This window comes from Collinsella sp. BG-O-102, assembly GCF_023656745.1.
In the GTDB taxonomy this organism is placed as follows: domain Bacteria; phylum Actinomycetota; class Coriobacteriia; order Coriobacteriales; family Coriobacteriaceae; genus Collinsella.
Window position 1 is genome coordinate 1 of sequence record NZ_JAMOKO010000004.1, and the last position, 57,178, is coordinate 57,178.

Genomic DNA, 57,178 nt, shown 5'->3' on the forward strand with positions numbered 1-57,178 from the left:
CCTCTACGGGGCAGGGGCTGACGGCCGTCCGGGGCGGTCGGCCAGCGACCACCGGTACGGCTCAATCGTATAGCCGTGCAACGGAAAAGAGCCGCCCTTTCGGACGACTCAAACTGTAATGGGCTTTTTTGACTGGTATGATTGGTACGACCATTCGAACCAGCTAAAAGAGCCCCGTCCCAATTTGACTATCGAGAGGATCTGCCATGGAGCGCATCGCCAGCTTTTCCGTTGATCATCTGCTGCTTGAGCCCGGCGTGTATGTGAGCCGCATCGACCGCGATCCGGCGACCGGTGCTGCCGTCACCACGTTTGACTTGCGCCTGACCACGCCCAACAAGGAGCCGGTCATGAACACCGCCGAGTGCCACACCATCGAGCACCTGGGTGCAACGTTCTTGCGCAATCATGCCGAGTGGTCGGGCCGCATTGTCTACTTTGGCCCCATGGGCTGCCGCACGGGCTTTTACCTCGTTGTGTTTGGCGAGGTGACGAGCGAGGAGATCCTGCCGCTCGTGCGTGAGCTGTTCGAGTTTGTCGCCGACTTTGAGGGCGATGTCCCCGGTGCCGCTCCCGAGGAGTGCGGCAACTACCTGGACCAGAACCTTCCCATGGCTAACTGGCTCGCGCGCCGTTACCTCGACCGCGACCTGGCCGATATCGACGAGAAGCACCTGCACTATCAGCAGGCATAAGGGCTTTATCGCCCAAAACGCGCGCATTGGGCGCCTTCGCTTATGCGGGGGCGCCTTTTTGTTGATTGGTCGGGACGAGCGTTCAAAATCGCTCATGTTTGTTCTAGAATGTTCGTATAGTCACATTTACGAACAGGAGTGAACATGCATATCTACTCTGTCAACGATCCCGAGTTCAAATCCTATGGCAACGTTTGGGATGACGTTCCGTCCGAGCTCACGTCGTCTGTGCTCGAGGCGCTCTCTGCCACGCTCATCCCCGAGGGCAGCAAGTACGTAGCAAGCGCGCCGGAGCTCGAGGACGTCAAGGATGCCGACAAGCTTGGCTTTCTCATGTTTGGTGGCCGTCCCTTCCAGCTCGGCTGGTGCAACGGCCACAATACACGACTCAACTGCCTGGAGTATCACCGCGCGAGCGAATTCAACCTGGGCGCTCGCGACTTTATTCTGCTCGTGGCGCATCGCTGGGAGGTCGAGGACGGCAAGCTCGACACCGCGTGCGTCAAGGCGTTCCGCGTGCCGGCGGGTACGGTCGTCGAAGTCTTCAACACCACGCTCCACTACACGCCGTGCATGGTCGACGACGGTGGCTTCCAGGTGATGGTGGCGCTGCCCGCCGGCACCAACGGTCCGCGCCCCGAGGCCGCGGCCGACATGCCTGCGGCCGGCGACAGCTACTGCCACTGGAAGGCCGACAAGTGGGTCCTCTGCCATGCTGACAGCCCCAAGGCAGCCGAAGGCGGCTACGTAGGCCTCATCGGCAAAAATATCGACATCACCGTGGACTAGCGCATCGCCCCAAACCACCACAAAGGTGCCTGTCCCCTTTGCGGTGGTTTGGGGCGGGCGGATATCGGGAAGTGTCAGACGGGGGAGGCTGCCGGGCGCCTTGCCGTCTGCGGATTTTGGGACATGCGGCCCGCTTTTTCGACCCATCTGCCGGTACACTAAAAGCACTATGGGTACCCGCGAGCGACATATCGGCCACGCGGCCGCCCGATCCGCACCCGTGGCGGATCCCAGGGGCGGCAGGCTCTTCGCCATGCCGCGATTCCTTGTTGGCATAACACATCAGGTGTACCGCCACCGCGTCTTTGCTATCGCCGGTGTCATCACCGCGATGTTCCTCATGCTTTTGGCAGTCTTGCCGGCGCTGTTCGCCTTCGACCCCAAACTTTCTAACGCCGTGCCCGCCTATAGCGAGGTGTCCGAAGAGGTCGTGGATGCGCTCGTCCATTCGAGCTCTCTGCCGTTGCTTGTTGCCGCAATTGCATTTTCGATCTGGGGCGTATCGGTCTATCTGCGCTGTTTGGACTATGTGTTGCGCCGCCGTCTTGTTGCCATCGCCACCATCTGCGCCCTGTGGATGATCGAAGTCATTCTCAAGTACAAGTCGTTCACGCCGTTCTATGCCACCGTGCTGTGGTACCTGTACTACGTGCCCATGACGCTCATTCCGCTGCTCTACCAGTTGTGTGGTCTGCGCCTTGCGGGCCTGGAGCAACACCGCCTGGGTCGCCGCTACTGCGCTGCGCTGTGGATTATGGCTATCCTGCTTATCGGATTTGTGCTCACCAACGATTTTCACCAGCAGGTCTTCCACTTTGACCGTACAAGCGACACCTGGAGCAACGATTACACGTACGGCTGGGGTTATTTCGCCGTCCTCGTGTGGACGGCCTTTAACTTTGTGGCCTTTTTTATCCTGGTGGGCCGGTCCTCGTCCTTTCGCATCCAACGTTTCTCGGGCACGGCGGCGCTCGTGCTGCTGGGCGGCGCGTTCTTTGCCATCTCATATGCGTTGCGCGTGCCCTGGGCATGGAGGCTCAACTTCTCGCTCGTCTATTGCGTCTTGTGCGTGGTGGCGATGGAAATCTGTCTCGATTGCGGTGTCGTTCCGTCATATCACGACATCGCCGGCATTTTCGACACCTTGCCGCTTGACCTCAAAGTTCTAACGCGCGACCTGCAGGAAGTCTATGCCACGCCAGTGTCAAAGCCAATGCCGGTAGGCGTGCGCGAGGAGTTGCGGACCCAGGCGCACAGCCGCGCCCATGCCTTTGCCGTGGCGTCCGATCCCGATGTGATGTACCGTGCCTTTCCACTGCTGGGCGGATCGGCCCTGCTTGCCCAAGACGTGTCGGATCTCAACGAGCTTAACCGTGAACTGGCACATCGTCGTATGGAGCTGCAGCGTCAAAATGAGCTGCTCGCCGCCGACTACGACCTTAAGACGCACCTGGCAGACCAAGAGGCCGAGACCTTGCTGGTCCAAGACGTGGACCAGGCGCTTGCCCGCGCGCTCGAAGGGATGTACGACCTGCTGAGCTCGCTGCCGCCGTTGACCGATGAATCGTCTTCGCACGAGCGTTACCGCATGCTGCAGCGCGCCAAGATGCTTGTCGCCTATTGCAAGCGCAAGGGATCGCTCACGTTGGCGCAGCACGGGGAGAGCGGTTTTGATCGCGACCGCATTCAGCTCATCGCCAACGAGCTCGCAAGCGACCTGCGCACCATCGATATCGATTGCGCCTCGATTATCGCCATACGGCGCCCGATGCACGCCAGTACGGTAAGCGCCCTGTACGACTGCGTGTATGACTTTGCGTTTTTTGCCTACACCACCGACCATCCGGCGCTTATGTATCACTTGGGCGATCATGACCGATGCAGTGTCGAGCTGCGTGCCGCGCTTTTTTCCAACGATGATGCAGATCTTTCGCAGACGCCCGCTGCGCAAGAGCTCGAAAGCGCTCTGCAAGGGCGCAACGTGGCATACCGCCTTGAGGGCGAGCCCGGCCAGCTGCGCATGATCGTCTTGATGCCGAGGGCGGGTGAGTGACGATGCAGATTTCGCTCATTCTTCCCCAAATCGTTGCGCTCGATGTTGTCTTTGCCCTGGCTGCGTGTCTGCAGACGATCCACGTCCCGCTCATCGCATCGCGCCGCTCGTCCTATAACCGTAAGGTGATTTGTGCCTACGAGGCGAGCCTTGTGCTTCACCTAATTATTTCGGCGCTCATCTTGTTCGCGTCGTCTGGCTCATATCTGGTGGCGCCGCTTGACGTTTGCGCCAGGGCAATGGGCGGAGCGTTGTGGCTCAATGCCGTGATCTTTGCCTACGGCATGGTGCTTATGGTGCACTATCGTCGCCCCGTCATGCTGGCCGAACTGTTGCTCGTAGTCGCCGTGACACCGCCGGTGGTGCTTGCCATGGGCTCGGCGTGGACCACGGTCCTTATCGCAGAGGGAGCGTTTTTCCTGTTCCGCTCCATTGCGGCGCTCTTGATGGATGTCCGCAACCGCCAGGAGGATATCACCGCGTTCTCGACGATCGAAACCATCAACGTGATTCCCGTGGGCATCCTGTATCTGGACCCGAGGGGCCGTCCGCTGCTCATGAACCGCTGCATGCGAAAAAACCTGGTGGAGCTTCATATGCCCACCGACCTAGGCGATATGAGCGGTACATGGAACGACCTGCGCAAACTCAGCATGCAAATGCCCGAAAGCAGCCAGAACCGCGTGCGGATTAATCTGGACCGCTTTGGTGAGGCGCGGGCGGTGGTCGAGGTTTCTCCCGCCGAGATTCGCTTGTTTGTGCACGATGACGTTATGGTTTCGGGCCGCCTCTTCGAGCGCATTATCGGCCTGGATGTAACAGAGTATGCGCATGCTCATGATCGCCTGGCGCAAGCCAACCACCTGCTTGAGCTTGCGGGCCAAGAGCTCCAAGCCCAGATCGAAGAAGTCAAAAAAGTTGCTGATAATGCGGCCTATCTGCGTATGCGCGCTCGCGTGCACGACGTGATCGGGCAGCGCCTGTCCATCCTCCATCGTTATCTGGAGGAGGGGCGCCTGGATGACGAGTCACTCGAGCAGATCGACCCGCTGCTGCGCTCAATCGCTGCCGATCTGCGCAGCGGGGGCGACACCGAACCGGCAGAGCAACTGGGAGATATCGTCCATGCCTTTGGCCTGGTGTGTGTGCAGATCGATGTTGAGGGTGCGCTGCCTGAGGACGCGCGTGTCGCCGCCGCATTTTTGCAGATTATCCGCGAGGCCTCGACCAATGCCACCAAGCATGCACAGGCGCATCGGGTCCACGTGCGTCTGTGGCAGGAGACGTCGGAAGACGGTGCTGTTGCGCGGATGACCGTTTCTAACGACGGCGTGCCTGCACCCGTATCGTATCGCGAGGGAACGGGTGTCCCAGGTATGAGGCATGTCGCACAGAATCTGGGCGGCAGCCTGGAAGTCCACACCGCCCCGCCCTTCACGCTTACGGTGTCCATCCCGCTCGCCTCCAACGCCACGGTCCAAAGGAGAAGTTCATGATCCGCGTCCTTATAGTCGAAGACCAGGCCATCCTGCGCGAGAGCCTGGCGCGCTCCGTTGGCGACCAGCCCGATATGACCGTTGTTTCCGCCATTGCCGATGCTTCCGAGGCCTTGGGTGTCGCGCTCAAGGAGCGCCCGGACATGATACTGATGGACGTATGTACCGAGCATGATTCCAACGGCATCGTGGCGGCGGCGCGCATCAAAGAACAACTGCCCGAGTGCCGCGTCATTATCATGACGGGTATGCCCGAAATCACCTTTGTGGACCAGGCGCGCGAGGCGGGCGTCGACAGCTTTGTGTACAAGAACGTCGGTATCGACGAGCTATTCGCCGTGATGCGCTCCACGCTGGCGGGTTACTGCACGTTTCCCAAGCCGCCCGAGAGCATCTTCTCGGGCACGGCGGCCCTCGACGATGTCGAGCTGTCGATCTTGCGCCTTGCCTGCGAGGGCAAGAGCCGCCGCGAGATCGCGGCCGAGCTGTTTATGAGCGAGGGCACCATCAAACGCCGCATCTCGGAGATTCTCAATAAGACCGGCTACGACAACATCATGCGCTTGGCCGTGCGCGCAGTAACGGAGGGCAGCATCGTTCCCAACATGGAGCGCTAGCGCTCGTTACGCATCGGCATAAAGCGGCGGGGCCGCAGGATCAACTCCTGCGGCCCCGCCTGGCAAGTGCGCGGATGTGTCCGCCAATCCGCGGCTGATGTTACGTGCCGCTACGCGATGGTCGCGGTGTAGGAGGCGACGTCCTCATAGGAATCGGTCAGGTAGGCGTCGATGCCGATGGTCGTATTGACGAGGTCGTCAAGGCTGTCAAGCTCGCCGCTCGAGAACGTGAATTCCTCGGTGGCGTTGGTGCCGGGCATCAGGTGAGCCGAGAACCAGGGTTCCTTCATGGTGCCGTTGACGTTGGTCTTGCCGGAAGGAGCGTAGAAGGTCAGGTCCTTGTCGCTCTTGTTGGTGATGTTGACGACAAAGCCGATGTCGCCCCAGTCGTCCTTGAACTTCTCGGTGATGGTGATGGTGCACAGGTCGTCATCGGCGACGGTGACGGTGGGGGAGATTTCGACACTCTGGACATCTTCGTCTTCGACGGCCTCATCGATCTCCTCTTCCTTCTCGGCCGCCTCGCGATCCTTCTTCACCGTACCGGACAGATCCTTGTCGGACTTCGTAAAGATAAGCTTGTCGCCTTCCACCTCGAGGACGAGCTTGTCGTCCTTGAGCTTCAGGTCGTGCGACTCATCTTCGGCGGTAATCGTTACGGTGGTGGCGTCCTTGGCCTCCCATTTCAGGTCGGCGACCTCAAGGAACATGTCGAGGACGCCCGTGCCGTCTTCGTCGAGGATCAGGATACAGTTGAGGCCCCACTCCTTGAGCATATCCATGTACTCATCGGTGAGCTCTTCGCCGTCCAAGGTTCCACCCGAGAGTTCCCAGCTGCCGACGAAGTTGGCCTTGGGGTCTTTGCCGCCGCCGCTGCAGCCCGTCAGGGCAAAGGCGAGCGCCAGGACGCATGTCAGAAATGCGAGTACGGACTTTTTGAACGTTGTCTTCATGGTGTCCTCCTTCGTGTGTGAAAACCCATAGAAGCAAATGCGGGGGTGGCGGATCCCCCGCCAATTACCAGATGGAGGGGCTAGGGCCTGGGCGTTCCGCAGTTGCTGCAGAACTTGCCGCCGTTTTCGCTACCGCAGTTGGGGCAGAACCACTTGGCCGGTGCCGGGGCGGGCGCGGGGCTGCCGCACTCGGAGCAGAACTTGCCGGTGTTGGTGGCACCGCAGCTGCAGGTCCACGTGCCGGCCGCGGGTGCGGCGGCGGGGGCCGGTGCGGGGGCGGGCGCCGGAGCCGGCTGCGGGGCGGCCTGCTGCTGTGCCTGGCCGGCGGCGAACAGCTGGCTGGCGTTCATGCCGCCCATGCCACCTGCCATGCCCATGCCCATAAAGCCTGCCATCGCGCCGTTGGGGTTGGCGGCCGCCGCGCGCATCGCGTCGCTCTGGGCGCTGGCGATGTTGGCTGCTGCCATGGTGGGATCGCGCATGACCGCGGCCTTCTGCAGGTCCTTGATCATCTGCTCGTCTTCTTGCGAGGCGGCGATGGAGTTGACGCCAAAGCTCACGATCTCGACGCCGCGCAGGTCACGCCAGTCGGCAGAGAGGATCTCGTTGAGCGCGCGGGCGAGTTCGGTGGTGTGGCCGGGGATGGCGCTGTAGCGGATGCCCATCTCCGAGATCTTGGCAAAGGCGGGCTGCAGGGCGGTGAGCAGCTCGGACTTAAGCTGGCTGTCGATCTTGTCGCGCGTGTAGCTATCGGTCACGTTGCCGCATACGTTGGTGTAGAACAGCAGCGGGTTGGTGATGCGGTACGAATACTCGCCGTTGCAGCGCACGGAGATGTCGACGTCCAGGCCAATGTTGTTATCGACCACGCGGAAGGGCACGGGCGAGGCGGTGCCGTACTTGTTGCCGATGATCTCCTTGGTGTTGATGAAGTAGACGCGCTGGTCCTTGCCCGCGTCGCCGCCAAAGGTAAAGCGGCTGCCGATATTGGCGAAGGTCTCCTTGATGGAATCGCCCAGGTTGCCGCTAAAGACGCTCGGCTCGCTGCCGGTATCGAAGACGAACTCACCGGGCTCCAGCGCGACTTCGATGATCTTGCCGTTTTGCACCACGAGCATGCCCTGGCCGTCGTTGACGGCGATGACGGAGCCGTTGGAGATGACGTTATCCTCGCCGCGCGTGTTGGAGCTGCGGCCGCCGGTGCGCTTGCTGCCCTTGCAGGCCAAGACATCAGCGGGCATCGATTCGCAATAGATAAATTCCTTCCACTGGTCGGCCATGACGCCGCCGGCAGCACCCAATCCAGCTTTCAAGAGTCCCATGGTGATCTTCCTTTCTCGTCAAAGGCCGGGTGGTATTGGTCAGGATGGTTAGTCGTCCTTGTCGTCTTTCATGACAACGGTGGTCTCGGTGTGGCTGAAGGTGTCGTGCTTCTCGGTCAGGTCGAGCTCGCCACAATACTCATCGGCATGGGTTGCTTCGTTGGCCGTCTTGAGCTGGCCTACCAGTAGCACGTCTCCGATAATCACGATGATCAGCGGCGCGATGATGTTGATGAGGATGCCCTCGATATCAAAGGTGAGGTAATCCGGATCGAAGGCGTATTCCCCCATAAAGAGAATCTGGGAGAGGATAAATCCGATCACGAAGAACAGCACCGAGGCGATGGCGAGCTTGGGCTTGGAGCAGGGGAGCTCGCCGACCAAGCGGCCGGTCTGGCCGTTCATGGCAAACAGGTAGCTCTTGCCGTTCCACGAGGTGGAGAGCATCCAGACGGGGAACAGGGCGTAGTCGCTGTCTTCCCAGGTGTAGTCGAGCTGCTTGCTTTCGACCGTGGCATCGTCGTATTCGTCGACGACGGTCTCGCGCAGGGCCGAGATCGTGCTTTCTTCCATACGGCGCTCGGCGCGCGCCTTGCAAGTCTCGCAGTCCTCGTCGTAACGGTTGGCGATGTAGCCGGGCATATAGGCGACCGAGAACGGACGCAGCGCGTCGTAGTCAAACGGCTCGATGGCATCCATGTGGCCGTCGGGCATCTTGGATGATCCGTCGACGGGCACGCGCTTAAACGAGATATTGCCCTTGCGATAGGCATCGTAGTGGTCGGTGGTCGTGACGGTGCGGTCGGATTCCTCGGTCACGGTCTCGTTGGTCGCGTCAAAGTGCACTTCGCCGTCAACGCGGGCGCCGTAGAGCCAAAACGGTACGTAGACACCTTGGACCTCGTCGATGTGGTTGCCGGTGACAAAGCTCTTGGGCAGCAAGATCTTGCCCTTGTAGTGTTCCTTGAGTGCGGCCGTGACGTCGTCGCGCCCGAGCTTAAACGGAATCACCAGGTCGGGCGAGAAGTCGCCAGAGAGCTGGCCGGGCGCCACGGCGGAGTTGCCGCAGTACGGGCAGGTGGTGACGGCGACGGTGCCGTCGGACACGAGCTCGGCGCCGCACGACGAGCAGATGTAGCCGGCGTTTTGGGCGAGCTCCTGCACCGCAGCGTCGGTCGCGGGCTTGGGTGCCGCCGCTGCGGCGTCGGCTTTGGCGTCTGCCTTGTCCTGGCGCTCGCGATAGAGGGCCTCGACCTCTTCGACTTCAAAACGCGAATCGCAGTAGTCGCAGACGAGCTTTTGCTCGGCACTGGCAAAATGCAGGGGGCCGCCACACGCGGGGCACTGATAGTTGACGCTCTCGAAGGCCATGATCGGTCCTTTCGCTGCCGGAGGCTATGCGCCGATGGCGCCGCCGCAGTATTCGCAGCGCCCACTGGCATCGGGAATGGTGGTGGCTCCGCAGAAGGGGCAGGTGACCGCGGTCTTGGGAGCCTTGGCGGCCACGACACTGTCGCGCGTTTCCTGACGCAGCTGCACCAAGGCGTCGCGAACTTCGGTTGCCTGGCGCTTGGCCTCGCGGTATTCGATGGAACCGCGCTGATCGATGGTGGAGTCGTTCACGCGCAGGTTGATCTCGGTAAAGTACGGCGTGTTGACGTGGATGGTCAGATTAAAGTCGTAATCCAGGTCGTAGCGCGGCGGGTTGTAGCTCTCGCGCTCGCCGTCCTTGGTCTCGCGATAGATCTCGGTGCGCTGCTCGTCGATATCCATATCGCAGCCGAGTACCTGCGAGAACTCGATGATGTCGGGATTGGCGTCGCGCCAGCGGCTCTGCGAAGTGATGATCAGCAGGCCCGCGTCTTCATCGAGCATAATATTGGTGCGCCCGGCAGAAAGCGTGCGCGTGGGGTTGAACGAAGACAGGCGCTCGGCGTTGGCCTCGCGGTAGGCGAGTTGCTCACGGATATCGTCCGCGGTGCTGGAGCGATAGCCGTGAAAGTAGGGGGAGAGCTTGCCGGCGCACTCTTTGCACAGGTAGCCTTCATTGATTTTTGTCTTACCTAGAAGTCCCAGCTCGGTACCGCAAATCGCGCACTCTTTCTTCTCGAACATCTTGTCAAAGAAGCCCATGGCTGCCTCCCATCAACAGGTAGCGTGTGTCACTTTTGATGATGGGGGAGTGTGCGATTCTTCGCGATACCCAGACGGCTCAAGGAGTCTCCACAACTGGGACACATGGCCCATTTTTGACTAGTCATTGGGGACGTTCTTAAACGACTAGTCGCGGGGGACACTCTTCGGCCACTCATTGGGGACGTGCTTAAATGAGTGGCAGTTGGAGACACTCCTGGCCGAGCTAGAGGTCGCGCGTGCCCCATCTGGTCCATGCGGCTCAAAATCGCGGCGTGATGTGGACGACTGGGGTCGAATTGGCAGCATTTCGAGCTTGGCTTTGATATTGAGATTGATTCTTTATTAAAATAGATTCCAGACAATTGAGCGGCCGGGGGTTAACCGTGAGGGGCATGGGAGACACGACCGCATATTTGCGTCGGGGCATTCGGGAGATTATATGCCTGGCGCTGTTCTTCTTCACGTTTTTGGCGTGCGAGTATCTTTTTGATGTGCGCATGGCCGAGTTCGTGTCTCCAAACGAGGTCGTTATTTATGAGAGCCTTGTTATCGGCGCGAGCGTGATTGGCTTCTTTGTGCGTCCCATTCTGTACTATCGCCGTCCCCATGCTATCGACGCAACGAGTGACGTCACGGGTGTTTTGCTGGTGGCGGCATTGCTGCTGTTGATTATGGCGGTTCAGGTTGAGGTGGTAATTGCCGGCGGTTTGGTGGCGTGCTGCGCGCTGGGCTACTGCGGATCGACTGCCCATGCAAATTTTGCGAGGCGCTTTGCGCGAACGCCCTGCTTGGCGCGCGCCGCCGCACTTTCTTACGCCATGGGCGTTCTGGTGCAGGTTCTCAACCACATGGTGATGCCTGTCGGCATTCCTCAGCAGACTGTTCTGGTCGTCTGTGCGATCGCGCAGGTGGCGTTGCTCCACGGTGCCCGACGCGCCAAGCTGCGCGACGAGTCCGATCCCAACTTTGAACCCAGTGCTGCCGGGCTTTCGGTAGATGCTCTGGAATATGGCGCCAAGTGGCATGACGATCCCGAGGCAAAGGCGGCATTCCGTCGCGCCGTAGTTCGCCTGACCGTGGCGACGGCGTATCTTTCCAGCGTATTCGCCGCTCTCAACGCGGGCTTCACGACCCTGCATGCTGTCGGAGCCGTCGATTTGGGCGATTGGCCGCGCCTGCTGCTTGTCGTGAGCTCGTTGGTCGCTGGCGCGCTATTTGACCTGCACGGCCGCTCGTATATGAATATCGGCATGACATGTTCCGCCATACTGTCCACGCTTTCGTTCTTTGTGCTTATCGTCGATGGCAACGGCGGCAACGAGCTTGCTGCCACGATCATCTTTTATCTGGGCTCGGGCTTCTTTGTGGTGTTCTTTACCACAAAATATGCCGCCGTCTCGCTCTATGCGCGCTGGTCATATTTTTGGCCGTGCATGGGTCGCGTCGTCAACAACGTGTGCTCGATGCTCGTGACGGCGCCGGCGGTGGCGATTATCTCGAGTCAAAACGTGCTGGCTGCGGTCGGTGCGGCGCTCGTGATGTTTGTGGGCATTGTGATTACGCTGCTGGGGCAGTTGGGGCAACGAGCCGATGATGCCGTGATGCAGGATGGCCTGCCGCTTGCCACCGACGATCTTGGTGGGGATCTTGCGCCCACATGCTCCGACCCCGAGCCCGTGGAGGCAGCGGAGCTCACGTCCGATGAACGCCTCGATGCTTTCGTCGCCACCTTTGGGCTTACAGAGCGCGAGCGCGATATTCTTGAGGTATTGGTCGTTTCGGACCAGAGCGTTCAGGACATCGCCACAACGCTCTTCCTTTCGCGCTCCACGCTCTATCGCCACATTTCCTCAATCAACAAGAAGACCGATACCGCCTCGCGTGTGGCCCTTATCAACTTCTTCTGGTCCTGGACGCCCAAGGACTAGCGTATGAGCCGCCGCCCAGTTCCTTACTCTAACGGGGGGATGTGGCCTCAAAGCGCGCCCGCATCTACGCTTCGCCTGCGCTAAACTGGAAGGCACGTACGCGATTACGAGAGGAGCCCGCATGGAGGCTTACAAGCAAGAGTTCATCAAGTTTATGGTTGAGTCCGACGTTCTTAAGTTCGGCAGCTTTACGCTCAAGAGCGGCCGTCAGTCCCCGTTCTTTATGAACGCCGGCGCTTACGTGACGGGCTATCAGCTCAAGAAGCTGGGCGAGTATTACGCCCAAGCCATCCACGATAACTTTGGCGACGACTTTGATGTGCTGTTTGGACCGGCCTACAAGGGTATTCCGCTGGCCGTCGTGACCGCAATTGCCTACCACGAGCTGTACGGCAAGGAGGTCAAGTACTGCTGCGACCGCAAGGAGGCCAAGGACCACGGTGCCGATAAGGGCAACCTGCTGGGTTATGAGCCCAAGGACGGCGACCGTGTGGTCATGGTCGAGGACGTTACCACCAGCGGCAAGTCCATCGACGAGACCTATCCCAAGGTCAAGGCTGCTGCCGATGTCGAGATCAAGGGCCTGATCGTGTCCCTCAACCGCATGGAGGTCGGCAAGGGCGGTGTGACCACCGCGCAGAAGGAGATCGAGGCCAAGTACGGTTTCCCCGTCGCGAGCATCGTCTCCATGGCTGAGGTCGTCGAGACCCTCTACAACCACGAGATCGACGGCAAGGTTGTCATCGACGACGAGCTCAAGACCGCCATCGACGCCTACTACGAGCAGTACGGAGTCAAGTAGGTTCCGCCGTTCTGCCGAACGGCGGACCGGTCGACGCTGTGCGGGCCGCATTTGGACAATCTGACGTTCAACTTCAAGGGCGCGACCAGAAGGTCAGCGCCCTTTCGTTTCACGTCACCTTGCCTCAAATGCGACCCGCTCGCTGGCGTTGCCAAAACATCGGCGATGCCGGAGTAGTCATTGGGGACGTTCTTGTTTGACTGGTCGTTTAAGAGCGTCCCCAATGACTACTTAGGAATGAGCGTGGATAATCTCCCGTTTTTGGCCCCCGTGTGGGCTCAAAGTGGGAGATTATTCACGCTCGTTGGATAGGTGTCCGAAAATCAACGCTCATTCGGTTGGCGCAGGGGCAAGCTGTTTTCCGCTGTGGTGCCACATGTGAGCCTGGCCTCCTGTGCCAGATTCTAATAACGAGTTTACGGAATAAATAGTTATTAGAGCTGAAATGGCCGACCTAATGACGAGAAGTCGTTATTAGGTCGGCCATTGGTCATTGGGGACGTTCTTAAATGACTACTTGAGCCCGGGTAGGCGGGTGTAGGGGAATGAGCGCTCTGGGAATTCGGCGCAGCGGGCGTAGTCTTTGGCGAAGTAGCTGCTGTAGAGCGAATCGAGTACGTATTGCACGGCGATGTGGCTGGCGAACTGTGTGATGCGATACGTCATGCTCTCGTGATCGCTCACCGTAAGGTAGGCGGCAAAGCCGGGGTGAATGCGCGCGCAATAAGGCGTGCCGATGACGATGACCGGGGCATGCTGGCTGCTGAGGATCGGCAAGATTTCCTTGAGGTTGGGCGCAAGGCCGCTGTAGGAGATAACGATCGCCGCGCGGTCTGAATCCGAGGTAAGCGCCGTGCGCACCTGTGCCTCGATGTTGCCGTAGCATGTGGCGCTCTTGCCGACCGAGAGCAGGCGGTCGCGGAACATTCCCGCTGGATAGAGGTTGTGAGAGCCCGTGTAGATGTCGACCTGTCGGGCGTTCGCGATGAGCTTGGCGGCGTGGTCAAGCTGCGTGGGGTCGAGCAGCTCCTGCGTTTCGGCCAGCGTGGTCTGGTAGAGCCCCTCCATGCGCTCCATAACCTGCGCAGGCGATACTCGGCTTATCGACCCGCGATGCAAAGGAGATGCTCGCCCCACGAACACTACCGGGAAGGGCTCGCGATTCGAGTCCCCACCTTAGCATTTGAACCATTTGGCACTATAATCACCATAGGCATGCGCATAACGTTGCGCTTAATCAAGAGGAGAAAACGTATGGGTCTGTTTGACATGTTCAAGAAGAAGGCTGAGCCCGCGACTGCCGCTGCTCCGTCCTCCATCTCTGCTTCTGCCGGCGCCGACGTGCTGTGCTCGCCCGTCAAGGGCAAGGTCATCAAGATGGCCGACGTGCCCGATCCCGTCTTTGGCGGCGAGGTCCTGGGCAAGGGCTGCGCCGTGTGGCCCGAGGACGATCTGGTCTACGCTCCCTGCGACGGCAAGGTGACCGTCACCATGGGTCACGCCGTGGGCCTGCAGTCCGATAGCGGCATCGAGGTTCTGGTGCACGTTGGCGTCGATACCGTCAACATGAACGGCGACGGCTTCGAGGGCTTCGTCAAGGCCGACGACGTCGTGAAGGCCGGCCAGCCCATGCTCAAGATCGACCGCGCCAAGATCGCCGCTGCCGGCTACAAGGACTGCGTCGTCGTTGCTGTGTCCAACACCGCCGAGTTTGCCGATGTCGAACTCGCCGTCGAGGCCGACTCCGCTGTCGCCGCCGGTGACGCCATCGTTAAGGTCGTCCGCAAGTAAACTGCGACATCATAAGGATGTGCAAGGGTGGTCGGGTTGTCCGGCCACCTTTTTTAATGGGCCAAGCAGGTGCGTTTTATTGCAGGGGGCTTGCTTTACGGGCCATTCGTTCATCAAATTGAGCCGCCTGCGCGGTTGTGGCCTCGATTCGTTTTGAATCTAATTGTTGACCTCTCCATACGATCGAGGTTTTTTATTGGATAAAAACGCTTGCCATGCAAGTTCTACCGTTCGTATTTGTTGCTCAACAACTTGCCAATGCTTCTCTGTAATCTAGGTATGAAATTGGCGTACGCATAAGGGGAGGAATTGATGAAAGATATCTCGAGAAGGGACTTTCTAGCCGGAATTGCAACGCTGGGCCTTGCTGGATGTTCGGGCAAACCTGATAAGACGGACAGTTCCACGCTAAAACCGAAAAAGGGCACGCTTAAGAATGAAAGTAGTCCACAGAGTTCCGATATTGTAGTAACCATGGACCCTATTTACAACTATCAGGTTGGTCAAAGCGGCTGTGGCTATATTACAAAAATCAAAAACACTAGTGATCAAGTTGCTGTCGATTGGGGAGTTGATGGCATCGCAAAGAAGGCGGATGGCACACTGTGTGGCACCGTGAGTAGCACAATATCTAGCTGCTGTGCTCTTCTTCCGGGGCAAGAAATATGGTACTTCGGCGCAATCGATGGCATAGATGAACTACCGGTGTCACTTGAGCTTACGTTTAGGGTTAATTGCTTTAAGAAGGTCACCGAAAAAGACACCTATGAGTTCACAGTGTTAAATGAACGATTAGAACAAATCGCTACTAACATGTATCGTTTTGATGTCGAAATTCAAAATGATTCGCCGTATGACTATGGTATGGGCACGACGCTCATGGGCGTATTGAAAGATGATATGGGGAACGTCGTGAACGGATTTGCGGGTGGCTCTGATGTTCTTGAAGCGGGCTGCCATACGATAATCTCCGCCAATAGTGGTCTCGATTTGACTGGATCTCCCTATGCATCGTATGAGTACAGCATTTTGAAGAACGTTCTTGAACCGTGCTAAGCAGATGAAAATCAACAGCGTTTCTTAGTTTGCAGCATCCGGTTATCGTTCTCCCCCCGCAACTTCATCACAACGGAAAGAATCTCGTATGTTTCAGGATCGACGTGAACAAGCGTGTATCGAATATCACAGCATCTGAGCGCTTTTACATTATCCTAGTCAATTGGAATATCATCGCTATTTTGAACCTGTCCCAAGCCTGAGGGGTTAAGGGGCCGCCGGTTCGAATCCGGTCGTCCCGGCCAGAAGCCCGTTTTTGCGACTCAGGGGTTTGGGTCGAGCCGTTAATATGGACTTACTGTCACAACGTGCGTTGCGCATGGAACGCAGCGCCGCTTGTTTGGAGGAATGTCATGAAAAAGAAGCCGCTGCTTGCGCTCATGTTGGCTGTAGTGGTTGCATGCTTGATCTCTCTTTCCGGTTGCGGTGATCCCACAGTCGAGCAACTTATTAACGAAGATCTGATCAATCAGCTTGATGAGATTAAAAATAACGACGAGTCATTTCTGGATGGCTTGGATAAGGCTGCAGGGAAAGAGTTTAAAAGGGTCGGCATCAATACCGAGGAATACGCCAAGAGCTATCTCGAGGGCTTCGACTATAAAATCGGCGACATTGTAGTCGATGAAGATAAGGGTACCGCTACTGCCGAAGTGACCGTTTCTTGTAAGTCGATGGCTCAAATTCAAGGGGATTTTGCCACCAAATACCAAGAGAAGGTTGCTGCTCTTGATGGGTCGCCTTCCGAAGATGAGTTGTACAAGCTGGCTGGACAGGTAATGCTCGATGTGACCAAGGCCGCCAAGCCCAAGGACACCAAGGTTACCTTTAAGTATTCTGCTAACGATGACAACGAATGGTCGGGGGACGACTCTAATATCTCCGAGATGATGAGCGCTCTGCAAGGGTAGCGCTTTATATTTAGGTTGCCATGCGACAAACAGTTCGTTATGCAATAAAGGGAGGATCGTTGGGGCGACCCTCCCTTTAGGACAACCAAAGCCAAGTGTGTCTGCGATATTGGTAAGCGTTATTCTGCCGGCAGTTGGGGACACTCCTTGTGCCAGCGTTGCATCGAGTGCTTGGGAAACCGCGACCCGGTTTTTGGCCGAATAGTGGGTCGCATTTTCCGGATGGGGTGGGTTGCGGAAAGTGCGACCCGGAATATTGCTCTGAAACGGGATGCGGTTTCCCTGATGCGCCTCAAACGGAAAGCATATCCCATTCCGGAGCTCCAAAACGGGATGCGCTTTCCGCGCGGAAGAATTGTCGCAGCTGCGTTAAGCAGTGTCGCTCGTTACTCGCCCAGAATCAGCGCCGCTAGCTCGTCCTGGGTGTCCACCACGTAGTCGGCGCCGGCGGCCTCCAGCTCTGCGCGGCCGCGGAAGCCCCAGCTGACGCCCGCGCTCTTAAGGCCGGCGTTGTGGCCGGTCAGGATATCGACATTGGAATCGCCCACATAGAGCGTGGTTGCCGGATTGGCGCCCAGCTCCTCCATCACATGTAGCGTGACGGGTGCTTCGGGCTTGGGCGGAAACGCATCGACACGGCCCTGTACCAGCGCAAAGCGCTCGGAACCAAAATACTTCTCGATAAGCGGAGCCGCCGAGACGTGGTCCTTGTTGGTGAGCACGGCAAGCTGCACGCCCGCGGCACGCAGGCGGTCGAGCATCTCGATCGTGCCGGCATAGGGAGCGGTGTGGTCCTCCTTGTGCTCGCCGTAGTAAGCCCTAAACTCGGCAAGCGTCTGCTCAAACATACGGCCGTCGCCCGCATACTCGGCAGGCATAAAGCGCTCAACCAGCTTGAGCATGCCGTTTCCCACCTTGTAGCGGTACTCGTCTACGGCAAACGTGGGCCAGCCGTGCGTCTCGCAGGTATGGTTGCCGGCGGCCGCCAGGTCCTCGAGCGTGTTGAGAATGGTGCCGTCCAGGTCAAAGATCACATGGGAAAAAGCTGCTGCCATGGGTGCTCCTGCCGCTTGAGTTGTAAAACGCACCCCATGATACTGGGCATGCGTGCCGGGCATGTTTGGAATCTGAATATCTTTAATAGCCCTGAGCCTTTGTCGTTAGCAAATCCTCGGCAGCTGCTCTCCTACGAGCATGTCGAGGATACGGGTCGAGCCCCAGCCGGTGCGTACGCGCACGGCGTGACGGGCGCCCTCGGCAAGCGGCAGCACGCGGCCGATGATGGCGGCGTTCTCGCCGTAGCGGGCGGCGCGCATGGCGGCCAGTGCGGCATCGGCCTGCTCGGCCGGCACCACGGCGACCATCTTGCCCTCGTTTGCCACCTGCAGCACATCGTAGCCGAGCATCTCGCAGGCTGCCTGCACGTCGGGGCGCACGGGTACATCGTCCTCGTCGATTTCCATGGTAACGCCGCTGGCCTGAGCAAACTCGTTGAGTGTGGACGCCAGGCCACCGCGCGTGGGGTCGCGGAGGCAGCGCGTGTCGGGCGCTGCGGCCAGTACGTCGGCGATCAGGTGGTTGAGCGGCGCGGCATCGCTTTCGATGGTGCTCGAAAACGCCAGACCCTCGCGTTGGCTCATGATGGCGATGCCGTGGTCGCCGAGTGTACCCGACACCAGGATGACATCGCCAGGCTGGCAGTTGGCGCCGCTGAGCGCCACGCCCTCGGGCACCTCGCCCACGCCGGCGGTATTGATGTAGATGCCGTCGGCCCCGCCGCGCTCGACCACCTTGGTGTCGCCCGTGATGATCGCCACGTCCGCCTCGCGTGCCGTTTCGGCCATCGTCTGCACAATCTGGTGGAGCTTGTCCATGGGGTAGCCCTCTTCGAGGATAAAACCGCACGATAGGTAGCGCACGTTGGCGCCCGAGGTCGCGACGTCGTTGACGGTTCCGCACACGGCGAGGCGGCCGATGTTGCCACCGGGGAAGAACTGCGGCGAGACCACAAAGCTGTCGGTCGACATGGCGATACGCCCGCTCGTGGGCAGCGCGGCGACGCCGGCATCGTTGCCCGCGAGCAGCTCGGGCGACCCAAAGGCATCCAAAAAGACCTCATCGATGATGCGTTTCATCATCTGACCGCCAGAGCCGTGGCCCAACAGGACAGTGCTATCGGTGATGCTATGGGACATATCCAAAACTCCAATCGTGGGTGGTGCCAGTATGTGGGTGTGTCCGGGCTAGTCGCGGTAGCGGTAGTACGCCGCGCAGCTGCCCTCGGAGCTCACCATGCACGGGCCGACGGGGTGCTCGGGCGTGCAGGTGCGGCCAAAGAGCGGGCAGCTGCTCGGCGTAATGGCCCCGCGCAGCACGTCGCCGCAGCGGCATCCGCGCGGCTCGACCGTCGCCTCAACGGGCACGTCAAAGCGAACGCGGGCATCAAAGCGCGAGAACTCGGGGCGGATGGAAAGGCCCGAGTTGGCAATCGGCCCCAATCCGCGCCATGTGGTATCGCACGGCTCAAATACCTGCTCGACCAGCTGGCGCGCCACGGGATTGCCGTCGGCATTGACGCCACGGCGGTAGGCGTTGTCGATCGCGGGCCTGTCCTCGACAACCATCTGGACCAGCATGCAGATTCCCTGCAAGATGTCGACCGGCTCAAATCCCGTTACCACGCCTGGAGTCTTAAACTCGTCGACCAAAAAGCCAAAGGGGGCCAAGCCCGTGATGGTGGCGACGTGGCCCGGCAGGATAAAGCCGTCGATGGTGGTCTCGGGATCGTTGGCAATCGCGCATAGCGCCGGCGGCGTGGTCTTGTGGGCGCAATAGACCGAGAAGTTTTGGAGTCCGCGTGCATCGGCCTCCAAAATGGCGGCGGCGATGGTGGGCGTCGTGGTCTCAAAGCCGACGCCCATAAAGATGACCGGGCGATCGGGGTTGTGTTCGGCGATATCGAGTGCATCGAGTGGGGAGTACACAATGCGAATATCGCGCCCCGCGGCCTTTTGCGCGGCAAGCGAGGTGGACGATCCGGGCACGCGCATCATGTCGCCAAAGGTGGTGATGATGGCGCCGTCCATCTTGGCGAGCGCGATTGCATGGTCGATATCGCGGTTGGCGGTAACGCAGACGGGGCAACCCGGACCGCTCAGCAGTTTGAGCCCGGCAGGCATAATGGAGCGAAAGCCATAGCGCCCGATGCTCGCGGTATGCGTGCCGCAGACTTCCATAAGGTTGATGGCGCGGTCGCCGACGAGTTCACGGATGTGCTCGATGAGCTCGCGAGCCAGCTTGGGATCGCGGAATGCCGAGAAGTCGATACCGGAGCGAGCCGGCTGTCCGGCCGCCACTAGTAAGCCTCCGCCGGGTTGGTGGCCAGCTGGTCTTCTTCGACCAGTTCGGTCATGGTGTTGACCAGGTCGAGCGTCTCCTGCGCCTCCTGCTCGTCGACAATCTGAATGCCAAAGCCGGCGTGCACGAGAATATAGTCGCCTACCTGTGCCGTCGGCACGAGGCGCAGCGAAACGGGGCGCTCGATGCCCATCATGTCGACGGTCGCCTTAAGGTCGTCGTCGCGTTTGACCACTTTACCGGGAACGGCAAGGCACATAATGTTCCCCTTTTATACGTTTTGCGCTGGATAGGCGCCTAATTACCCATCAGTTGATGGTAGCGCTCGCGGAAGTCACGAGCAAACGCGTTACACCTGTGAGACGGCGGCGCGCAGGCTGGCAAAACAGCCTATCGCGATGCTGTCTGCGCGAGGCGGGCGCGAGCGATGGCGGCCTGACCGTAGGCGATGCAGCCGTCGTTAACGGGCACGGTTTGGGGAATCAAGACCGTAAGGCCTGCGTCTTTAAGATTGCGGGTGAGGAGCTGAAGCAAAAGTCGGTTCATGAACACGCCGCCCGAGAGCGCGACGGTATCGATGCCTTCGCGCGCGCAGATTTCGTGTGCGATTCGTGCCGAAGAGCGCGCGATGGCGATGTGGAACCCGAGCGCGAGCCTGCCGGCGGGCACGCCGGTCCTGATTCCCTCCAAAAGCGCCTCAAAAAGCGGTCTGGAGTTCAGAACATGGCAGTCGTCCGGACGGGATGATTCGGTTACGGAAAAGCTGGCCATATTGCCGGTAGGGCAGGCACTTTCACTGCTGAGCGCGCGCCAGGCGGCGGCTTCGAATTCTATGGCGGGTTCGCCCTCGTAGGTTGCCTTGTCGCAGATGCCCAGAATTGCTGCCGCGGCATCAAAGAGACGCCCCATGCTGCTGGTATGCGGGCTGTTGATGCCGCGCTCGATCATGGTGGCTGTCACGCTGCGCGTTTGCTCGTCGAGGCTGTCCAAAAGCCGAGCGGCGCCTGGGTGCTCGAGCAGGCCGAGCTCACTGAGCAGGGCAAAGGCGTTGCGGCGGGCGTCGCGCACGGAGGCCGCCCCGCCGGGGAGCGCCCAGGTGCGCAAATGCGCGGCGCGCTCAAAGCCGCCAAGGCCGGCGACAAGAAACTCGCCGCCCCAAATGGTCCCATCGGTGCCGGCGCCGGTGCCGTCAAAGGCGATGCCAAGGACGCGCGCGTCGGTTGTAAGCTGGCCCGCGGCGATGGCCTCGGCCATTACGCTCGCGATATGCGCATGATGGTGCTGCACCTCGACGAGCGGCAGATTGCATTTTCGCGCCTGCTCGCGCGCCCACTGGCCCGATAGATAGCTGGGGTGTACATCGCAGGCCAAGGCGGCGGGCGCCAAGTCAAAGAGATCTTCCAAGCGCGTGCGCGCGGCGTTCCAGGCATCGAAGGTCCCGCCGTTTTCAACATCGCCGATATGCTGCGACACAAAACAGGTTGCCTCGCCGTTCGTCCCTTCGCGCGTGAGCGCAATCGTGGCCTTTTGTTGTGGCCCGCAGGCGAGCACGCAGGACGGAGCGCCGTCGAGCGCCGGCAACGGCAGCGGCTGGGGTGCATATCCGCGAGCGCGGCGCACGGGCATAACGGCGCCGCCGACCACGCGCACTACAGAGTCGTCGTAGCGCGAGAGGATCGCGCGGTCGTTACCGAGCAACGCGTCGGCGATGCCGGCGGCAACGAGGTGTTCCCAGGCAAGATCGTCATCGGTCTCGATGGGCTCTTCGCTCAGGTTGCCGCTGGTCATGACGAGCGCGTGCATACCGCAGGCTTCTGCCACGGCAAGCAACAGATGTTGAAGCGGCGTATAGGGGAGCATGACGCCGAGCTCGGGCAAGTCGTGCGCGACAGATGGCGCGAGGGCGAGGATGTCGGGGGAACCGCCGTTGCCCTCGCCAGCAGTGCGCTGGCGCAGCAGCACAATGGGGCGGATACTGCCGGCGAGCAGATCGCGTTCAGCATCGTCGATATGACACAGGCGCCCGGCATCGGCAAGACTGCGCACCATGACGGCAAGCGGCTTATTGCTGCGGCGTTTGCGACGGCGCAACTCGGCCACCGCCTGCTCGTTGGCAGCGTCACAGGCTAGATGGAATCCGCCCAGGCCCTTGATGGCGACGATGCCACCGCTGGCCAGCAGCTCAACGCAGCGCTCGATGATAGCGTCGCTGGCCTCGCGTGTGGTGCCGACGGCCGGTGTCGCGGACGAATTCCCGCACGCATCGCCGTTCACAGCCTCGCGCCACGTAATATGCGGCCCGCAATCAAAGCAGGCATCGGGCTGTGCGTGAAAGCGACGGTCGAGTGGATTGGCATACTCTGCGGCGCAGGCGGGGCACATGGGGAAACGGTCCATCGAGGTAGCCGCTCGGTCATACGGCAGCGACCGGATGATGGTAAAGCGTGGGCCGCAGTTGGTGCAGTTGATAAAAGGGTAGTGATAGCGCTGATCGGCGGGGTCGAACAGCTCGCGCAGGCAATCGTCACAGGTGGCGATATCGGGCGAGACGAGAGTCGTGTGCGCGGTCTGATCCTGCGACGCTACGATGCGAAAGCCCTGCTCATTGGCAGTGCTCCAGCCGCTAGGCTCCAAATCCGCAATATCGACTCGCTCAACGTGAGCTGCCGCAGGCGCATGCTCAGAAAGCGCGGCAACAAAAGCATCGAGCGCATCGGCCGGAGCGTGCGCCTCGATATGCACGCCGTCGCCCGCGTTGAGCACCCATCCGCAAATGCCATGCGCCATGGCCTCGCGATACACAAACGGTCGCATGCCAACGCCCTGCACAATGCCCGTCACATGAATATGCACATGCCGCATGCGACACCCCTCATCAAAACCGACCAAAAAGGGACAGGTTTATTTTGGTAGGTAAAACTTCTAAACCTGCCAAAACAAACCTGTCCCTTTTTGGCAGGTGCGCTGCGGGAAATCCCGCTACAGCCCCAGGCTCTGCTTGGTGGCGGCGCACGTGAGCTCGCCGTGCTTAACGCCGCGCAGGCCCAGCAGGCGGTCGGACAGTTCGTAGACGCGCTCGTCGCGACCCTTGAGCGCCAGGATCTCCAAGCAGTTGTGGTGATCCAGATGTACGTGCATGGTCGATACGATCTCGTCGGTGTAGTCGTGCTGCACTTCGTCCAGACGGCGCGTCAGGTCGCCGGTATGGTGGTCGTAGATCATGGTGAGCGACCCGATAACATGCTCATCGGGCGTGCGCATCTGCTCTTTGGCGATCGAGGCGCGAATCAGGTCGCGCACGGCCTCGGAGCGGTTGGCCACGTCGCCGCGGCGCGCGATCTGTTCGTCAAAACGGCGCAGCAGGTCGTCCGGTGCGGTAACCGAAAAGCGGACCAGCTCGGAGCCGGAGCCACTACAGTGGCAGCCTGCGTCACCGTCCGCCCCGTGCGGATGCTCGTGCTCGTACCCGCAGCCGTGCTCATGTTCGGCCACGTTACACCAGCTTCACGGAGCCGACGGAGTTGTGGTCGGCCTCGATGGCTTCCTCGTAGCCCTCGAGCGCGTCATGCGCCTCGTGCAGCGCGGCCATGGCGGCCTCGAGCTTGGCGCCGATGCGCTCCATGTCAAAATTCTCGGTCGCATGCAGCAGCTGATGGCTCCACTCATGAGCGAGCTCGATGGTGTCGTCGACCTGTTTGACGCTCATGGCAAGCTGACTCATGTTCATTCCAACATCATGCATGGGAAATCTCCTTTTGTATGGGGCAGTTCAGTGGTTCAGATTTTACTACGCCCGCTCTGCGCGCAGTTGCATAAGAAAACGGGTACGAGTCTGTGCGACCCGCACCCGTTCACTGGGGGCTGTTTGTGACTACCATACTATCCGTGGTTGCACTCGGTGCATCCAGAAGTCCGGCGAGCGGTGCAAAAGCGCTCATAGACGGCGAGTAAGTAACAAGCGTATTACAGATGCTTCTCCAGCAGCGCCTGCAGCCTCGCCTTGGGTAGAGCGCCAACCGAGCGGTCAATCTCCTCGCCGTTCTTAAACACAATCAGCGTGGGGATGCTCATGACGCCATACTTCATGGCCAGGTCCTGGTTGTCGTCGACATTGCATTTGGCAACGGCAAGCTTGCCCGCCAGCTCATCGGCAACCTCGTCAACGATGGGCGAGAGGGATCGACAGGGACCGCACCACGGTGCCCAAAAATCAACCAGCACGGGCAGGCTGTCGTTAACGATGGAATCGAAGTTCTCGGGGGTAATCTGATTAATGCCAGCCATGGTGACCTCCATAATGCGACGCGGCTCGGCCGCGTAAAACTCAGTACGACCGTGCTTATACCCAGCCGCCCGCAAAGCAACCACTCGCGGGCAGCTCTTTTATATAATGGTGGGCACGCAAACGATTGGAGAGCGCATGTCCACGTCACAAAGCCAGAAAAAAGAAGCCATCGCCCAGGCGGCCGAGCAGGAGCTCACATCGCTTGCGGTCCGTGGCGTGCGTATCGCGGGCAACGCGTGCTCGCCGATCGTTCTGGTCAAAGGCGATTTGGACGACGCCGAGCGTTCGGGTGGCGAGCTTGCTGCCGGCCCGGATGGCACGGCGTTGCGCAAGGCGCTTGGGGCCATCGGCTACGCGCCCGAGGATTTTTGCGTGCTGGCAAGCGTCGCCGGCGTGGGTGACGGAGCGGTCGCGGTGGGCGAGACTCTGCCGTGCGAGCTGTTCCGCGAGGCGCTTGAGGCTTTGGATCCCGAGGCGGTGCTACTGCTCGACAACAACGCGGCTGACGCCATGCGCGAGACCTACGCCGATATGCTCGTGGCGATCGATGACTTCGACACCGCCATGCTCAAGCCCGGCTTGGTCGCCCATGTGCAGGGTCGCCGCGTGCTCGCGCTCGACGGTTTTGAGGCGGCGCTAACTGACAAAGCCGCCAAGCAGCGCATGTGGGCATACATCAAGCAGCTGACCCCGGCGGCCGCTCCGCTGTAGCGGATTAGCGCCGGCGAGCGATTGTCTGGCGGGCAAGGCACGCCTCGAGATCGGCGCCGCACTTCTACATCACAGCGCGCAGCTCAAACCGATCGCCGTTAATGCGGAACTGGCAGTTGCCGTTCATGCGTTCGACGGCAAGCTTAATGCTCTTGGTGCCAAAGCCGTGACCGGCGTGCTGAGCCACGGGCATGCCGTCGACCATGTGCGGCGCCCGTCCAAATGTGTTGGAAACCGAAAGCAGCAGCTGCCCGTCCTCAAACCGCAGATCAAGATCGACAAAGCGCTTGCCCTCGGGGGCGGTGCTCGCCGCGGCAATGGCGTTTTCCAAGGCATTTGAGAGCACGCTAAACAGGTCGGCGTCACCTACGTGGATGGTTTCGGGTACGGCGGCGCGCAGGTTGGCGGTAATGCCGTTTCTATTGATATCCGAGTTAAATGACGAAAGCGCGATGTTTACGGTCTCGTTGGCGCAGAAGCGGCGTACGGCGGTGCGATCGCCGACTTCGCAGAGTTCATCGATGCGTTTGAGCGCCTCGTCGGTGTGGCCCTCCTCAATTAAAGCGGCCAGGCCGCGTAGGAAGTGGCGCATATCGTGGCGAAGAATCGACAGCTCGCGCCCAGATTGACGCCAAGCCTCGAGCTCTTTGATGGCGGCGCTGTCGCGGGTTTCGAGCATCCAGCGCTCTCGCTCGGCGGTTTCCTTTTCTTCGTATTCGCGCAGGTAAACGGCAAGAAACATAAGATAGAAGGCACAGAGCGCAAATGCCAAAAACTCAACCGTCACCACCGAGCCCGAGTGGAACAGCGTGGTGTAGACGTTGGTGGCATAGTCAAAGACGTAATAGACGAGCGGCAGGATTAAAAGGATGCCCAGCTCGGTGGTGCTTTTAATCGCCAAGCGCGGACCGATGTCGCCGGCCCAATGCAACAGGACGGCAAAGACGGCGAGTGTGGTCGCGATGCGCGCCAGATAGTACGCGATCTGAGAATCGGTTGCGGCAAATGCGGCAATGCCCATCCAATTGCTGAACTGGCAGCTCAGATAGGCACTCGTAATGCCGAGTACGGCAAGCAGCGGGCTCAGGCGGTAGCGCGCGCACAAATAGATGACGAGCGGCAGATGCACGACGAGTGGATATACCTGGCGGGCGAAAAGCTCGCCGCCGACGGCATTGGCGAGGCCAAATGCGCATCCAGTTACGGCACCGACCAGCACCAGTTCAAGCGCATGACGCCGGTTGATCTCGACACCGCACAGCGCCGCCGAGGCAAAGACGCCAAAGAGCAGCGTCGTGGCGTGGTGGATTGCCCAAAGGATCATTTCGACCGTGGAGACCATCAGTGTCTCCCACCCTCAAAGCGCACCGCAAAGTAGGCGTCTTGGAATCCCTGCTTGCAGCTGCGCGAAAGCGGGATGCACGCGCCCGAGCGCATGACGATGTCCGTGCGGTCAAAGTGATCGATATTGCGCAGGTTGACCTGGTAGCTGCGGTGGCATTTAAAGAAGGTGGCATTTTGCGCCAAACGGTCTTCGACGCTGCGGAACGACTCAAGTGCCTCGATATCGCGTCCGTCGCGCAGGTGGAAGACCACGTGCTTGTTGCGCGCCTCGGCATATTCGATGTCGGACAGGCGCAGGGCGTGGTAGCCAAAGGAAGTTTTGATCACGAGCTCGTCGGTTGCCGCCGGGCGCATGCTCGAAAGCTCGTCGAGCAACTGCGCTAGGCGTTCGTAAGCCACGGGCTTGAGCAGATAATCGAAGGCGCGGACCTCGTAGGACTCCAGTGCAAACTCGGGCGATGAGGTGAGAAACACCAGACGCACGGCGGTATCGGCCTGGCGCAATTCGCGCGCGGTGTCCATGCCGTTGACGAGCGGCATGATCATATCGAGCAAGATGATGTCGGCGCGCGATGCGGCATGGCGGGCCAGCAGGTCCTCGCCGCGCGTGACGAGCGCAACATCGACCGCCGTGCCCGTCTCGCTCGACCAACGGTCGATCATCCGGTGCAGTCTATCTAGAAAAGCGACGTCGTCGTCGCAGGCAATAATCTTGAGCATTCTGAGCCCCCTTAGTAGTTCGATTTTGCCACATTGGGTGCGGACCGCTCGCGGAGGCGTGTCCCATTTGCGCCCCACGTCGCGCAACTCGCGCCGAGCGGTATTGCGGTGGCGAAAGATGCCTCCTGCGCTATCGAGAGCTCGGCTATCCTCAGCTTGCCAGTTCGAAAATGGACCTGCCGCATGATTGAATCTTTATTTCAACTTTACACCTAGGTTTACAGCTGTCTTGTCAGCTGTAAACCTAGGTGTCATACTAAAGCCCCAAGATTCGCCAAAAGAGAGGGGCCTTGATGGCACAGAGCGCGAACATGGATGCGTCGGAGCTTGCACGCGATATCGCGGCCGGCCTAGCATCGGCAACGACGGCAACGGAGCGCGCGGCACTGGTGCCCGCAGAGCTTGTCGAGGCCATTCAACAACTAAAAACCCAACGTGACGCGGTGATCCTAGCGCACTATTACGTGGCGCCCGAGGTACAGGCCGTGGCTGATTACGTCGGCGACAGCTTTTACCTGGCAAAGCTTGCCAAGAGCCTGCCGCAGCAGACCATCGTGCTGTGCGGCGTGGAGTTTATGGGCGAGAGTGCCAAGCTGCTCAGCCCCACCAAGACCGTGCTGCTGCCCGAGCCGGGCGCGGACTGCCCCATGGCGCACATGGTCAAGCGTGAGACGGTCGACGCGGCGCGCGCCGAGTATGGTGACGACCTTGCCGTGGTCTGCTACGTCAACTCCACGGTCGAGATCAAGAGCTGGAGCGACGTGTGCGTCACCAGTTCCAACGCCGTTAAGATCGTGTCCGAGCTGCCGCAGCAGCATATCCTGTTCATTCCCGACCAAAACCTGGGACGCTTCGTAGCCGAGCAGGTGCCGCAAAAGCACGTCATCCTCAACAACGGCTACTGCCCACGCCATCACATCATCACCGTCGAGCAGATCGTCGACGCGACGGAGGCCCACCCCGACGCGCTCGTGCTGGCGCACCCCGAGTGCAAGGCCGACGTTCTGGCCGAGGCCGACTACATCGGCTCCACCGCCGGCATCATCAGGTATGCCGAGGAGTCCGACGCGAGCGAGTTCATTATCGTGACGGTCCGCGGCGTGCTCTACGAGCTCGAGCGCCGCTGCCGGGGCACCGGCAAGAAGTTCTACTTCCCCGCGGTGCAGCCCACCTGCGTCAACATGGATCTCATCACGCTCGAAAAGCTCGTGCGCTGCCTGGAGACGGGCGAGGGCGAGGTGCAGATCGGCGTGTCGGACGAGGCTGCCGACCAGGCCAAACTCACGCTCGACCGCATGCTCGAGTACGCAGCGCGCTAGAACAATGTGACAAAGGGACAGTCCCTTTGTCACATTCAAGGGAAAGGATTCCTGTGGAAACCAAGCAATACCCCGATATGGAGTGCGACGTCGTCATTGCCGGCTGCGGCGTGGCAGGCCTGTACGCGGCCCTCAATCTGCCGACGAGCACGCGCGTGATCATGCTCTCCAAGGGCGCTGTCGACGAGTGCGATTCGATGCTCGCGCAGGGCGGCATTTGCGTGCTGCCCGAGGGCTCGGACTACGATGCCTTCTTTGAGGACACCATGCACGCCGGCCACTACGAGAACCGCCGCGAGAGCGTCGACATCATGATCCGCTCGAGCCGCTCGGTCATCAACGACCTGCTGGCGATGGGCGTGGACTTTGAGCGCAAGGCCGACGGCAGCCTCGACTTTACCCGCGAGGGTGCGCACAGCCGCCCCCGCATTGCCTTCCATGCCGACATTACGGGCAAGGAGATCACGACCAAGCTGCTTCAGGCCGTTCGCAAACTGGATAACGTGCAGATTTTGGAGCACGTGGCCATGACCGACATCCTGACGGGCGAGCGTGACGGCGCCACGGTGTGTGCCGGTGTCGTCGCCGTTCCCGTGGACGAGGACAACTCGGTCCGCCCCGCCGACGAGCTGATAAATGCCGCCGAGGGCGCGCATGCCGGCGAGCCGTTTAAGATCCATGCCCGCCACACGCTGTGGGCAACGGGCGGCATCGGCGGCATATACGACCACTCGACCAACTATCCGCAGCTCACGGGCGATGCCTGCTACATCGCTCAGGAGCATGGCATTAAGATGGAGCACCTGGACTACGTGCAGATCCACCCCACGGGACTGTTCTCGCCGCAGCCAGGCCGCACCTTCCTGATCAGCGAGAGCTGCCGCGGCGAGGGCGCGATTTTGCTCAACGCCGCCGGTGAGCGCTTTACCGACGAGCTTCAGCCGCGCGATGTGGTCGCTGCCGCTATTCGCGAGCAGATGAAGCGGGACGGTACCGAGCACGAGTGGCTGAGCTTTGCCCCCGTCGAGCGCGATGTAGTGACCGGGCACTTTGCCAACATTCGCGCACGCTGCTTGGAGGACGGCCGCGACATCTTGGACGAGCCCATCCCCGTTACGCCTACGCAGCACTACTTTATGGGCGGCGTGTGGGTCGACAAGGACGGCCGCACCTCGATGCCCGAGCTCTACGCAGCCGGTGAGACGGCCTGCAACGGCGTGCACGGCAAGAATCGCCTGGCTTCCAACAGCCTGCTCGAGGCGCTGGTCTGGGGTCGTCGCGCCGCGTGGTACATGCGCACCGGCGAGTCGCTCGCCGTGGAGCAGGCGGGCGAGCCCGCGCTCGACGGGCGTCATCGCGCCCTGAGCGCCGACTCCCTGGCAATCGATGATTTGGCCCGTGCCGCCGGCACGCAGGCCGTGGAGGAGTAGACCATGAATCCCATTACCATGAAGCTCGTCGTCGATGATCTGATTCTGCAGGCTCTACGCGAGGACATTACGTTTGAGGACGTGAGCACGGCGAGCGTGTGCCCCACGGCGCGCCCCGCCACGGTGGAGCTCATCGCCAAGGCCGATGGCATCATCGCGGGCTTGGATGTGTTCGCCCGCACCTTTGAGCTGCTGGATTCGCAGAGCTCGGTGCTGTTTGATGTTGCCGACGGTGACGAGGTGCACGCCGGCGACCACGTGGGCCAGGTGCGCGGCGATGCGCGCGTGCTGCTTTCGGGCGAGCGCGTGGCGCTCAACTACCTGCAGCGCATGAGCGGTATCGCTACCTATACGCACAGAATGGCAGCGGCGCTCGAGGGTACCAAGACCGTGCTTGTCGACACACGCAAGACCACGCCGGGCATGCGCGTTTTCGAGAAGGCGGCGGTTGAGATCGGCGGCGGCAGCAACCATCGCTACAACCTGTCGACGGCCGTCATGCTCAAGGACAACCACATCGACGCCGCCGGTGGCGTGGCGCGCGCGATTGAGATGGCGCGCGCCCATGCATCGTTTACCACGACGGTCGAGATCGAGTGCGAGAACCTGGACATGGTGCGCGAGGCCGTGGAAGCCGGCGCCGACATCATCATGTTCGACAACATGACCCACGACGACATGGCCGCCGCTATCGAGCTTATCGCCGGTCGCGCCAAGACTGAGTGTTCGGGCAATGTGGACGCCAGCAATATTCGCGCCCTGGCCGATCTGGGCGTCGACTTTATTAGCTCGGGCGCGCTGACACACTCCGCCCCGATCCTCGACCTCTCGCTTAAGCACCTGCGTCTGCTGGACGGTAAATAATGAACGCCCGCGAGCGCCGTCGTGCCATCATGGGCGTGCTCGAGGGAGCCAGGGAGCCCGTTTCGGGCAGCGCACTTGCCCGCGAGGTTGGCGTGAGCCGCCAGGTCGTGGTTCAGGATATTGCCCTGTTGCGCGCCGATGGGCACGATGTCGTGGCAACCAACCGCGGCTACGTGCTGCAGGAGGCCCCCAGCAGCCCCGCCGTGCCCACGCGCTTGGTCAAGGTTCGCCACAGCGTGGAGCAGGCAGGCGATGAGCTCACGAGTATCGTCGACGCCGGCGGCGCCGTGCTCAACGTGATCGTCAATCACCGCGTGTACGGTAAGATCACGGCCGACCTGGACATTCGCAATCGTCGCGATGTTGAGCGCTACCTGCACGATATCGAGAGCGGCAAGAGCTTTCCACTACTAACGGTGACGAGCGGCTATCACTTCCACCGCATTGCGGCAGAGGATGAGCAAACCCTCGACGAGATCGAGGCCATACTCAAGGAGAAAGGCTATTTGGCAGACCTGATGCCCTACGAGGACGATCTGTCGTAGCCGATGCTGCAAACGTCCCTAAGCGGCAATCTGACGTTCAATCGTCGGTCGCGTACCAAAGTACGCTTCCCTCCTCTTTCACGTCACCTTGCTCGCTTAGGGACGTTTTCGCTGACGTGAGCTCAACCTGCGATGGTGCCTAATTGGTTATCCGCACAAAAAAGGAGGCCTCCGCGGCGATGCGGAGGCCTCCTTTTTTGTGCACGGTGTACTTTTGAGTGTGCAAGTGCGGGAGTTGTTACTCCTCGACGATCTCGGTGATCGCGCCAGCGGGGCAAGCGTCCTGGCAAGCGCCACAGGCGACGCAGGAGTCCTCGTCAGCGACGGTGGCGACGTCCTGGAGCTCCAGAACGCCAGCGGGGCAGGAGTCGACGCAAACGCCACAAGCGATGCACTCGTCGGCATCAATTACGGGATGAGCCATGGTAGTTTCCTCTCTGTTGACCGACGCTACAGGCGATGCGCGTCGGTTTGATTCGGGCAAAAACATACCACGGGAGCGACCGTTTGCAATACCCTCTGACCGGCATCTTCATACCGTTCGCCGAGTATGCCATGGCTTACTAAAAAACATGCAGGTGAGGCCGTTGAGCTGCGCAAATGTTAGCTACAGGTGACTTGAAATATAGGGCGATTGAGCGTGTTTGCGGAAACCGCATCCCGTAATCCACGTCCAAAACGGGACACGGTTTCCGGTTGGACCGCCCGGCGGAAACTGCGTCCCGGAATTTACGCTCAGACTGGGTCGCGCTTCCCCCGGGGTCGCCTCAAGCCACCCCATGCGGCCTCGGGCCCAAACCTCAGCCATCTCTACATAGATCTCGATAGATTTGCCGAGAACTCAATCAGTGCGTCTACCTGCGCATTTGTGAACCTAAACTCTCAGCAATAAGAAATCTTATATGAATTGACTTAGATTTTGTATATTCCGGCCCATAAGGGGATACACTACATCCTGAAAGACAAGCCGAAACACCGCGCGGCAGACCGCCGAGTCGGTGCAAACGCACAAGAGAGAGGGAATTTCTAATGGGCAAGATTCTTGGTATCGACCTTGGTACTACTAACTCCGCAATGGCCGTTCTCGAGGGCGGTTCTCCGACCATTATCGTGAACGCCGAGGGCGACCGCACCACCCCGTCCGTCGTGGGCTTCCGTGCCGACGGCGACCGCGTCGTGGGTAAGGCCGCTAAGAACCAGGCTGTCACCAACCCCAAGAACACCGTGTTCTCCATCAAGCGCTTCATGGGCCGCAAGTACTCCGAGTGCACCTCCGAGATCAAGACCGTGCCGTATGAGGTCAAGGAGGGCCAGGGTGGCCGTGCTGTCGTCGACATCGAGGGCAAGGACTACACCGCCGAGCAGGTGAGCGCCATGACGCTCGCAAAGATGAAGGCCGACGCCGAGAAGTATCTGGGCGAGACCGTCACCGACGCCGTCATCACCGTCCCGGCCTACTTCAACGACGCCCAGCGTCAGGCCACCAAGGACGCCGGTAAGATCGCCGGCCTCAACGTCAAGCGTATCGTGAACGAGCCGACCGCTGCTGCTTTGGCCTATGGCCTGGATAAGCAGGGCACCGACCAGCGCATCCTGGTCTTCGACCTGGGCGGCGGTACCTTCGATGTCTCCATCCTCGACCTCGCCGACGGCGTGTTTGAGGTTCTGTCCACCTCGGGCGACAACCACCTGGGCGGCGACGACTGGGATCAGCGCGTCATCGACTGGATGGCCGATAAGTTCCAGCAGGAGAACGGTGTCGACCTGCGTCAGGACCCCATGGCCCTGCAGCGTCTGAAGGAGGCCGCCGAGAACGCCAAGAAGGAGCTCTCCGCCGCCCAGCAGACCACCATCAACCTGCCGTTCATTACCATGAACCAGTCCGGCCCGCTGCACCTCAACTACACGCTGACCCGCGCCGAGTTCGAGAAGATCACCCGTGACCTGCTCGAGCGCTGCAAGCAGCCTGTCACCAACGCCCTGCGCGACGCCAAGCTTAAGCTCTCCGATCTGACCGAGGTCATCCTCGTCGGCGGCTCCACCCGTATGCCCGCCGTCCAGGAGCTCGTCAAGACCATGACCGGCAAGCAGCCCAACATGTCCGTGAACCCCGACGAGGTCGTTGCCGACGGCGCTGCCGTCCAGGGCGGCGTGCTCACCGGCGACGTCGAGGGCATCCTGCTGCTCGACGTTACCCCGCTGTCGCTGGGCGTCGAGACCATGGGCGGCATCATGACCAAGATGATCGACCGCAACACCACGATCCCGACCTCCAAGACCGAGGTCTACTCCACCGCTGCCGACAACCAGACCAGCGTCGAGATCAACGTGCTCCAGGGAGAGCGCGAGCTTGCCCGCGACAACAAGTCGCTCGGTAAGTTCCAGCTGACCGGTATCCCGGCTGCCCGCCGCGGCGTGCCGCAGATCGAGGTCACCTTCGACATCGACGCCAACGGCATCGTCAAGGTCTCCGCTAAGGACAAGGGCACCGGCAAGGAGCAGCAGATTACCATTTCCGGCTCCACCGCTCTGTCCGACGACGAAGTCGATCGTATGGTCAAGGACGCCGAGGCTCATGCCGAGGAGGACAAGAAGCAGAAGGAAGAGGTCGAGGTCCGCAACCAGACCGACAGCCTGTGCTACTCCACCGAGCAGACCCTCAACGAGCTGGGCGACAAGGTTTCCGCTGACGTGAAGTCCAAGGCCGAGGCCGCTATCGCCGACGCCAAGAAGGCGCTCGAGGGCTCTGACGTCGAGGCCATCAAGGCCGCCGGCGAGTCCCTGCAGTCCGTGGCCTACGAGCTGGCCCAGGTTGTCTACGCCGACGCTCAGCAGCAGACCGACGGTGCCGCCGGTGCCCAGCCTGCCGACGATGACGTTGTCGACGCCGACTACGAGGTTGTGGACGACGAGGACAAGTAATCATGTCCGCCCGTAAAGCTCGCACGGAGGCGGCTGCCGCTGGCGCCGCCCCCGTTGACTCTGAGGAGAAGGACGTGAAGATTCCCGTAGAGGCCGCAGACGATACCGAGGCCAACGAGGCCCCGGCCGCCGAGGCTGCCGAGAACCAGGTAGAGGATTCCAACAAGGAGGCGACGATGACCGAGGACGAGATGGTGGAAGCCGCTATCCGCGCCGGTGAGGAAGCCGCCGACAACGACTTTAAGCTCAAGTTCGAGCAGGCCCAAAAGGAGCTTGCCGACGTGCGCAATGAGCTCGATGCTGCGGCAGAGGCCCAGAAGGCCGCCGAGGACAAGGCGAAGGACGCTACCGAGCGAACCGCTCGTCTGCAGGCCGACTGGGAGAACTTCCGTCGCCGCACCGCCAATGAGCGTATCGCCGAGCGCGAGCGCGCGACCGAGAAGCTTGTTACCGCGCTGTTGCCGGTGATTGACGATATCGAGCGCGCGATCGACCATGCCCGTAGCCAGGAGCTTTCCGACGACTTTAAGCAGTTCGTCGATGGCGTCGATGCGGTGCATGCCAAGCTGCTCGATGTGTTTGCGCACGAGGGCGTTGAGCCCATCGACCCCAAGGGCGAGGCGTTCGATCCGCTCGAGCACCAGGCCGTGGGGCGTGTCGAGGACGCATCGCAGTACGACGAGACTGTCAACGACGTGTACCAGAAGGGCTACCGCATGGCGGATCGCATCCTGCGTTCCGCGATGGTGACGGTGACCTACGGTGGCGAGAAGCGCCCCGCACCGGAGCCCGAAGCGGCGCCCGAGGATGCTACGGCCGATACGGCCGAGAGCACCGAGGAGTAATTGAGAAGGGCCCCGGGGCAACACCCGGGGCCCTTTCTGGCCTAGTGCCATATGAAAGCATGAGCCGCCGCCCGCTGGGCGGCGGATGAAACAGGAGAGGAGCTACGATGGCTGCAGGCAAAACCTTCTATGACATCCTGGGCGTATCCAAGAGCGCCTCCGACAAAGAGATCAAGAGCGCGTTTCGCAAGCTCGCGCAAAAATATCACCCCGATGCCGGAGGCGACGAGGCCAAGTTCAAGGAGATTAGCGAGGCCTACGAGACGCTTTCGGACGAGAAGAAGCGCAAAGAGTACGACCAGATGCTCATGTTTGGCGGCATGCCGGGCGCGGGCGGCGCGTATGGCGGCGGCTACGGTGCCGGCGCTGGTGCCAGCGGCTGGGGCGACATCTTCGACAGCATCTTTAGCGGCAACGGCGCCTGGGGCAGCGATTGGGGCTCGGGCTTTGCCGGGGCTGCGGGCGCTGCCGGTGCCGGCGCTGGCCGCAGCCGCGCTCGCAAGGGCGGCGACCTGTCGCTGACCGTCGATGTGACGGCCGAGGACGCGTTTCGCGGTGTGACGCACAAGGTCACCTACCGCATTCCCTCGACAGGCGAGCAGCAGACCATTACGGTCTCGGTGCCTGCAGGCGCGGTCGACGGCGGCAAGCTGCGTTACAAACGTCGCGGCGAGTATGGCGTTGCCGGCGGCGAGCGCGGCGACCTGGTCGTGACCACGCATGTGGAGGAGCATCCGCTGTTTAGGCGCAAAGGCGCCGACGTGACCATGGAGGTACCGGTCTCGGTCTACGAGGCGGCGCTCGGCTGCACGGTGGACGTGCCCACGCCCGGCGGTGCGACGGTCCGTTTGAAAGTGCCCGCGGGTACCCAGACGGGCAAGAAGTTCCGCTTTAAGGAGATGGGCGCGCCCGATGTTAAGCACCGTGGCCGCACGGGCGCGCTGCTCGTCGAGATCAAGGTGCAGGTTCCCACGAACCTGTCCGACGATGAGCGCGATGCCATGACCAAGCTGCGCGAGGCCGACACGCGCGACTATCGCGAGAAGGTCAATCGTTACAAGGCGACGTACTAGGGCGGTCGCGGCGCACGCCCACGCCCGCGGGCTTATGATGGACGATAACGAGACGGAAAGGGGTCAGGTAGCATGGCCGAGGACAATAGGAACAAACCGCTGTACATGATCAGCGTGGCGGCCGAGCTGACCGGCATGCACCCGCAGACTCTGCGCGTCTACGAGTCCAAGGGCCTGGTGAATCCTCAGCGCTCGGGCGGTAACACGCGCCTGTATTCGCGTGCCGATATCGAGCGTCTGGAACTCATCAACCAACTGACCGACGAGGGCATCAACCTTGCCGGCGTGGTGCGCATCCTCGATATGAAGGAGCGTTCCGAGGAGCGCGAGCGCGAGAACGAGAAGCTCCGCGCTCGCGTGCGCCAGCTCGAGGACGAGCTGCACGAGTATAAGATGCAGAAGAAGATCACCGCCCTGGCCCCGCGCGACGGCTCGGTCAACCCCGAGCAAGTCATGCGCAAGCTGCTAGGTACGGGTAGCGACCTATAGCTCCGCCGACGCTGCCGGGCACTCATTGGGGACAGACTTAAATGAGTGCCCGCAGAATGAGAGTGGATAATCTCCCGTTTTTGGCCTGTTTGCAGGCTCAAAGTGGGAGATTATCCACTCTCGTCATTTCGGCGTCTAAGTCTGCCCCCGGCACCCAACTCGTTCTTTGCTTTACCTAGATAAAGTGAACGTGCAGATTCGTAACCCACTCGCAACCGTTCTATGGCACGATATTGAACGAATGTATGCTATGCGCCCAAATCTTTTGGGCAGAGTGGGAGACAGTATGGTCAAGCTGTACGAGGACGGCATCTACCTGCGCGGCGGCAGCGAGGTCGTGCCTGCGGCCGAGGCTGCTGAGCGCGGCATTACGAAGACGCCCGAGGATGCCAAGCGCGGAACCATCGCGTATTCGATCCTCCAAGCACACAATACGTCCGGCGACCCCGAGGCACTCAAGATTCGCTTCGACGCCATGGCGAGCCACGACATCACCTTTGTCGGCATCATCCAAACGGCGCGTGCCTCGGGCATGGAGCAGTTCCCGCTGCCCTACGTGCTCACCAACTGCCATAACTCGCTGTGCGCCGTGGGCGGCACCATCAACGAGGACGACCACGTCTTTGGCCTCTCCGCGGCCAAGAAGTACGGCGGCATCTTCGTCCCGCCGCACATCGCCGTTATCCACTCCTTTATGCGTGAGAACTTTGCCGGTTGCGGCAAGATGATCCTGGGTTCCGACTCGCACACCCGCTACGGCGCCCTAGGCACCATGGCCGTGGGTGAGGGCGGCGGCGAGCTGGCCAAGCAGTTGCTGCGCGACACCTACGATGTCGCCTATCCCGGCGTCGTTGCCATCTACCTCACGGGTGCCCCGCGCCCCGGCGTCGGCCCGCACGACGTGGCGCTCGCCATCATCCGCGCCGTCTTTGCCAAGGGCTACGTTAAGAACAAGGTCATGGAGTTCGTGGGCCCCGGCATCTCGAGCATGACGACCGACTACCGCAACGGCGTCGACGTCATGACCACCGAGACCACCTGCCTTTCCTCAATCTGGGCAACCGACGAGGACACGCACGCGTTTTTGACCATGCACGGCCGCGGCGACGACTACCGCGAGCTCAAGCCCGCCGATGTCGCCTACTACGACGGCTGCGTCGAGGTCGACTTGTCGAGCATCAAGCCCATGATCGCGCTGCCGTTCCATCCTTCCAACGGCTTTGAGATCGACGAGCTCAATGAGAACCTCGAGGACATCCTTCACGAGGTGGAGCTCGAGGCCGCCAAGATCGGCGAGGGTAAGACGCACTTTAGCCTGCTCGACAAGATCGTCGACGGCAAACTGCACGTGCAGCAGGGCGTTATCGCCGGCTGCTCGGGCGGCAACTACGACTCCGTGGTCCAGGCTGCCCGCGTGCTCAAGGGCGCCAACACCGGCTGCGGCGAGTTCTCGCTGTCGGTCTATCCCACGAGCCAGCCCGTGGCGCTCGAACTTACACGCCGCGGCTATATCTACGACCTTATGGAGGCCGGCGCGATCGTGCGCACGGCGTTCTGCGGCCCGTGCTTTGGCGCTGGCGACACGCCCGCCAACAACGGCCTTTCGATCCGCCACACCACGCGCAACTTCCCCAACCGCGAGGGTTCCAAGCCGGGTAATGGCCAGCTGAGCGCCGTGGCCCTGATGGACGCCCGCTCCATCGCGGCGACGGCTGCCAACGGCGGCGTCCTGACGCCGGCGACCGACCTGCCCGAGGAGACTTGGGACGAGGCCTGCGAGTACACCTTTGACGACGTGCCGTACAAAAAGCGCGTGTACTGGGGCTTTGGCAAGGCGGAGCCTGCCGACGAGCTGGTCGAAGGCCCCAACATCAAGCCGTGGCCCGCGATGGAGCCCCTCGGCGACGATATCCTGCTCAAGGTGTGCTCCAAGATCATGGACCCGGTCACCACGACCGACGAGCTGATCCCATCGGGCGAGACGAGCTCCTTCCGCTCCAACCCGCTGGGCCTGGCCGAGTTTACGCTGAGCCGTCGCGACCCGGCCTACGTGGGCCGCTCCAAGGAGGTCGACGCCGTGGAGAAGCGTCGCGTGGCCGGCGAGGCCGCGGGCGACCTGGCGGCACTCGATGCCGAGCTTGCCGGTGTGTTCGAGGCACTGGCCGGCGTGGGTGTCGCGGCCGATGCCAAGGCGACCGAGTACGGCTCCATGCTCTATGCCAAGAAGCCCGGTGACGGTTCCGCCCGCGAGCAGGCCGCGAGCTGCCAGCGCGTAATTGGCGGCCTGGCCAACATCGTCCACGAGTACGCCACCAAGCGCTATCGCTCCAACGTCATGAACTGGGGCATGGTGCCCTTCCAGATGGAGGCCGAGCCCAACTTTGAGGTGGGCGACTACGTCTTTGTGCCGGGTATCCGTGCCGCGCTCGATGGCGATCTCAAGAACATCGCCGCCTACGTGGTGCGCGCCGATGGTGCGGTTGAGCAGATTGAGCTCTATATTGCCGATATGACGGCAGAGGAGCGCGCCATCGTCAAGGCCGGCTGCCTGATCAACTACAACAAGTTCAAGGCCGCTGCCGAGTAACGCACTTAATTGTCCGCCCGGGGCTTACCCTTTCCCGCCCGCTCACGCGCTTCGCGAGGGTCGCGTTCGGCAAAGGGTGGCCCCGGGCTACATTTCTGCGTTCTCGTTGGGTCTTGAGGGATGCTAATAAATAGACTTGCTTGATGCCGCCTCTTTTATTGGGGCGGCTTCTTTTTGTCGAAACCCACCACATTGGGGTCAGGCACCTTTGTGGTGGTGGGGGTGAGCTCAATGTCGGTGTGCACGTTGAGCGACATTCCAATAAGCGCCTCTACAGGATTTCATCCGGGTTGGCGGGTTTGGTTGTTTTGGGGATGCCGAGTTTGGAGGACGCGAAATCGTCAACATTGTCCTTAATTCCGTCTTTGGTGTAGACAGTGACCATATAGGTGCTGTGTCCGAATTCGCCCTTGTCGCGTGTTGCCCAGGCATCCCAGTAGGCGGCCCCGTTTCGCCCTTTGATTTTTCCGACACGGCGGAGTTCTGTTCGCTTTAATTTCTGGTTGCTATAGATGGTTCGACCGGCCTCCTCGGTGAGCCCGCACTGTCCAAGCATCTTGTCGAGGACTTGGTTCATGTGGCGCTCATCGGTGTTTGGTGCGTAGTCGTAGGCGAGGGTGATGGAGTCGAGTGGCTGGTCGTCGATTAGATAGTTTAGCGCCTGAGGTCCAAGGCAGAAATAGGGGGAGCATCCGTCGATCTGACCGAGCAGTGGCAACTTTGACTGCCAAATTCCGGTGGGAATTCCATCTTCGTAAAACACGCCGCGACAGATAAAGGAGAGCGAGGTGGCACGCGAGCCGGCGTCGACCATTCCGCATAAATCGAAGGGCGAGGTGATACCAAGGGAAAAGGGCGTGATGACGATAAGGAAGAGCATCACGATGGGTATGGCGAGAATGGCGATGACGTTGCGACCGGTGGAATGAGACGGCTTCATATGCGCTCCTCGAGACAAAGAGCTGTTGAGGATAGGCAGAAATGGATATGTTCAGAGAACAATTCAAGTTTAATCTCATGGCGTGAGATGGTCGACCGTTAGCGTCGAAAACCACCACAAAGGTGCCTGTCCCCTTTGTGGTGGTGGGGAGCGCGCGGCTTCTTTTGGTGATAGTGTTAGCCGGCGGTATCATTAGGACAAATGGCGCGGGTTTGCATTGTGAGGTGCTTTGCTGTGAGAAGTCCTGCCCGTATTGGATTGATTGTCTTGGCGCTTGCGATCGCTGTGGTTGGCGCGGGCGCTGTCGGTATGGCATTTCTACCTGCTGCGGTGACGGAGCCGGTGGTCAAGCCTGTGACTCAATCTGTCGAACTTCTGACCGGCGACGACAAGCCTGAGACCATTACCGTTGATTTTGATGAGCAACCGGCTGCGCTGGGCATTAGTAATTATCCACGCATTCAGCTTGGGGCTATGCGCTATACCACGGATTCTGGTCTGATCGACAGGGCGTCCGAGCTGCTCAAGGGCAAAATCTTTAAGCGCTGGTATGGATATGCGTCCTATCGGGCAAAAGCGAACGACATGGTTGGCGGATGCCACTCTTCCATCGAGCTGGACACTGCAAACGGCGCAAAGTTATGTGATGTCTCGTACGATCCGGGCTACGAGGACAATGAGGGTCCGGGCATCTACATCATGGACGGCGATGTCGCCTATGTCATGGAGGGCGACCAGACCGAGCTCAACGATTTTATGGGCCAGTGTATCCAAGATGCCTATAAACAGACCTGCTTGCCTGACCCGCAGGCTGCACGCGATAGTGGGTCTGCCCGTACATGGCTGTTCGAGGATGAGATGCCCTGGACCGTCGAATCGGGAAGTACGGGTCCGGCGAAGGAGTAGAGACCGCGACCACCACAAAGGTGTCTGTCCCCTTTGTGGTGGTTTGCATGTCGTGGGAACACTCAGAAAATCTTATATATAGAGACTTAGATTTATGTATAAGATCGCACAAAGCTGGCAACAATACTTCTCGAACAACGTGAAGCCGCCCCGTAGGGCGGCCGCCCCAAGAGAGGTGATTCCATGAGAATCGATAAGCTAGCAATGACGTCGCGCGAGGCGTTGCAGACCGCCATGAGCACGGCTGCCGATGCGCAGGCCGGCGCGGTGGAGCCGATTCACCTGCTGTCTGCCCTGCTCGGTGCCGGCGAGCGCAATATCTCCGTGATCATCGAGCGCATCGGCGCTGATCCGGCCCAGCTCGCACGCTCCACGCAGGATGCCGTCGACCGCGCGCCCAAGGTTTCGGGCGAGGGTCAGCAGATGGGCCTGTCCAACGAGCTCGTCCGCGTCATCGAGAAGGCCGAGAAGAAGGCCACCAAGATGGGCGACAGCTTTGTGGTGACCGAGCATCTGCTGATGGCGCTTGCCGAGGACAAGGGCGAGGCGGGCCGTGTGCTGCGCGACGCCGGCGTCACCAAGGAGCGCATCGAGCAGGTCTACGAGGAGCTGCGCGGCGATGACCGCGTGACGTCCGCCGAGGACAAGACCCAGTTTGAGGCGCTGGAACAGTACGGCCGCAATATCTGCGACCTTGCCCGCGCCGGCAAGCTCGACCCGGTCATTGGCCGTACCGACGAGATCCGTCGCACCATTCAGGTCCTGTCCCGCCGCACCAAGAACAACCCCGTGCTCATCGGCGAGCCGGGTGTCGGCAAGACGGCCATCGTCGAGGGCATCGCCCAGCGTATCGTGGCCGGCGACGTGCCGAGTACCCTGCGCGACCGCGACCTTATCGAGCTCGACATGAGCGCGCTGGTCGCCGGCGCTAAGTACCGCGGCGAGTTCGAGGACCGCTTGAAGGCTGTGCTCAAGGAGGTACAGAAGTCCGAAGGCAAGGTCATCCTGTTCATCGATGAGCTCCACACCATCGTGGGCGCTGGTGCCACCGAGGGCTCCATGGACGCCGGCAACATCCTCAAGCCGGCGCTTGCCCGTGGCGACTTGCACGCGATCGGCGCGACCACGCTCGACGAGTATCGCAAGTACATCGAGAAGGACGCGGCGCTCGCCCGTCGTTTCCAGACCGTTATGGTGAGCGAGCCTACCGTCGAGGACACCATCTCGATCCTGCGTGGCCTCAAGGAGAAGTACGAGATCTTCCACGGTGTGCACATCACCGATAGCGCGCTCGTGGCCGCTGCTGACCTCTCCGATCGCTATATCGCCGACCGCTTTCTGCCCGACAAGGCCATCGACCTGGTCGATGAGGCCGCAAGCCGCCTGCGCATGGAACTCGACAGCATGCCGGTCGAGATTGACGCCACCACGCGTCAGCTCACCCAGCTGCAGATCGAGGAGCAGGCGCTCATGAAGGAGACCGACGACGCCTCCAAGGAGCGTCTGGAGGCCCTGCGCCAAGAGATCGCCGAGGTCCAAGAAAAGCTCAACGTGCAAAAGGCCGGCTGGCTCAACCAGAAGAACGCCATCGACCACGTGCAGGAGCTTAAGGGACAGCTCGACGAGGCCAGAAGCGAAGAGGAGCGCGCGACGCGCAACGGCGACCTGGGCCGTGCGTCCGAGCTGCGCTACTCCGTGATTCCGGGTCTGCAGCAGCAGATTCAGGATTCCGAGGCTGCGCTCGAGGCACAAAAGCAGAAGGACGGCGAGGGTCTCAACGAGCAGGTGACCTCCGATGAGATCGCCGAGGTCGTGAGTGCCTGGACCGGCGTGCCCGTGTCCAAGATGATGCAGGGCGAGCTCGACAAGCTGAAGGGCCTGGAGGGTGAGCTGCATAAGCGCGTCATCGGCCAGGACGAGGCCGTCTCCGCCGTCGCCGCGGCTGTGCGCCGCAGCCGTGCGGGCCTCTCCGATCCGGACAAGCCCATCGGCAGCTTCTTCTTCCTGGGCCCCACCGGCGTGGGCAAGACCGAGCTCGCCAAGGCACTTGCCGAGTGCCTGTTCGACGACGAGCGCGCGCTCGTGCGTATCGACATGTCCGAGTACATGGAGAAGTTCAGCGTCCAGCGTCTGATCGGTGCGCCCCCAGGATACGTGGGTTACGACGAGGGCGGCCAGCTCACTGAGGCCGTGCGCCGTCGTCCGTACTCCGTGATCTTGCTCGACGAGATGGAGAAGGCTCATCCTGATGTCTTCAACGTGCTGCTGCAGGTGCTCGACGACGGCCGTCTGACCGATGGCCAGGGTCGCCAGGTGTCCTTCAAGAACACGATTATCATCATGACGTCCAACGTGGGCTCCAAGGCCATCGCCGATCTGTCCGGTAAGGACGAGGAGGAGATGCGCCATCAGGTCGACGCCGCCATGGCTCAGACCTTCCGCCCCGAGTTCCTCAACCGTATCGACGATATCGTGGTGTTCCATCCGCTCGGCATGGCGCAGATCGAGAAGATTGTCGACATCCAGCTTGCCGACGTTCGCGCACGCCTGGCCAAGGAGCGCATGACGCTTGCCATCACCCCGGCGGCCAAGCAGATGCTCGCCGTGGGTGGCCTGGACCCCGTGTTCGGTGCCCGTCCGCTCAAGCGCCTGGTTCAGCGCGAGGTCGTGGATGCCATCGCCGCCGCTATCATCGACGGCACGGTGCGCGAGGGCGATCAGGTGACGGTCGATGCCGACAAGGACGGCGGCTTTACCGTCGTGTGCGACAACACGCCGGCGGCCACCTACGAGGTCCCCGACGCCGAGTAGGTTTTGGGCCATGCCTTAAAATCTACCAGCCGTCTCTAAACGCCAAGGGCGGCGGATCCAATTGGGTCCGCCGCCCTTTTTCGTGCGACAATCGATGATATTGAACGGATGCGATGCGAGGAGCTATGCAGATGAAAGACGAGATCAAGACAAGCGCGCCGGCGACCGATGCCGCACCCGCCGCACCCAAGCCTGTGCCTAAGCCGGCGCCCAAGCCGCGCGACCCCTACATCCGTGCCGAGAACGAGGACGATGACGGCTACGATCCCTACAGCGATCGCCGCCCCGAGCGCGAGCCGCTGTTCGAAGCCGACCCCTGGCGCTAGTTGCATCAAGTAGCTAATTTGGCGATGATTTCCTGGGACGGGGTAGTCAAAAAAGTCCCGTCCCAAATCGACTGTCCAGGGAGTCGCATTCGAGCTTGGTTGCCCTCTCAGCCACTCGGCATCCTTCGAGCAGTAATAGTGAAAAAACTTGCTTAAGTGTTAATCAAGTCAGACATAATCTTGATCTCTAATTAATCAAGAATCGCTATAATTTTGATTAGCTAGAGAGCAAGATTGGAGAATCATGGCATTCAACGACTTGATCGCCCAGAAAATAAAGGACTTTGAACAGCAGGGGGTTCCGCAGGTCTTTGAGCGAGACCTTGATCTAGGAAACCCACAGGAGCCAAAGCGCGACAACATCGTAAATGTGATTGTGGGGGCCCGCCGTTGTGGAAAGACGTATCGCCTGTATCAGGAGATGCGGCGGCTTCAGAGCCGGGGCGTCGAGCTTGACCGGATGCTTTACTTCAATTTTGAGGATGAGCGCTTGCGCCCGTATGAGCCATCGCTGCTGGCGGACGTGCTCGACACGTTCTATGCGCTGTATCCTGTTGCTCGAACCGAGGGCGCTTACATTTTCTTTGACGAGATCCAGGAAATTCCCGAATGGGGTGCGTTTCTGCGGCGTGTAGTCGATACGGAGAAAGCGACCGTCTATGTGACGGGATCTTCTTCTAAGATGCTGTCCTCAGAACTTAAGAGCGAGTTCAGGGGTCGTTCTCTTGTGCGAGAGCTTTTTCCGTTGAGTTTTTCGGAATACGTTCGATATAAGACGGGGAGCGTTCTCGAGTCAGATGCGACCTTTTCCCCGAGCGATGCAGCGCTGCTTCGACATCATCTGATCGGGTATCTTGAACGAGGGGGATTCATCGCGACACTTGAGCAGACGCCTGCAGACGCGATTCAGCTGCTACAGGAATATGCTTCGCGAACGGTCGCCATGGACGTCGTTGAACGTTACGACGTCAAGAACCCTCGCCTGGCATCGCTGTTCTTGACGCGGTGTATGGCATCTTCGGGACGAGAGCTGTCAGTGAACAAAGTGTACAACGAGTTCAAGAGCAGACAGATACCCGTCAGTCGTAATTCGCTCAGCGACTTACTTGAGTATTATGAGGACGCCTACCTGTTATTTTCTGTGCCGGAGTTCACGCGTTCACTGGCAAATAACATGCGGTCTGCGTCTAAGGTCTACGCTGTCGACCCTGCGATGTTTGGAGCATTCTCTCCCGCATCGGCATTGGACCAGGGCCAGAGGCTCGAGACCGCAGTGTTCAATGCGCTAAGAAGAAGGACTCCCGCGGTGAGGACCGGCTCGGTCTGCCGCCTGCTAATCAAAGAGAAGAGCAAAAGCCATGAGGTGGACTTTGTGGCTGGGGATGCGCTTCTCATGCGGGCTTATAGCCTGATTCAGGTGAGTGCGGATATGGCAAGTGAGAAAACGCGCGAGCGCGAAATCGCCGCGCTTGATGCCTCGATGGCCCAGTTTGATCTTGGCGAGTCGGCAATCGTTACCATGGATGAACAGACCGATATTCCATGCGAGCACGGTGTGGTACACGTTATGCCCGCATGGAAGTGGCTCCTTGCCTAATCATCTATGGGCCTGTGGGGTCAGGACCTCCTGGCTCCTTCATCACGGTTGGGGAGCACCTTGCTGCGCCAGGCTAGTCCTGGGCTTTGATACTCGGCAGCAGGATCTGCGCGAGGTAGTCGGTTTCGAGCTTAGTGGCACCATCGGCCTTGCCGTCTTTACCGACCAGGTCGTTTTTGATCTGGCTGTATGTGTAGCGGTTGCCGGTCGTGAGCTCGACAAGCTCAATCGCCGTGTCCATGGGGTAGGTCGACACGGGGTTCTGCGTGCGCCCGTTGATGGTTTGCGGAATCACGTACGGATAGACAGGGCCGCTGGCGTAGACGGTGTAGCCGTTGCCCAGGCTGACCGTGCCCAAAACCGTATCGCCGTCATCGGGGGTAAAGGTCTCGCCGTCGCGCACTGCGACAAGCGTCACGAGCGGTGTGTTGGTGTCGCTGTCCAGATAAATGCACAGCGTGCTGCCGTTTTGCCAGGTTGCGACCTTGCCATACCACTCAACCGGAATATCGAGCTGATACAGGTTCGTCGCCTTGTGCCGAGCGTCGGCATCGCGGGCGGACTGAGCCTCGCTTGCGCTTACGGCGTTGGCGGCGGCATCGCGGCGCGTAATTGCCGCCTGCTGGAGTATCTTTGCCGCGGCGGCAGAGCTTGCGCCCCCTTCCTCGGCATACTTGGCGGCGGCATCGATCTGGTCGTCAGTCACCGTGTCGGCCGAAGGTACCTTGAGCTTAAAGGTGGCTTGAGCGCGCAGATCCTGCCCATCGCTCTTAATGGTGACCTGCGCCTTGGTGGTCGGGACGGTGTAGATGGTGCCGTCTTCCGCGATGGGGGATCCAGCAATGGAGAGCGTGTAATCGCCGGGCAGCAGCTTAATGCCGCGACCGTGCTCGTCAACGTAGAGCGTTTCGCTCACAGAAGAGCCGTCGGAGTCCTGGCCACTCACCTGCACGGGGATCTTTGAGCCGGTGGAGCAGTCGAGCCCCGCGGCATGTACGCCAATTTGCACCGACATCATGGTATGGGCGTTTGCGGCAACCACGGCGGCCCGCTCTTGCTGGTATCCGTTCCAAGCCGCATAGCCCGCGCCGCCGGCGACGAGCGCGATGGCAACAACGCCTGCCACCATCAGGTTGCGTCGCCTGGGCGACATCTTGCGATGGCGAACCTCGGCCTCGCGTGCCGAGGGAACGGACGGCAGGGGAATATCGCCCATGGCGATGGTCTCGTCTACGGCAGGCGCAGAGCCTAAGCCAGGGAGCTCGCGGGTCAGCGAATCTTCGGCGGGCAAGCTGTCGAGCAAGATGGTTTCCTCGCTCGTGTCGGATTCGGGCTGGTCGTCGGCCTCGCATTCGGATTCCTCGTGCCCCGCCTCGTCTTCGGTGGGCGCGGCGCCATCGTCTTTTGCATCCTGATCATCGGGCTGCGCTTCGATTTCCGGCTCATCTCGCACATCAACGCTCGAATCGTCAAACGCAATCTCGGCCAGTGCAATCTGGTCAAGGCTCTCCAGGGCCTCGGCACACGCTTCTGCATCTTGGGCCGCATCCTCTTGGCCCATCGTCTCATCTTTCATATATCCCCCAAGCTCAATATCGGGACAACACTGTACCCAAAAATGGAGCCATATAAAGCGCATGCGAAATATAAGATCCGATTTAACCCGAGTGCATCGTTTAGCCGCATCCTCGCGGCAGCAAAAAGCCCCCGGAACGTGAACGAATCACATTCCGGGGGCCCTGCAATGCGTTGAGTTGCGCGGAGCCGGTTATGCGGCTTCGTACTCAAGCGATGTTTGCGTCAGGCGCGTTACTCAGCGTGCGCGTAATCAACCTTGGCGCGGCGAGCGGTGGCCTTCTCCCAGTCGCTGGTGCCCTCAAAGACGTCCTGCTTGTAGGGATTGCGGCCGAGCTTCTTGGCACGGTAGACGATGTAGATGATCGCGGCGACGTTGGCGACCAGCGCGGCGATCGAGACCGCGGTAGCGGCGCCGGGGTCGAGCGTGGAGTGGGTCACAAAGATGGACTCCTCCTGGAAGTACGGGAATACCTGGGCAAACATGCACCAAATAGCCAGCGTAAAGGCACGGTTCTGGATCCAGCCGCCCTTGTTCCAGATAAAGGCGGCGACGGTGGGCGCCAGCAGCAGTGCAAAGCCGCAGAACCAGGAGTGGGTGGGCAAGCAGTTGTAGGTGTAGCAGAAGTTCCAGATATCGTAGGCGATGATGTAGACCCAGGTCATGTCGGGCCACAGCATGTCGGTCTTGTCCTCAGAGGCGTAGACACTCCACCAACCGGTCATGCAGAAGATGTTGATGATACCGGCGATGCCGTTGAACACGTTGTTCCAGCCGGCGAGCTGCGTGGCGCCCTCGGAGGTGACCCAGGTGGACTCGCCCAGGACAAAGAAGTGATAGGCGCTCTCAAAGTCGGACACGACGGCGATCATGATGTTGATGGCGACGATCACAAACGGCCACGCGCGGAACCAATGCGCCTTGCCGATCTTGCCCCACTGGTACTTAATGGCAATGAAGCCCCAGCAACCGGCCAGCGCCGCGTATACCTTGGCGTAGTGGAACCAGCTGTTCTGGTACACATGGGTGGGGTTGGTGAGCGCCCACTCGGCACCCTGTGAGACGCCGATGGCGATAGCGACGCAGTAGATGGTCATGGCCAGCGGAGCCACGCCAAAGATGATGGCCGCGCCCAGCTTGGTGCGGCGGCCGACCTCGTTGAGCACGATCAGGCCAATAAAGACCATGGCCCAGCCGGCCCAGTGGATAAGGGTATTGCTACCCTAAACATCGAACAGCATGCTGCTCTCCTTTCACAAGCCCGCGGCCCCTCTTCTGATCGCGGGCAGTTTGGCCAAATGTCGTCAGTTCTGGGGCTTGCGCTCCTGATACTTGGCGGTATAGCCCTCGATATGGAGCGTCGAGGCGATGATTTCCTTGACTGTCTCGTCGGGCACATCGGGGTGCGTGCGGATATACATCAGCAGCCCCATGATGAGGGTGTAGAACGTCTCGTAGACATGGTCGATGCGTAGCTCGTGATGGGCGACAAAATCCACCACGGTGGTATCGCAGATATACTGCGCCACGCGCTGGACCACGTTGTGCAAAAAGCCGCCGTAGAGCGCGCCGCTGCTCGAGGTGAGCGTGCTCGGCAACTCGTGGCCGCTCACGACCAGGCGCTTAAAGAGCGGAGCAACGGTGTCGAGTGCGCCTTCGATGTCGCCAACCGTGCGGCTGGCGTTCCACTGCTCGAGCTCGGCGATAAAGCCGTCGATTGCCTCGTCCATAACGGCGGTGACGGCGGCATCCATATCGGCAAAGTAGTGGTAGAACAGCGAACGCGCGCAGCCAGCCCGCTTGGTCACGGCCGATACCGAAAGATGGGACACACCAAGCTCGGCGCTCACGGCGCGCACAGCGGCGAGGATCTCGCGACGGCGCTCGTCGCCCGTCAGGCGTTTTGCCGCGCTATCGGATGCGGGGACGGCATCGACCACAGAGATATCTGCTGCGTTGTTGCCCATGTTTTGCCGCCTTTCATCCTCTTTTGCCTGACCGTTCGCCTAACAGTCTTGAATATTGTTGACGGTTCGTCAATACTGTTTTTGACACAATGTCAACAATAGCGGGTGAACGGCATGGGGGCATGTCGAACCCGTACAAAGAGGGGCGCCGCGGTCTCGCCGGGCTGTGGCAAGAGAAGGGACGACTATGATTCTCAGCGGACCGGGGATTAGCTATACCGAGCCCGATATCGGCGCGGAGTTCGTGCCGCCGATACCGGAGCATCCGCGCGAGGCCATCGTCAAACTGTGTGAGCACTGCACCAACCGCCTGCTGCACCGCGACGAGCTGCTGGGCTACGAGTACTGGTCGTTTGCCGAGGCCGCAACCGACGAGCAGGCCGAAGTGCTCTGCAAGATGAAGATGCGCCGTCCCTATACGCTGCCCGAGATGGTCAAGCTCACCGGCATGCCCGAGGCCGATATCGAAAAAATGCTCGACGACATGAGCTACACGGGTCTGCTCGAGTACAACTGGGAAAACCCCGAGCGCGCCAAGCAGTGGGTGCTGCCCATGCTGGTGCCGGGTTCCGCCGAGTTCCTCAACATGCGCGTGAGCCAGCTCGAGGAGCATCCGGTCTATGCCAAGTTCTTTGAGCAGGCGTCCAAGGGACCGCTGTCCAAGGCCACGCCGATGGTGCCGCCCGGCGGTGCCGGCATCGGCATGCATGTCATTCCGGTCGAGAAGGCCATCGATGCTGCGAGCACCTCGGTGCCGATCGAGCATATCGAGCATTGGCTCGACAAATACGAAGGTAAGTATGCCGCTAGCACCTGCAGCTGCCGCGCGAGCCGTCGCGTGATGGGAGAGGGCTGCGCCGACGACCCGGCCGATTGGTGCATCGCCGTGGGCGATATGGCCGACTACGTGGTCGAGACCGACCGCGGCCATTATGTGACGCGCGAGGAGGTCTACGACATCCTGCGCCAGGCCGAGGACAACGGCTTTGTGCACCAGATCACCAACATCGACGGTGAGAACAAAATCTTCGCCATCTGCAACTGCAACGTCAACGTGTGCTACGCCCTGCGCACTTCGCAGCTGTTCAACACGCCCAACCTGTCGCGCTCGGCCTACGTCGCCAAGGTCGAGAAGGACAAGTGCGTGGCCTGCGGTCGCTGCGTTGAGGTGTGTCCGGCCGGCGCCGCCAAACTGGGCCAGAAGCTCTGTAGCAAAAAGGCTGGCGGACAGGTGCCCGAGTATCCGCGCCAGGAGCTGCCCGATGCCACCAAGTGGGACCACACCAAGTGGTCGCCCAACTACCGCAACGACAACCGTATCGAGACGCATGAGTCCGGCACCGCTCCCTGCAAGACGGCCTGCCCCGCGCACGTTGCCGTTCAGGGCTATTTGAAGCTCGCGGCGCAGGGCCGCTATGACGAGGCGTTGGCGCTCATCAAGCGCGAGAACCCGTTGCCCGCTATCTGCGGCCGTGTGTGCAACCGCCGCTGTGAGGATGCCTGCACCCGCGGTCGCGTGGACGAGGCCGTGGCCATCGACGAGGTCAAGAAGTTTATCGCCCAGCGCGATCTGGATGCCGCGACTCGCTATGTCCCACCTGTGGTGACCCCGACGCGTGCCGGCGGCTTCGACCAGAAGATCGCCATCATCGGCGCCGGTCCGGCCGGTCTGTCCTGCGCCTTCTATCTGGCCGAGAAGGGCTACAAGCCCGTCGTGTTCGAGAAAAACGAGCGCCCGGGCGGCATGCTCACCTACGGCATTCCCAGCTTTAAGCTGCAGAAGGACGTTATCGAGGCCGAGGTCGAGGTCATTCGCCTGATGGGCGCCGAGTTCCGCTATGGCGTGGAGGTCGGTCGCGATGTGACGCTCGACGAGCTTCGCGCGCAGGGCTTTAAAGCCTTTTACGTGGCCATTGGCTGCCAGGGTGGCCGCCTTGCCGGTATTCCGGGCGAGGATGCCGAGGACGTGACCGTGGCCGTCGACTTTTTGCGCGAGGTCAACAGCGGCAAGATCGACGCGCTGCCCGGGCGCACCATCGTGGTGGGCGGCGGCAACGTGGCCATCGATGTCGCGCGCAACGCCTGCCGTCTGGGTTCCGAGCACGTTGAGATGTTCTGCCCGGAGAGCGAGGTCAAGATGCCTGCCAGCGAGGAGGAGCGTCGCGAGGCCATTGAGGACGGCGCGCACATTAGCTGCGGCTGGGCCCCCAAGGAGATTCACCTGGACGAGGCCGGTCGTGTGTGCGGTATCACCTTTAAGCGCTGCACGCGTGTCTTTGACGACGAGGGCCGTTTTGCGCCCGAGTATGACGAGAACGACTTGCGCCGTGTCGATGCCGACCGTGTCGTCATGTCGATTGGCCAGTCCATTGTGTGGGGCGACCTGCTGGCTGGCTCCAAGGTGGAGCTCGGCCGCAGCCAGGGTGCCCTTGCCGATCCGCAGACGTACCAGACCGCCGAGCCCGACATCTTTGTGGGCGGCGACGTCTACACCGGTCCCAGCTTTGCTATCGACGCCATCGCCGCCGGTCACGAGGCCGCCGTGTCCATCCATCGCTTTGTGCAGCCGGGCTCCACGCTCACCATCGGCCGCAACCAGCGCCGCTACACCGCGCTTGACCGCGACGATGTTGTGATTGAGAGCTACGACAACGCGAGCCGCGAGGTGGCGCATGTCGACCGCGAGCGCGAGAAGGCTGCACCCTTTAGCGAGTACGTCGAGACCTTTACCGAGGAGCAGGTGCGCGCCGAGACCGCCCGCTGCCTGGGCTGCGGTGCCTCGATCGTCGACCCCAACAAGTGCATCGGCTGTGGCCTGTGCACCACCAAGTGCGCGTTTGACGCCATCCATCTGGATCGCGACCGCCCCGAGTGCTCAACGATGGTCAAATACGAGCAAAAGCTCCCAAGCCTGGGCAAGTATGCTTTGAAGCGCGCCATCAAGATTAAATTTGGTAGGAAATAAGTAGCCATAACGGGAACGGCGAAAGGATTAATAGTGCACGAGCTCGGGATTGTGTATCACATCATTCGTGATGTTGAGAACGTGGCGCGTGCCAATGGCGTGCGTCGCGTTTCGAGCGTGACGTTGCTGCTGGGCGAGGTCTCGGGCGTCGTTCCCGAGTTGCTGCTCGACGCTTGGCGCTGGGCGGCAGATAAAAAGCCCATCGCGCAGGGCGCGGAGCTTGTTGTGGAGCCCGTCGAGGCCGTGACGCATTGCGAGGCATGTGGCCGCGACTATGCGACGGTCGAGCACGGCAAGACCTGTCCCCATTGCGGTAGCGGCGAGACATACCTGCTGCAGGGCCAGGAGGTCATGATCAAGCAGATCGAGACCCCCGACGAGGACCCGGCAGACGCTGCTCCTGACGGCCTCTCCGACGCCCCCGATGCCGTCGACGCCGCCGACCCTCTCCACATCGCCTAACATCTAATGTCTACATGGGCTAGAGTTCTAAACATATTTGCTTCGGTTAGTCAAGTCATGTCTGTTTAAACAAAATGGTGGCACGCAGACGCATTGGGATTCACCTAAAAGCGGTCTTAACGAACGGTGCACCTTTATATGTCTTTGAAAACAATCAGCAAATCACGTTTTAGCAGGCAATGAGCTATAAGCCAGCAACGTAATCAATTTGTAACAAACATAGACGTTTAAACAAATAATCCAACCTTTTGCGGATTTAGCTATAATTCCACAAACCAAACAGGTATACTCCTTTCATGTCATGTAGGAATTACGTAGACAAAAAGGAGGTTATGTGATGGTAAGTATTGTTCTTGCTAGCCACGGGGACTTGGCAGCTGGAATCAAGCAGACGGGCTCGATGGTCTTTGGCGATCAGCCGTCTGTGGCCGTGGTCTCGCTCGAGCCGAGCATGGGCCCCGACGACTTCCGTGCTAAGGTCGAGGAAGCAATCGCTTCCTTCGAGGACCAGGAGCAGGTGCTCTTCCTCGTTGATCTGTGGGGCGGCACGCCGTTCAACCAGATTAGCGGGCTCATCGAGGGCCATGATTCCTGGGCTATCGTCACCGGTGTCAACCTGCCTATGCTCATCGAGGCATATTCGCAGCGCTTTGATGCAAAGAACACTGCACATGCGATCGCAAAACATCTCGTGACTGAGGCTAAGGCCGGCGTGCGCGTCAAGCCCGAGTCTCTGGAGCCCGAGGAGAAGAAGCCGGCTGCGGCCGCCGCTGCTCCTGCAGGCGCCATCCCTCCGGGAACGGTCATCGGCGACGGGCACATCAAGATTGCCCACGTCCGTATCGACACCCGTCTGCTGCATGGTCAGGTGGCCACCACGTGGACCAAGCAGATCAACCCCAACCGCATCATCGTGGTTTCCGACGGCGTTGCTCACGACGAGCTCCGCAAGACCATGATCGAGCAGGCTGCCCCTCCGGGAGTCCATGCCAACGTCGTGCCTATCAAGAAGATGGCCGAGGTCGTCAAGGACACGCGTTTTGGTGACACCAAGGCCATGCTGCTCTTCGAGAACCCGCAGGATCTGCTCAAGGCCATCGAGGCCGGCGTCGACATCAAGGAAGTCAACATCGGTTCCATGGCTCACTCCAAGGGCAAGGTCGTCGTCACCAACGCCGTCGCTATGGGCGATGACGACGTTAAGACCCTCGAGGCCCTCAAGGCCAAGGGCGTCAAGTTCGAGGTCCGCAAGGTTCCTTCGGATGCCTCCGAGGATCTCGATGCCATGTTGAAGAAAGCTAAGGCCGAACTGGCCGCTCAAGCATAGTAAAGGAGGGTCCGATACATGTCTGCAATCACTATTCTGCTTGTTGCGATTGTCGCGTTGCTTGCCGGTATGGAAGGCATTCTGGATGAGTTCCAGTTCCATCAGCCGCTCGTGGCATGCACGCTTATCGGTCTCGTAACCGGTCACCTTCAGGAGGGCATCCTCCTGGGCGGTTCGCTCCAGATGATGGCCCTTGGCTGGGCTAACGTCGGCGCCGCCGTCGCGCCTGACGCCGCTCTGGCCTCGGTCGCTTCTTCGATCATCATGGTGCTCGCCCTCAACGGCGGCGCCACTGATTCGGCCAAGGCCGTTACCGCGGCCATCGCCGTCGCCGTCCCGCTGTCGGTCGCTGGTCTGTTCCTGACCATGATCTGCCGTACCATTGCTACCGCTATCGCTCACGCCATGGACGGTTGCGCCGAGAAGGGCGACTTCTCCGGCATCGAGCGCTGGCAGTACGCTGCCATCCTCATGCAGGGCCTTCGTATCGCCATCCCGGCAGTACTTCTGTGTGTTATCCCGGCCGAGGCTGTTACCAACGCGCTTAACGCTATGCCCGACTGGCTGTCCGGCGGCATGGCCGTCGGCGGCGGCATGGTCGCTTCCGTCGGTTACGCCATGGTCATCAACATGATGGCCACCAAGGAGACCTGGCCGTTCTTCATCCTCGGCTTTGTCCTTGCTGCCATCCCTCAGCTCACGCTGATCGCCCTTGGCCTCATCGGCATCTCCCTTGCCCTCATCTACCTTGGCCTTAAGGATCTGGCCAAGCAGGGTGGCGGCACGGGCGGTGGCTCCGGCGACCCGCTCGGCGACATTCTGAACGATTACGAGTAGGAGGGGAGTGATACATATGGCAGAGAACAAGATTCAGCTCACCAAGGCTGACCGTAAGAAGGTTTGCTTCCGTCATCAGTTCCTTCAGGGCTCGTGGAACTACGAGCGTATGCAGAACGGCGGCTGGTGCTTCGCAATGATCCCTGCGATCAAGAAGCTCTACACCAGCAAGGATGACCAGATTGCCGCGCTTAAGCGCCACCTGGAGTTCTATAACACCCACCCCTATGTTTCCGCCCCCGTCATTGGCGTTACCCTCGCCCTCGAGGAGGAGCGCGCCAACGGTGCTCCGATCGATGACGTCGCCATCCAGGGCGTCAAGGTCGGTATGATGGGCCCGCTCGCCGGCGTCGGTGACCCCGTCTTCTGGTTCACCCTTCGCCCGATTCTGGGCGCTCTGGGCGCTTCCCTGGCCATGTCCGGCAGCATCGTCGGTCCGTTGCTGTTCTTCTTCGCGTGGAACATCATCCGTTACGCTTTCCTGTGGTACACACAGGAGTTTGGCTACAAGGTCGGCTCCTCTATCGCCAAGGACCTCTCCGGCGGTCTGATGGGCAAGGTCACCGAGGGCGCTTCCATCCTGGGTATGTTCATCATCGGCGCCCTGGTCGAGCGCTGGGTGTCCATTTCCTTCACCCCGATCGTCTCCACGGTCAAGCAGTCTGCTGGCGCCTTTATCGACTGGGCTAGCCTGCCTTCCGGTTCCGAGGGTATCAAGGAAGCGCTGACGATGTACAACTCCGTCGGTGCTACCGCCCTTGATCAGATGAAGGTCACCACGCTCCAGGGTAACCTCGATCAGCTCATCCCCGGCCTTGCCGCCGTGTGCCTGACCCTGCTGGTCTGCAAGCTCCTCAAGAAGAAGGTCAGCCCGATCGTCATCATCCTGGCTCTCTTCGCCGTCGGCATCATCGGTCGCTTCTGCGGCTTCATGTAAGCACGCTTCGGCTTAAGACCGAGAGTTGCTAGGTAAGGGCTTTTGAGCCATTGAAACGGACCGCACCCGGTGGGTACACTGGATGCGGTCCGATTGTTTTTATTGGAGGGCGAGGCGCGTATGGCGCAATCTCAGAACAGCACGGTCGATCTGGCAACGCCGGCAACCTGCCTGATGGGGCTTACCAGCCACGGTAACGTGATGGTGGGCAATAAGGCGTTTGAGTACTATAACGAGCGCAATCCCGAGGATTATATTCAAATCCCGTGGGACGAGGTCGACTATATTGCCGCCGAGGTTTTGCGCGGCACCAAGAAGATTACGCGTTTTGCCATCTTCACCAAGGACAACGGTCACTTTACGTTTTCGACGCGCGACGACAAAGAGACGCTTCGCGCGGTCCGCAAGTACGTCGACGAGAATAAGCTCGTGCGTTCGCCCGACTTTATCGATGTGACGGCCAAGGGCGCCAAGAGCATCCCCGCTGCCATCAAGAGCCTTTTCCACAGAGACAGCTAATCGTTGGCGATAGATGGCGGAAAATGCATCCCGGAATTTGTTCTCATTCCGGGATGCATTTTCCTTTTGAGGGCCAGTTGGGAAAGCTTGTCCCATTATTTCGCGTTATTCCGGGTTATTCTTTCCGATATTGAGGATTGCCCTCGGAAACTATTCGCTATAGAGCCTTCTCGATGAGTGGCCATGCGCTACATGGCAAAGGGGTAAATCTGCTACACTAGTACAACATGCCTCCGTAGCTCAGGGGATAGAGCACCGCTCTCCTAAAGCGGGTGTCGACGGTTCGAATCCGCCCGGGGGCACCAGGGAATATGACGGCGTCGCGGGAGCGGCGCCGTTTCTGGTTTGCGGGGGCCGCCGTGCTGCTCGCCCGTGGGGGACTGGCATCTGTTTCCTAGAGTGCGCTGCGGTAAATCTTTCTCGCGTTGTCCAGCGTGAGCTTCCTGAAGCTGCCGAAGAGCTCTCCGCGGTTGATCTTGAGGCCCGGAATCATCTTTTCGATATCGTCCTCGGTGACTCCGAACTCCGATAGCGCGCGCGGCATTCCCAGCGAGACGAAGAAATCCTGCAGCTCGTCGATGGTCGCTTCGACCGCGTACTCGATTGCCTGCTCGGGGGTTACCTCCACATCGAGCTCGTCCGCGTCCGAATCGATGGGTTCGATGCCAAGGGCCTGGGCGCTGAACTCCAGGAAGCGCTCAGGGTGCTCTCGCCATACGTAGCGCATCCAGGCGGGGAAGATGACGGCGAGGCCGGCGCCGTGCGTGATCTTGGTGTCCAGTGCGGATAGCTCGTGCTCAAGGCCGCGGCAGGTCCAATCGCCGTCGCGCAGGGCGTTATGGGCGAGCGTACCCACCCACATGATCTCGGCGCGGGCGTCGTAGTCATCGGGGTTCTCCATCACCTTGGGCGCCGCCTCCCTCGCGGCGCGCACTAGCCCGCAGGCGATGTTGTCGGTTACGCCCACG

General features: G+C 60.6%; 51 protein-coding genes and 1 tRNA gene (1 of these 52 cut by a window edge). 31 read left to right on the forward strand and 21 right to left on the reverse strand.

Features of this window, described 5'->3' with window-relative positions; translation table 11 throughout:
* The first annotated feature begins 206 nt into the window (after positions 1–206).
* The 5 genes from NBH09_RS02830 (at position 207) to NBH09_RS02850 (ending at position 5,650) form a co-directional block, all read left to right on the forward strand.
* Complete coding sequence (locus tag NBH09_RS02830) at positions 207–695, forward strand: S-ribosylhomocysteine lyase (protein WP_195521906.1); 489 nt, start codon at positions 207–209, stop codon at positions 693–695.
* Between the two features lie 144 nt (positions 696–839).
* Positions 840–1,484: a DUF4867 family protein gene (locus tag NBH09_RS02835; RefSeq protein WP_250787008.1), complete on the forward strand. Its 645-nt coding sequence runs from the start codon at positions 840–842 to the stop codon at positions 1,482–1,484.
* Between the two features lie 253 nt (positions 1,485–1,737).
* On the forward strand, positions 1,738–3,537 hold the full coding sequence (locus NBH09_RS02840) for a histidine kinase N-terminal 7TM domain-containing protein (protein WP_250787009.1): 1,800 nt from the start codon (positions 1,738–1,740) through the stop codon (positions 3,535–3,537).
* A gap of 2 nt (positions 3,538–3,539) precedes the next feature.
* Entirely contained in the window at positions 3,540–5,033 is a 1,494-nt protein-coding gene (locus tag NBH09_RS02845) for a sensor histidine kinase (protein WP_350446084.1), read from the forward strand.
* Positions 5,030–5,650, forward strand: a complete 621-nt coding sequence (locus tag NBH09_RS02850; RefSeq protein WP_006236292.1) for a response regulator transcription factor — start codon at positions 5,030–5,032, stop codon at positions 5,648–5,650. Before NBH09_RS02845 ends, NBH09_RS02850 begins: the two co-directional genes overlap by 4 nt.
* Positions 5,651–5,760: 110 nt before the next feature.
* Here the strand turns inward: NBH09_RS02850 and NBH09_RS02855 are convergent, their stop codons facing one another.
* The 4 genes from NBH09_RS02855 to NBH09_RS02870 form a co-directional block, all read right to left on the reverse strand.
* Positions 5,761–6,603, reverse strand: a complete 843-nt coding sequence (locus NBH09_RS02855; protein WP_250787011.1) for a hypothetical protein — start codon at positions 6,601–6,603, stop codon at positions 5,761–5,763.
* An 80-nt stretch (positions 6,604–6,683) separates the two neighbouring features.
* Entirely contained in the window at positions 6,684–7,925 is a 1,242-nt protein-coding gene (locus NBH09_RS02860) for an SPFH domain-containing protein (RefSeq protein WP_250787012.1), read from the reverse strand.
* Between the two features lie 48 nt (positions 7,926–7,973).
* Positions 7,974–9,296 (reverse strand): hypothetical protein, encoded by a 1,323-nt coding sequence (locus NBH09_RS02865; protein WP_250787013.1) that lies wholly within the window; start codon positions 9,294–9,296, stop codon positions 7,974–7,976.
* Between the two features lie 24 nt (positions 9,297–9,320).
* Complete coding sequence (locus NBH09_RS02870) at positions 9,321–10,058, reverse strand: DUF4428 domain-containing protein (protein ID WP_055310636.1); 738 nt, start codon at positions 10,056–10,058, stop codon at positions 9,321–9,323.
* A 395-nt stretch (positions 10,059–10,453) separates the two neighbouring features.
* On the opposite strand from NBH09_RS02870, the gene NBH09_RS02875 reads away from it, so the two are divergent.
* On the forward strand, positions 10,454–11,989 hold the full coding sequence (locus NBH09_RS02875; protein ID WP_250787069.1) for a helix-turn-helix transcriptional regulator: 1,536 nt from the start codon (positions 10,454–10,456) through the stop codon (positions 11,987–11,989).
* 121 nt (positions 11,990–12,110) lie between these two features.
* Complete coding sequence (gene pyrE / locus NBH09_RS02880; RefSeq protein WP_055310632.1) at positions 12,111–12,791, forward strand: orotate phosphoribosyltransferase; 681 nt, start codon at positions 12,111–12,113, stop codon at positions 12,789–12,791.
* A gap of 513 nt (positions 12,792–13,304) precedes the next feature.
* On the opposite strand, the gene NBH09_RS02885 is transcribed toward pyrE, so the two are convergent.
* Positions 13,305–13,859, reverse strand: coding sequence for a MurR/RpiR family transcriptional regulator (locus tag NBH09_RS02885; RefSeq protein ID WP_250787014.1), 555 nt, complete (start codon positions 13,857–13,859; stop codon positions 13,305–13,307).
* A gap of 186 nt (positions 13,860–14,045) precedes the next feature.
* Here NBH09_RS02885 and NBH09_RS02890 point away from each other — a divergent pair, with 186 nt between their 5' ends.
* The 3 genes from NBH09_RS02890 to NBH09_RS02900 all read left to right on the forward strand — a co-directional run bounded on the left by NBH09_RS02890 (position 14,046) and on the right by NBH09_RS02900 (position 16,549).
* Positions 14,046–14,582 carry a PTS sugar transporter subunit IIA gene (locus NBH09_RS02890; protein ID WP_117806548.1) on the forward strand — a complete coding sequence of 179 codons (537 nt, stop codon included), beginning with the start codon at positions 14,046–14,048 and terminating at the stop codon, positions 14,580–14,582.
* A 312-nt stretch (positions 14,583–14,894) separates the two neighbouring features.
* Positions 14,895–15,638 carry a hypothetical protein gene (locus NBH09_RS02895; protein ID WP_040359153.1) on the forward strand — a complete coding sequence of 248 codons (744 nt, stop codon included), beginning with the start codon at positions 14,895–14,897 and terminating at the stop codon, positions 15,636–15,638.
* Positions 15,639–15,991: 353 nt separating this feature from the next.
* Positions 15,992–16,549 carry a DUF5105 domain-containing protein gene (locus tag NBH09_RS02900; RefSeq protein WP_118345050.1) on the forward strand — a complete coding sequence of 186 codons (558 nt, stop codon included), beginning with the start codon at positions 15,992–15,994 and terminating at the stop codon, positions 16,547–16,549.
* 386 nt (positions 16,550–16,935) lie between these two features.
* Here the strand turns inward: NBH09_RS02900 and NBH09_RS02905 are convergent, their stop codons facing one another.
* The 8 genes from NBH09_RS02905 to trxA form a co-directional block, all read right to left on the reverse strand.
* The gene (locus tag NBH09_RS02905; protein WP_250787015.1) at positions 16,936–17,604 is read right to left on the reverse strand and encodes an HAD family hydrolase; all 669 of its coding nucleotides are present in this window, start codon (positions 17,602–17,604) and stop codon (positions 16,936–16,938) included.
* A gap of 105 nt (positions 17,605–17,709) precedes the next feature.
* Positions 17,710–18,744, reverse strand: a complete 1,035-nt coding sequence (gene hypE / locus NBH09_RS02910; protein ID WP_250787016.1) for a hydrogenase expression/formation protein HypE — start codon at positions 18,742–18,744, stop codon at positions 17,710–17,712.
* Positions 18,745–18,792: 48 nt separating this feature from the next.
* Positions 18,793–19,905, reverse strand: coding sequence for a hydrogenase formation protein HypD (gene hypD, locus NBH09_RS02915; protein ID WP_250787017.1), 1,113 nt, complete (start codon positions 19,903–19,905; stop codon positions 18,793–18,795).
* Entirely contained in the window at positions 19,905–20,165 is a 261-nt protein-coding gene (locus tag NBH09_RS02920; protein ID WP_089573632.1) for a HypC/HybG/HupF family hydrogenase formation chaperone, read from the reverse strand. Before NBH09_RS02920 ends, hypD begins: the two co-directional genes overlap by 1 nt.
* A gap of 131 nt (positions 20,166–20,296) precedes the next feature.
* Positions 20,297–22,768: a carbamoyltransferase HypF gene (gene hypF, locus NBH09_RS02925; protein ID WP_250787018.1), complete on the reverse strand. Its 2,472-nt coding sequence runs from the start codon at positions 22,766–22,768 to the stop codon at positions 20,297–20,299.
* Between the two features lie 117 nt (positions 22,769–22,885).
* Complete coding sequence (gene nikR, locus NBH09_RS02930; protein ID WP_250787019.1) at positions 22,886–23,398, reverse strand: nickel-responsive transcriptional regulator NikR; 513 nt, start codon at positions 23,396–23,398, stop codon at positions 22,886–22,888.
* A gap of 1 nt (position 23,399) precedes the next feature.
* A complete protein-coding gene (locus tag NBH09_RS02935) occupies positions 23,400–23,648 on the reverse strand; it encodes a hypothetical protein (RefSeq protein ID WP_006235225.1) in 249 nt (82 codons plus the stop codon).
* A 221-nt stretch (positions 23,649–23,869) separates the two neighbouring features.
* Complete coding sequence (gene trxA, locus NBH09_RS02940; RefSeq protein ID WP_217107421.1) at positions 23,870–24,190, reverse strand: thioredoxin; 321 nt, start codon at positions 24,188–24,190, stop codon at positions 23,870–23,872.
* 136 nt (positions 24,191–24,326) lie between these two features.
* Here trxA and NBH09_RS02945 point away from each other — a divergent pair, with 136 nt between their 5' ends.
* Entirely contained in the window at positions 24,327–24,902 is a 576-nt protein-coding gene (locus NBH09_RS02945; RefSeq protein ID WP_217107422.1) for a hypothetical protein, read from the forward strand.
* Positions 24,903–24,966: 64 nt separating this feature from the next.
* Here NBH09_RS02945 and NBH09_RS02950 read toward each other — a convergent pair whose 3' ends face one another.
* Together NBH09_RS02950 and NBH09_RS02955 are read right to left on the reverse strand one after the other, a co-directional pair.
* On the reverse strand, positions 24,967–26,244 hold the full coding sequence (locus tag NBH09_RS02950; RefSeq protein WP_250787020.1) for a sensor histidine kinase: 1,278 nt from the start codon (positions 26,242–26,244) through the stop codon (positions 24,967–24,969).
* Positions 26,244–26,966 (reverse strand): LytR/AlgR family response regulator transcription factor, encoded by a 723-nt coding sequence (locus NBH09_RS02955; RefSeq protein WP_217107424.1) that lies wholly within the window; start codon positions 26,964–26,966, stop codon positions 26,244–26,246. Before NBH09_RS02955 ends, NBH09_RS02950 begins: the two co-directional genes overlap by 1 nt.
* A 293-nt stretch (positions 26,967–27,259) precedes the next feature.
* On the opposite strand from NBH09_RS02955, the gene nadA reads away from it, so the two are divergent.
* The 4 genes from nadA (at position 27,260) to NBH09_RS02975 (ending at position 31,124) form a co-directional block, all read left to right on the forward strand.
* Entirely contained in the window at positions 27,260–28,285 is a 1,026-nt protein-coding gene (gene nadA / locus NBH09_RS02960) for a quinolinate synthase NadA (RefSeq protein WP_217107425.1), read from the forward strand.
* Between the two features lie 77 nt (positions 28,286–28,362).
* On the forward strand, positions 28,363–29,715 hold the full coding sequence (locus tag NBH09_RS02965; RefSeq protein ID WP_055250818.1) for an L-aspartate oxidase: 1,353 nt from the start codon (positions 28,363–28,365) through the stop codon (positions 29,713–29,715).
* A gap of 3 nt (positions 29,716–29,718) precedes the next feature.
* On the forward strand, positions 29,719–30,579 hold the full coding sequence (gene nadC / locus NBH09_RS02970; protein WP_055250817.1) for a carboxylating nicotinate-nucleotide diphosphorylase: 861 nt from the start codon (positions 29,719–29,721) through the stop codon (positions 30,577–30,579).
* A complete protein-coding gene (locus NBH09_RS02975) occupies positions 30,579–31,124 on the forward strand; it encodes a transcription repressor NadR (RefSeq protein ID WP_117776390.1) in 546 nt (181 codons plus the stop codon). The genes nadC and NBH09_RS02975 overlap by 1 nt, the downstream gene beginning before the upstream one ends.
* Positions 31,125–31,362: 238 nt before the next feature.
* Here the strand turns inward: NBH09_RS02975 and NBH09_RS02980 are convergent, their stop codons facing one another.
* Entirely contained in the window at positions 31,363–31,614 is a 252-nt protein-coding gene (locus NBH09_RS02980; protein ID WP_158564522.1) for a ferredoxin family protein, read from the reverse strand.
* 539 nt (positions 31,615–32,153) lie between these two features.
* On the opposite strand from NBH09_RS02980, the gene dnaK reads away from it, so the two are divergent.
* From dnaK to NBH09_RS03005, 5 genes are all read left to right on the forward strand, one after another.
* Complete coding sequence (gene dnaK / locus NBH09_RS02985; protein WP_006235214.1) at positions 32,154–34,046, forward strand: molecular chaperone DnaK; 1,893 nt, start codon at positions 32,154–32,156, stop codon at positions 34,044–34,046.
* 2 nt (positions 34,047–34,048) lie between these two features.
* Positions 34,049–34,891 (forward strand): nucleotide exchange factor GrpE, encoded by an 843-nt coding sequence (locus NBH09_RS02990; RefSeq protein ID WP_118080212.1) that lies wholly within the window; start codon positions 34,049–34,051, stop codon positions 34,889–34,891.
* 107 nt (positions 34,892–34,998) lie between these two features.
* Positions 34,999–35,964 (forward strand): DnaJ C-terminal domain-containing protein, encoded by a 966-nt coding sequence (locus tag NBH09_RS02995; RefSeq protein WP_117770265.1) that lies wholly within the window; start codon positions 34,999–35,001, stop codon positions 35,962–35,964.
* Between the two features lie 72 nt (positions 35,965–36,036).
* Positions 36,037–36,453, forward strand: a complete 417-nt coding sequence (locus tag NBH09_RS03000; protein WP_117839958.1) for a heat shock protein transcriptional repressor HspR — start codon at positions 36,037–36,039, stop codon at positions 36,451–36,453.
* A 286-nt stretch (positions 36,454–36,739) separates the two neighbouring features.
* Positions 36,740–39,040, forward strand: a complete 2,301-nt coding sequence (locus NBH09_RS03005) for a hydratase (RefSeq protein ID WP_161156434.1) — start codon at positions 36,740–36,742, stop codon at positions 39,038–39,040.
* A 271-nt stretch (positions 39,041–39,311) separates the two neighbouring features.
* On the opposite strand, the gene NBH09_RS03010 is transcribed toward NBH09_RS03005, so the two are convergent.
* Entirely contained in the window at positions 39,312–39,980 is a 669-nt protein-coding gene (locus NBH09_RS03010) for a hypothetical protein (RefSeq protein WP_250787021.1), read from the reverse strand.
* 234 nt (positions 39,981–40,214) lie between these two features.
* Here NBH09_RS03010 and NBH09_RS03015 point away from each other — a divergent pair, with 234 nt between their 5' ends.
* The 4 genes from NBH09_RS03015 (at position 40,215) to NBH09_RS03030 (ending at position 45,620) form a co-directional block, all read left to right on the forward strand.
* Positions 40,215–40,886 carry a hypothetical protein gene (locus NBH09_RS03015; protein WP_147333364.1) on the forward strand — a complete coding sequence of 224 codons (672 nt, stop codon included), beginning with the start codon at positions 40,215–40,217 and terminating at the stop codon, positions 40,884–40,886.
* Positions 40,887–41,069: 183 nt separating this feature from the next.
* Positions 41,070–43,697 (forward strand): ATP-dependent chaperone ClpB, encoded by a 2,628-nt coding sequence (gene clpB / locus NBH09_RS03020; protein WP_117770270.1) that lies wholly within the window; start codon positions 41,070–41,072, stop codon positions 43,695–43,697.
* Positions 43,698–43,828: 131 nt separating this feature from the next.
* Positions 43,829–44,023 (forward strand): hypothetical protein, encoded by a 195-nt coding sequence (locus NBH09_RS03025; protein ID WP_226790497.1) that lies wholly within the window; start codon positions 43,829–43,831, stop codon positions 44,021–44,023.
* A gap of 244 nt (positions 44,024–44,267) precedes the next feature.
* Positions 44,268–45,620: an ATP-binding protein gene (locus tag NBH09_RS03030; RefSeq protein ID WP_117770272.1), complete on the forward strand. Its 1,353-nt coding sequence runs from the start codon at positions 44,268–44,270 to the stop codon at positions 45,618–45,620.
* A 73-nt stretch (positions 45,621–45,693) separates the two neighbouring features.
* Here the strand turns inward: NBH09_RS03030 and NBH09_RS03035 are convergent, their stop codons facing one another.
* The 3 genes from NBH09_RS03035 to NBH09_RS03045 all read right to left on the reverse strand — a co-directional run bounded on the left by NBH09_RS03035 (position 45,694) and on the right by NBH09_RS03045 (position 49,163).
* Positions 45,694–47,196: a hypothetical protein gene (locus tag NBH09_RS03035; RefSeq protein WP_250787022.1), complete on the reverse strand. Its 1,503-nt coding sequence runs from the start codon at positions 47,194–47,196 to the stop codon at positions 45,694–45,696.
* Between the two features lie 233 nt (positions 47,197–47,429).
* Positions 47,430–48,404, reverse strand: a complete 975-nt coding sequence (locus NBH09_RS03040; RefSeq protein WP_255413080.1) for a DUF5692 family protein — start codon at positions 48,402–48,404, stop codon at positions 47,430–47,432.
* A gap of 96 nt (positions 48,405–48,500) precedes the next feature.
* Complete coding sequence (locus NBH09_RS03045; RefSeq protein ID WP_117773733.1) at positions 48,501–49,163, reverse strand: TetR/AcrR family transcriptional regulator; 663 nt, start codon at positions 49,161–49,163, stop codon at positions 48,501–48,503.
* A 187-nt stretch (positions 49,164–49,350) separates the two neighbouring features.
* On the opposite strand from NBH09_RS03045, the gene NBH09_RS03050 reads away from it, so the two are divergent.
* The 7 genes from NBH09_RS03050 (at position 49,351) to NBH09_RS03080 (ending at position 56,515) form a co-directional block, all read left to right on the forward strand.
* Positions 49,351–52,128: an FAD-dependent oxidoreductase gene (locus tag NBH09_RS03050; RefSeq protein WP_250787023.1), complete on the forward strand. Its 2,778-nt coding sequence runs from the start codon at positions 49,351–49,353 to the stop codon at positions 52,126–52,128.
* 33 nt (positions 52,129–52,161) lie between these two features.
* On the forward strand, positions 52,162–52,590 hold the full coding sequence (locus NBH09_RS03055) for a hydrogenase maturation nickel metallochaperone HypA/HybF (protein WP_250787024.1): 429 nt from the start codon (positions 52,162–52,164) through the stop codon (positions 52,588–52,590).
* Positions 52,591–52,927: 337 nt separating this feature from the next.
* Positions 52,928–53,917 (forward strand): PTS sugar transporter subunit IIB, encoded by a 990-nt coding sequence (locus NBH09_RS03060; protein WP_055250789.1) that lies wholly within the window; start codon positions 52,928–52,930, stop codon positions 53,915–53,917.
* 18 nt (positions 53,918–53,935) lie between these two features.
* Positions 53,936–54,754, forward strand: coding sequence for a PTS mannose/fructose/sorbose transporter subunit IIC (locus NBH09_RS03065; protein ID WP_035136637.1), 819 nt, complete (start codon positions 53,936–53,938; stop codon positions 54,752–54,754).
* 16 nt (positions 54,755–54,770) lie between these two features.
* Positions 54,771–55,691, forward strand: a complete 921-nt coding sequence (locus NBH09_RS03070; protein ID WP_035136639.1) for a PTS system mannose/fructose/sorbose family transporter subunit IID — start codon at positions 54,771–54,773, stop codon at positions 55,689–55,691.
* A gap of 120 nt (positions 55,692–55,811) precedes the next feature.
* A complete protein-coding gene (locus tag NBH09_RS03075; RefSeq protein ID WP_118080233.1) occupies positions 55,812–56,210 on the forward strand; it encodes a DUF956 family protein in 399 nt (132 codons plus the stop codon).
* Between the two features lie 229 nt (positions 56,211–56,439).
* Positions 56,440–56,515, forward strand: a tRNA-Arg gene (locus NBH09_RS03080).
* An 89-nt stretch (positions 56,516–56,604) separates the two neighbouring features.
* Here the strand turns inward: NBH09_RS03080 and NBH09_RS03085 are convergent.
* Positions 56,605–57,178: the 3' portion of a hypothetical protein gene (locus tag NBH09_RS03085; protein WP_420482012.1), read on the reverse strand. The gene runs 221 nt beyond the window's last position; the window shows 574 of its 795 coding nt (coding positions 222–795); its start codon lies off the right edge, out of view — the gene reads right to left on this strand; it ends in the stop codon at positions 56,605–56,607.

Bases quoted from the DNA above. Each gene is read 5' to 3' on its own strand.
- NBH09_RS03010 (WP_250787021.1), bottom strand. From the start codon at position 39,980: ATGAAGCCGTCTCATTCCACCGGTCGCAACGTCATCGCCATTCTCGCC.
- NBH09_RS02965 (WP_055250818.1), top strand. From the start codon at position 28,363: ATGGAGTGCGACGTCGTCATTGCCGGCTGCGGCGTGGCAGGCCTGTAC.
- NBH09_RS03025 (WP_226790497.1), top strand. From the start codon at position 43,829: ATGAAAGACGAGATCAAGACAAGCGCGCCGGCGACCGATGCCGCACCC.
- hypF (WP_250787018.1), bottom strand. From the start codon at position 22,768: ATGCGGCATGTGCATATTCATGTGACGGGCATTGTGCAGGGCGTTGGC.
- NBH09_RS02975 (WP_117776390.1), top strand. From the start codon at position 30,579: ATGAACGCCCGCGAGCGCCGTCGTGCCATCATGGGCGTGCTCGAGGGA.
- NBH09_RS03070 (WP_035136639.1), top strand. From the start codon at position 54,771: ATGGCAGAGAACAAGATTCAGCTCACCAAGGCTGACCGTAAGAAGGTT.
- NBH09_RS02835 (WP_250787008.1), top strand. From the start codon at position 840: ATGCATATCTACTCTGTCAACGATCCCGAGTTCAAATCCTATGGCAAC.
- NBH09_RS02885 (WP_250787014.1), bottom strand. From the start codon at position 13,859: ATGGAGGGGCTCTACCAGACCACGCTGGCCGAAACGCAGGAGCTGCTC.
- NBH09_RS03065 (WP_035136637.1), top strand. From the start codon at position 53,936: ATGTCTGCAATCACTATTCTGCTTGTTGCGATTGTCGCGTTGCTTGCC.
- dnaK (WP_006235214.1), top strand. From the start codon at position 32,154: ATGGGCAAGATTCTTGGTATCGACCTTGGTACTACTAACTCCGCAATG.
- NBH09_RS03075 (WP_118080233.1), top strand. From the start codon at position 55,812: ATGGCGCAATCTCAGAACAGCACGGTCGATCTGGCAACGCCGGCAACC.
- NBH09_RS02945 (WP_217107422.1), top strand. From the start codon at position 24,327: ATGTCCACGTCACAAAGCCAGAAAAAAGAAGCCATCGCCCAGGCGGCC.
- NBH09_RS02860 (WP_250787012.1), bottom strand. From the start codon at position 7,925: ATGGGACTCTTGAAAGCTGGATTGGGTGCTGCCGGCGGCGTCATGGCC.
- NBH09_RS03000 (WP_117839958.1), top strand. From the start codon at position 36,037: ATGGCCGAGGACAATAGGAACAAACCGCTGTACATGATCAGCGTGGCG.
- NBH09_RS02845 (WP_350446084.1), top strand. From the start codon at position 3,540: ATGCAGATTTCGCTCATTCTTCCCCAAATCGTTGCGCTCGATGTTGTC.
- NBH09_RS03035 (WP_250787022.1), bottom strand. From the start codon at position 47,196: ATGAAAGATGAGACGATGGGCCAAGAGGATGCGGCCCAAGATGCAGAA.
- clpB (WP_117770270.1), top strand. From the start codon at position 41,070: ATGAGAATCGATAAGCTAGCAATGACGTCGCGCGAGGCGTTGCAGACC.
- NBH09_RS03030 (WP_117770272.1), top strand. From the start codon at position 44,268: ATGGCATTCAACGACTTGATCGCCCAGAAAATAAAGGACTTTGAACAG.
- NBH09_RS02990 (WP_118080212.1), top strand. From the start codon at position 34,049: ATGTCCGCCCGTAAAGCTCGCACGGAGGCGGCTGCCGCTGGCGCCGCC.
- trxA (WP_217107421.1), bottom strand. From the start codon at position 24,190: ATGGCTGGCATTAATCAGATTACCCCCGAGAACTTCGATTCCATCGTT.
- NBH09_RS02980 (WP_158564522.1), bottom strand. From the start codon at position 31,614: ATGTTTTTGCCCGAATCAAACCGACGCGCATCGCCTGTAGCGTCGGTC.
- NBH09_RS02855 (WP_250787011.1), bottom strand. From the start codon at position 6,603: ATGAAGACAACGTTCAAAAAGTCCGTACTCGCATTTCTGACATGCGTC.
- pyrE (WP_055310632.1), top strand. From the start codon at position 12,111: ATGGAGGCTTACAAGCAAGAGTTCATCAAGTTTATGGTTGAGTCCGAC.
- NBH09_RS02865 (WP_250787013.1), bottom strand. From the start codon at position 9,296: ATGGCCTTCGAGAGCGTCAACTATCAGTGCCCCGCGTGTGGCGGCCCC.
- NBH09_RS02920 (WP_089573632.1), bottom strand. From the start codon at position 20,165: ATGTGCCTTGCCGTTCCCGGTAAAGTGGTCAAACGCGACGACGACCTT.
- NBH09_RS02935 (WP_006235225.1), bottom strand. From the start codon at position 23,648: ATGCATGATGTTGGAATGAACATGAGTCAGCTTGCCATGAGCGTCAAA.
- NBH09_RS02905 (WP_250787015.1), bottom strand. From the start codon at position 17,604: ATGGCAGCAGCTTTTTCCCATGTGATCTTTGACCTGGACGGCACCATT.
- nadC (WP_055250817.1), top strand. From the start codon at position 29,719: ATGAATCCCATTACCATGAAGCTCGTCGTCGATGATCTGATTCTGCAG.
- NBH09_RS02850 (WP_006236292.1), top strand. From the start codon at position 5,030: ATGATCCGCGTCCTTATAGTCGAAGACCAGGCCATCCTGCGCGAGAGC.
- NBH09_RS02830 (WP_195521906.1), top strand. From the start codon at position 207: ATGGAGCGCATCGCCAGCTTTTCCGTTGATCATCTGCTGCTTGAGCCC.
- nadA (WP_217107425.1), top strand. From the start codon at position 27,260: ATGGCACAGAGCGCGAACATGGATGCGTCGGAGCTTGCACGCGATATC.
- NBH09_RS02900 (WP_118345050.1), top strand. From the start codon at position 15,992: ATGAAAAAGAAGCCGCTGCTTGCGCTCATGTTGGCTGTAGTGGTTGCA.
- NBH09_RS02895 (WP_040359153.1), top strand. From the start codon at position 14,895: ATGAAAGATATCTCGAGAAGGGACTTTCTAGCCGGAATTGCAACGCTG.
- NBH09_RS02840 (WP_250787009.1), top strand. From the start codon at position 1,738: ATGCCGCGATTCCTTGTTGGCATAACACATCAGGTGTACCGCCACCGC.
- NBH09_RS02890 (WP_117806548.1), top strand. From the start codon at position 14,046: ATGGGTCTGTTTGACATGTTCAAGAAGAAGGCTGAGCCCGCGACTGCC.
- hypE (WP_250787016.1), bottom strand. From the start codon at position 18,744: ATGTCCCATAGCATCACCGATAGCACTGTCCTGTTGGGCCACGGCTCT.
- NBH09_RS02950 (WP_250787020.1), bottom strand. From the start codon at position 26,244: ATGGTCTCCACGGTCGAAATGATCCTTTGGGCAATCCACCACGCCACG.
- NBH09_RS02870 (WP_055310636.1), bottom strand. From the start codon at position 10,058: ATGGGCTTCTTTGACAAGATGTTCGAGAAGAAAGAGTGCGCGATTTGC.
- NBH09_RS03060 (WP_055250789.1), top strand. From the start codon at position 52,928: ATGGTAAGTATTGTTCTTGCTAGCCACGGGGACTTGGCAGCTGGAATC.
- NBH09_RS02955 (WP_217107424.1), bottom strand. From the start codon at position 26,966: ATGCTCAAGATTATTGCCTGCGACGACGACGTCGCTTTTCTAGATAGA.
- NBH09_RS02875 (WP_250787069.1), top strand. From the start codon at position 10,454: ATGGGAGACACGACCGCATATTTGCGTCGGGGCATTCGGGAGATTATA.
- NBH09_RS02995 (WP_117770265.1), top strand. From the start codon at position 34,999: ATGGCTGCAGGCAAAACCTTCTATGACATCCTGGGCGTATCCAAGAGC.
- NBH09_RS03005 (WP_161156434.1), top strand. From the start codon at position 36,740: ATGGTCAAGCTGTACGAGGACGGCATCTACCTGCGCGGCGGCAGCGAG.
- NBH09_RS03050 (WP_250787023.1), top strand. From the start codon at position 49,351: ATGATTCTCAGCGGACCGGGGATTAGCTATACCGAGCCCGATATCGGC.
- NBH09_RS03045 (WP_117773733.1), bottom strand. From the start codon at position 49,163: ATGGGCAACAACGCAGCAGATATCTCTGTGGTCGATGCCGTCCCCGCA.